At 59.3% G+C, this 57,671-nt stretch carries 49 protein-coding genes, 1 pseudogene and 1 riboswitch (1 of these 51 running past the window's edge); of the genes and pseudogenes, 29 read left to right on the top strand and 21 right to left on the bottom strand.

Translation table 11 applies throughout. The annotated features are described in order from the left end of the window. From rpsN to L6966_RS10225, 7 genes are all read left to right on the top strand, one after another. Positions 1–176, top strand: the 3' portion of a protein-coding gene (gene rpsN / locus L6966_RS10255) for a 30S ribosomal protein S14 (protein ID WP_083090532.1). Its footprint begins 130 nt before the window's first position; only the last 176 of its 306 coding nucleotides appear in the window; its start codon lies off the left edge, out of view; its stop codon occupies positions 174–176. A 74-nt stretch (positions 177–250) separates the two neighbouring features. Continuing rightward, the gene (locus L6966_RS10250; protein ID WP_083090531.1) at positions 251–538 is read left to right on the top strand and encodes an HU family DNA-binding protein; all 288 of its coding nucleotides are present in this window, start codon (positions 251–253) and stop codon (positions 536–538) included. A 155-nt stretch (positions 539–693) separates the two neighbouring features. Continuing rightward, entirely contained in the window at positions 694–1,296 is a 603-nt protein-coding gene (locus L6966_RS10245) for a hypothetical protein (protein ID WP_237233328.1), read from the top strand. A 36-nt stretch (positions 1,297–1,332) separates the two neighbouring features. Continuing rightward, complete coding sequence (locus tag L6966_RS10240) at positions 1,333–1,914, top strand: copper resistance CopC family protein (protein ID WP_083090529.1); 582 nt, start codon at positions 1,333–1,335, stop codon at positions 1,912–1,914. A gap of 2 nt (positions 1,915–1,916) precedes the next feature. Continuing rightward, positions 1,917–2,573, top strand: a complete 657-nt coding sequence (locus L6966_RS10235; RefSeq protein ID WP_083090528.1) for a copper chaperone PCu(A)C — start codon at positions 1,917–1,919, stop codon at positions 2,571–2,573. Between the two features lie 75 nt (positions 2,574–2,648). Then, positions 2,649–3,971 carry a Dyp-type peroxidase gene (locus L6966_RS10230; protein ID WP_083090527.1) on the top strand — a complete coding sequence of 441 codons (1,323 nt, stop codon included), beginning with the start codon at positions 2,649–2,651 and terminating at the stop codon, positions 3,969–3,971. Between the two features lie 99 nt (positions 3,972–4,070). Next, positions 4,071–6,227: a bifunctional copper resistance protein CopD/cytochrome c oxidase assembly protein gene (locus tag L6966_RS10225; protein ID WP_083090526.1), complete on the top strand. Its 2,157-nt coding sequence runs from the start codon at positions 4,071–4,073 to the stop codon at positions 6,225–6,227. Between the two features lie 4 nt (positions 6,228–6,231). Here L6966_RS10225 and L6966_RS10220 read toward each other — a convergent pair whose 3' ends face one another. Continuing rightward, the gene (locus L6966_RS10220; protein WP_237233327.1) at positions 6,232–6,435 is read right to left on the bottom strand and encodes a hypothetical protein; all 204 of its coding nucleotides are present in this window, start codon (positions 6,433–6,435) and stop codon (positions 6,232–6,234) included. Between the two features lie 254 nt (positions 6,436–6,689). Further along, positions 6,690–8,099 (bottom strand): amino acid permease, encoded by a 1,410-nt coding sequence (locus tag L6966_RS10215; protein WP_237225026.1) that lies wholly within the window; start codon positions 8,097–8,099, stop codon positions 6,690–6,692. A gap of 263 nt (positions 8,100–8,362) precedes the next feature. Here L6966_RS10215 and L6966_RS10210 point away from each other — a divergent pair, with 263 nt between their 5' ends. Next, entirely contained in the window at positions 8,363–10,282 is a 1,920-nt protein-coding gene (locus L6966_RS10210; RefSeq protein WP_237225027.1) for an NHL domain-containing thioredoxin family protein, read from the top strand. On the opposite strand, the gene L6966_RS10205 is transcribed toward L6966_RS10210, so the two are convergent. Next, on the bottom strand, positions 10,279–11,262 hold the full coding sequence (locus L6966_RS10205; RefSeq protein ID WP_237225028.1) for a zinc ribbon domain-containing protein: 984 nt from the start codon (positions 11,260–11,262) through the stop codon (positions 10,279–10,281). The two genes, L6966_RS10210 and L6966_RS10205, sit on opposite strands and share 4 nt — an antisense overlap. A 64-nt stretch (positions 11,263–11,326) precedes the next feature. On the opposite strand from L6966_RS10205, the gene L6966_RS10200 reads away from it, so the two are divergent. After that, positions 11,327–12,022 carry a hypothetical protein gene (locus L6966_RS10200; RefSeq protein WP_237225029.1) on the top strand — a complete coding sequence of 232 codons (696 nt, stop codon included), beginning with the start codon at positions 11,327–11,329 and terminating at the stop codon, positions 12,020–12,022. Between the two features lie 30 nt (positions 12,023–12,052). On the opposite strand, the gene L6966_RS10195 is transcribed toward L6966_RS10200, so the two are convergent. Further along, the gene (locus L6966_RS10195) at positions 12,053–13,084 is read right to left on the bottom strand and encodes a MauE/DoxX family redox-associated membrane protein (RefSeq protein WP_237225030.1); all 1,032 of its coding nucleotides are present in this window, start codon (positions 13,082–13,084) and stop codon (positions 12,053–12,055) included. Between the two features lie 171 nt (positions 13,085–13,255). On the opposite strand from L6966_RS10195, the gene dcd reads away from it, so the two are divergent. Both dcd and L6966_RS10185 read left to right on the top strand, forming a co-directional pair. Next, positions 13,256–13,849, top strand: a complete 594-nt coding sequence (gene dcd, locus L6966_RS10190) for a dCTP deaminase (RefSeq protein WP_083090520.1) — start codon at positions 13,256–13,258, stop codon at positions 13,847–13,849. A gap of 21 nt (positions 13,850–13,870) precedes the next feature. Then, positions 13,871–15,064, top strand: a complete 1,194-nt coding sequence (locus L6966_RS10185; protein WP_237233326.1) for a hypothetical protein — start codon at positions 13,871–13,873, stop codon at positions 15,062–15,064. A 1-nt stretch (position 15,065) separates the two neighbouring features. On the opposite strand, the gene L6966_RS10180 is transcribed toward L6966_RS10185, so the two are convergent. Both L6966_RS10180 and L6966_RS10175 read right to left on the bottom strand, forming a co-directional pair. Further along, positions 15,066–16,379: an MFS transporter gene (locus tag L6966_RS10180; RefSeq protein ID WP_237233325.1), complete on the bottom strand. Its 1,314-nt coding sequence runs from the start codon at positions 16,377–16,379 to the stop codon at positions 15,066–15,068. Between the two features lie 121 nt (positions 16,380–16,500). Beyond that, entirely contained in the window at positions 16,501–16,764 is a 264-nt protein-coding gene (locus L6966_RS10175) for a DUF4235 domain-containing protein (RefSeq protein ID WP_083090517.1), read from the bottom strand. A 312-nt stretch (positions 16,765–17,076) separates the two neighbouring features. Next, positions 17,077–17,183: riboswitch (TPP riboswitch) on the top strand. Positions 17,184–17,237: 54 nt separating this feature from the next. Between L6966_RS10175 and L6966_RS10170 the strand changes: the two genes are divergently transcribed. The 4 genes from L6966_RS10170 to L6966_RS10155 all read left to right on the top strand — a co-directional run bounded on the left by L6966_RS10170 (position 17,238) and on the right by L6966_RS10155 (position 21,445). Continuing rightward, the gene (locus tag L6966_RS10170) at positions 17,238–17,852 is read left to right on the top strand and encodes an ECF transporter S component (protein WP_237233324.1); all 615 of its coding nucleotides are present in this window, start codon (positions 17,238–17,240) and stop codon (positions 17,850–17,852) included. A gap of 6 nt (positions 17,853–17,858) precedes the next feature. Further along, the gene (locus tag L6966_RS10165; RefSeq protein ID WP_237225034.1) at positions 17,859–19,496 is read left to right on the top strand and encodes an ABC transporter ATP-binding protein; all 1,638 of its coding nucleotides are present in this window, start codon (positions 17,859–17,861) and stop codon (positions 19,494–19,496) included. Further along, positions 19,486–20,286: an energy-coupling factor transporter transmembrane component T family protein gene (locus L6966_RS10160; protein WP_237225035.1), complete on the top strand. Its 801-nt coding sequence runs from the start codon at positions 19,486–19,488 to the stop codon at positions 20,284–20,286. Before L6966_RS10165 ends, L6966_RS10160 begins: the two co-directional genes overlap by 11 nt. A 274-nt stretch (positions 20,287–20,560) precedes the next feature. Next, the gene (locus L6966_RS10155; RefSeq protein WP_237225036.1) at positions 20,561–21,445 is read left to right on the top strand and encodes an aminodeoxychorismate lyase; all 885 of its coding nucleotides are present in this window, start codon (positions 20,561–20,563) and stop codon (positions 21,443–21,445) included. Between the two features lie 18 nt (positions 21,446–21,463). On the opposite strand, the gene L6966_RS10150 is transcribed toward L6966_RS10155, so the two are convergent. From L6966_RS10150 to L6966_RS10115, 8 genes are all read right to left on the bottom strand, one after another. Next, positions 21,464–22,702 (bottom strand): multidrug effflux MFS transporter, encoded by a 1,239-nt coding sequence (locus L6966_RS10150; protein ID WP_237225037.1) that lies wholly within the window; start codon positions 22,700–22,702, stop codon positions 21,464–21,466. 124 nt (positions 22,703–22,826) lie between these two features. Then, entirely contained in the window at positions 22,827–23,417 is a 591-nt protein-coding gene (locus tag L6966_RS10145; protein ID WP_237225038.1) for a nucleoside/nucleotide kinase family protein, read from the bottom strand. 180 nt (positions 23,418–23,597) lie between these two features. Then, a complete protein-coding gene (locus tag L6966_RS10140) occupies positions 23,598–23,963 on the bottom strand; it encodes a PTS glucitol/sorbitol transporter subunit IIA (protein ID WP_237225039.1) in 366 nt (121 codons plus the stop codon). A 32-nt stretch (positions 23,964–23,995) separates the two neighbouring features. Further along, positions 23,996–25,048 carry a PTS glucitol/sorbitol transporter subunit IIB gene (gene srlE / locus L6966_RS10135; protein ID WP_237225040.1) on the bottom strand — a complete coding sequence of 351 codons (1,053 nt, stop codon included), beginning with the start codon at positions 25,046–25,048 and terminating at the stop codon, positions 23,996–23,998. 3 nt (positions 25,049–25,051) lie between these two features. Beyond that, entirely contained in the window at positions 25,052–25,603 is a 552-nt protein-coding gene (gene srlA / locus L6966_RS10130) for a PTS glucitol/sorbitol transporter subunit IIC (protein WP_237225041.1), read from the bottom strand. An 11-nt stretch (positions 25,604–25,614) separates the two neighbouring features. Then, positions 25,615–26,058, bottom strand: a complete 444-nt coding sequence (locus L6966_RS10125; RefSeq protein ID WP_237225042.1) for a transcriptional regulator GutM — start codon at positions 26,056–26,058, stop codon at positions 25,615–25,617. 23 nt (positions 26,059–26,081) lie between these two features. Beyond that, positions 26,082–27,962 (bottom strand): BglG family transcription antiterminator, encoded by a 1,881-nt coding sequence (locus L6966_RS10120; RefSeq protein ID WP_237225043.1) that lies wholly within the window; start codon positions 27,960–27,962, stop codon positions 26,082–26,084. 36 nt (positions 27,963–27,998) lie between these two features. Then, positions 27,999–28,802 (bottom strand): SDR family oxidoreductase, encoded by an 804-nt coding sequence (locus L6966_RS10115; RefSeq protein ID WP_237225044.1) that lies wholly within the window; start codon positions 28,800–28,802, stop codon positions 27,999–28,001. Positions 28,803–29,078: 276 nt separating this feature from the next. Here L6966_RS10115 and L6966_RS10110 point away from each other — a divergent pair, with 276 nt between their 5' ends. Next, positions 29,079–31,721 (top strand): SNF2-related protein, encoded by a 2,643-nt coding sequence (locus L6966_RS10110; protein ID WP_237225045.1) that lies wholly within the window; start codon positions 29,079–29,081, stop codon positions 31,719–31,721. On the opposite strand, the gene L6966_RS10105 is transcribed toward L6966_RS10110, so the two are convergent. Next, positions 31,718–32,206, bottom strand: a complete 489-nt coding sequence (locus tag L6966_RS10105) for a low molecular weight protein-tyrosine-phosphatase (protein WP_307877388.1) — start codon at positions 32,204–32,206, stop codon at positions 31,718–31,720. The genes L6966_RS10110 and L6966_RS10105 overlap by 4 nt on opposite strands. A gap of 373 nt (positions 32,207–32,579) precedes the next feature. Here L6966_RS10105 and L6966_RS10100 point away from each other — a divergent pair, with 373 nt between their 5' ends. From L6966_RS10100 to L6966_RS10060, 9 genes are all read left to right on the top strand, one after another. Next, complete coding sequence (locus L6966_RS10100) at positions 32,580–33,266, top strand: hypothetical protein (RefSeq protein WP_237233323.1); 687 nt, start codon at positions 32,580–32,582, stop codon at positions 33,264–33,266. A gap of 375 nt (positions 33,267–33,641) precedes the next feature. Then, positions 33,642–35,933: a SulP family inorganic anion transporter gene (locus L6966_RS10095; protein ID WP_237233322.1), complete on the top strand. Its 2,292-nt coding sequence runs from the start codon at positions 33,642–33,644 to the stop codon at positions 35,931–35,933. Positions 35,934–36,215: 282 nt separating this feature from the next. Beyond that, positions 36,216–38,063, top strand: a complete 1,848-nt coding sequence (gene dnaK / locus L6966_RS10090; protein WP_237233321.1) for a molecular chaperone DnaK — start codon at positions 36,216–36,218, stop codon at positions 38,061–38,063. A 2-nt stretch (positions 38,064–38,065) separates the two neighbouring features. Continuing rightward, complete coding sequence (locus tag L6966_RS10085) at positions 38,066–38,695, top strand: nucleotide exchange factor GrpE (protein WP_237233320.1); 630 nt, start codon at positions 38,066–38,068, stop codon at positions 38,693–38,695. 100 nt (positions 38,696–38,795) lie between these two features. Next, on the top strand, positions 38,796–39,803 hold the full coding sequence (locus tag L6966_RS10080; protein ID WP_237233319.1) for a DnaJ C-terminal domain-containing protein: 1,008 nt from the start codon (positions 38,796–38,798) through the stop codon (positions 39,801–39,803). Positions 39,804–39,865: 62 nt separating this feature from the next. After that, on the top strand, positions 39,866–40,231 hold the full coding sequence (locus tag L6966_RS10075) for a heat shock protein transcriptional repressor HspR (RefSeq protein ID WP_237233339.1): 366 nt from the start codon (positions 39,866–39,868) through the stop codon (positions 40,229–40,231). Positions 40,232–40,419: 188 nt separating this feature from the next. Beyond that, positions 40,420–41,190 (top strand): DUF2785 domain-containing protein, encoded by a 771-nt coding sequence (locus L6966_RS10070; protein WP_237233318.1) that lies wholly within the window; start codon positions 40,420–40,422, stop codon positions 41,188–41,190. Between the two features lie 126 nt (positions 41,191–41,316). Beyond that, complete coding sequence (locus tag L6966_RS10065; RefSeq protein WP_419721892.1) at positions 41,317–42,405, top strand: LLM class flavin-dependent oxidoreductase; 1,089 nt, start codon at positions 41,317–41,319, stop codon at positions 42,403–42,405. 343 nt (positions 42,406–42,748) lie between these two features. Next, on the top strand, positions 42,749–43,432 hold the full coding sequence (locus L6966_RS10060) for a YceI family protein (RefSeq protein WP_083090502.1): 684 nt from the start codon (positions 42,749–42,751) through the stop codon (positions 43,430–43,432). 128 nt (positions 43,433–43,560) lie between these two features. On the opposite strand, the gene trmB is transcribed toward L6966_RS10060, so the two are convergent. The 3 genes and pseudogenes from trmB to L6966_RS10045 all read right to left on the bottom strand — a co-directional run bounded on the left by trmB (position 43,561) and on the right by L6966_RS10045 (position 46,839). Then, positions 43,561–44,382, bottom strand: a complete 822-nt coding sequence (gene trmB / locus L6966_RS10055) for a tRNA (guanosine(46)-N7)-methyltransferase TrmB (RefSeq protein ID WP_083090501.1) — start codon at positions 44,380–44,382, stop codon at positions 43,561–43,563. A gap of 484 nt (positions 44,383–44,866) precedes the next feature. Continuing rightward, positions 44,867–46,291, bottom strand: a pseudogene (locus tag L6966_RS10050) (alanine/glycine:cation symporter family protein); the annotation flags it as partial. 140 nt (positions 46,292–46,431) lie between these two features. Next, entirely contained in the window at positions 46,432–46,839 is a 408-nt protein-coding gene (locus L6966_RS10045) for a hypothetical protein (RefSeq protein ID WP_083090499.1), read from the bottom strand. Between the two features lie 286 nt (positions 46,840–47,125). On the opposite strand from L6966_RS10045, the gene L6966_RS10040 reads away from it, so the two are divergent. Continuing rightward, complete coding sequence (locus L6966_RS10040) at positions 47,126–48,568, top strand: amino acid permease (protein WP_237233317.1); 1,443 nt, start codon at positions 47,126–47,128, stop codon at positions 48,566–48,568. Between the two features lies 1 nt (position 48,569). Here L6966_RS10040 and L6966_RS10035 read toward each other — a convergent pair whose 3' ends face one another. The 3 genes from L6966_RS10035 to L6966_RS10025 form a co-directional block, all read right to left on the bottom strand. Continuing rightward, entirely contained in the window at positions 48,570–49,805 is a 1,236-nt protein-coding gene (locus L6966_RS10035; protein WP_083090497.1) for an MFS transporter, read from the bottom strand. A 70-nt stretch (positions 49,806–49,875) separates the two neighbouring features. Then, on the bottom strand, positions 49,876–50,742 hold the full coding sequence (locus L6966_RS10030; RefSeq protein WP_237225049.1) for an HNH endonuclease family protein: 867 nt from the start codon (positions 50,740–50,742) through the stop codon (positions 49,876–49,878). Between the two features lie 31 nt (positions 50,743–50,773). After that, the gene (locus L6966_RS10025; RefSeq protein ID WP_143539024.1) at positions 50,774–52,138 is read right to left on the bottom strand and encodes a TY-Chap domain-containing protein; all 1,365 of its coding nucleotides are present in this window, start codon (positions 52,136–52,138) and stop codon (positions 50,774–50,776) included. Between the two features lie 301 nt (positions 52,139–52,439). Between L6966_RS10025 and L6966_RS10020 the strand changes: the two genes are divergently transcribed. The 3 genes from L6966_RS10020 to L6966_RS10010 form a co-directional block, all read left to right on the top strand. Beyond that, entirely contained in the window at positions 52,440–54,800 is a 2,361-nt protein-coding gene (locus L6966_RS10020; protein ID WP_237233316.1) for a Tex family protein, read from the top strand. Positions 54,801–54,975: 175 nt separating this feature from the next. Then, positions 54,976–55,809, top strand: coding sequence for an aldo/keto reductase (locus tag L6966_RS10015; protein ID WP_083090494.1), 834 nt, complete (start codon positions 54,976–54,978; stop codon positions 55,807–55,809). A gap of 436 nt (positions 55,810–56,245) precedes the next feature. Continuing rightward, a partial coding sequence (locus tag L6966_RS10010) for an Ig-like domain-containing protein (protein WP_237233315.1) occupies positions 56,246–57,671 on the top strand: 1,426 nt, incomplete at its 3' end.

The following is a 57,671-nucleotide window of genomic DNA, read 5'->3' as shown; positions in this document are numbered from 1 at the left end:
CCCGCGTGGGCCTGCAGAAGCTACCCCGCAACGCTTCACCCGTCCGCGTCCGCAACCGCGACCAGATTGACGGCCGCCCCCGCGGTACCTTCCAGAAGTTCGGCATTTCACGTGTGCGCTTCCGCGAGATGGCACACCGTGGCGAATTACCCGGTGTTACCAAGTCGAGCTGGTAATCTGTAGCTGATATGGTTAGCCTTGTCAGTAGGGCTAACTCAGTCACTAACTAAAAGTCTCAAAAGGAGCATTCATGGCTAAGAACCGTAGCGAACTCGTTGCAGAGGTAGCAGAGAAGGCTGGCACCAGCCAGGCAGCAGTGAACGGTGTGCTCGACGCACTGTTCCAGGTCTTCGAAGCATCCGTTGCTAAGGGCGAGAAAATCACCATCCCCGGCTGGATGGCAATTGAGCGCACTGACCGTGCAGCCCGCACCGGCCGCAACCCGCAGACCGGCGAAACCATTCAGATTCCCGCAGGCCACGGTGTCAAGCTGACTGCAGGTTCCAAGCTGAAGGCAGCAGTCTCCACCAAGAAGTAACTCTCGGGCAGACTTTAAAGGGCCACCCCACGGGGTGGCCCTTTTACTGTGCCCTCAAAGGAGCTGGAATCACGATGAGAGCGGCAGGACGCCTGCTACCAGCTATGCGATAATGGGCGGGTAGTACAAGGCAACACACGAAGAGGGGAGGCGCCATGAGCCGAGGCCACCAGTTGCTTCGCGCCTGGGCTGTTGCTATCACAGCCACGGGCACCGGTGCCCTCTTGCACCTTGCCGCCGGCGGGCACGCACCGCACCCGCTCGTCCTCGCCCTGGCAACCTCTCTGGCAGCCCTGCTGACGCTGGGGCTGAACCGGCTCAAACTCCCCACAACCTCGCTAGCTACCGGCGTGGCGGTCGGTCAGGGAGCCCTCCACACCCTCTACAGCCAAGGGCACCCGCTCACCAGCAGCGGCACGGGCACCCACACCCACCATCTGGCTCCCGGCGGGGCGCCGGGTACAGCCGTAGCGCTACAGCCCGCTCTCGAACCAGCCACCCAGGCCGGGCCCCTCATGTGGGTTGCCCACACCGTCGCAGCGGCCCTCACCTTTGCGTTCCTAGCCTACGGCGAGCAACTGGTGCGCCTCCTAGGGGCACTGCTCCGCCAGATCCGTCTAGCGCTCACGCCTCCCACACCCGCCCCCTGCTGGCAGGTGCCAACCCAGCCGGTAGACACCCGCGTGCAAGCCCTCACCACCACACTCCGTGGAACAGGCCGAATTACCCGCGGCCCACCCGTCCCTGTGCTGACCTAAACCGCATCACATTTCATCTCAACACAAGGACGAACAATGAAAACCTCAGGCACTCGTCTGCGCACCCTCGCCGCCACCGGCGCGGTCGCAGCAGCCACCCTGCTTGGTGCCAATCCCGCCCAGGCACACGACGAACTGCTAGCTACCAACCCCGCAGACGGCTCTACCTTGGCTCAAGCCCCCGCCGAACTTGAACTCACCTACAGCGGCGACATCATGGACGTAGACGGCGCAAACCAGGTGCGCGTGACCAATGCCGCAGGTGACAGTGTCACCAGCGGTGACCCCGAAATAGACGGCACCGCTATCAGGCAGCCCCTGTCAACCTCAGCGGCTGAAGGCACGTATACGGTTACCTGGCGTGTCGTCTCATCAGATGGTCACCCTATTCAGGGAACCTTCACTTACACCGTGGGAGACGCCTCGGCAGCAACAGCCTCAGCCGAGCCGTCTGCCGAAAACACCGATAGTGCGTCTACGAGTAGCGCGGACACCGACCCCGTCAGCCAGGCCACCGGCGGCCTACCGATGCCCCTGAAAATAGTGCTTGGCCTGGTCGCTGTAGCTGCCCTGGGTTCGGTGCTCACCGTCGTACTCAAGAACAGGGGGGCCAAGTAGCCATGTCATTAGCACAGTCACCCCTCCGTCTGACCACGCTGGCTGCAGTAACCCTGCTAGCCATGAGCGCCTGCGGAGCAACCAGCTCAGACACCTCGGCTGACAGTAGTAGCGGCGCAGGTGCGTCTGCTTCGGCCAGCTCCTCCAGCTCTACCGGTCTGACCGTGGCAGAAGCCTGGGTCAAAGCCAACTCCAGCGATATGACCGGAGCTTTCGCTACCCTGACCAACACCACAGATGCGCCCATTACCGTCAACGGGGCCAGTGCAGCCCATGCGGGCACGGTTGAACTTCACACCACAGAAATTGACCCGGGCACCGGAACCAGCACCATGAAAAAGATTGAGGGTGGGTTCACCCTCGAACCCGGCGCAAGCCTGGACCTGGCTCCCGGTGGAGACCACATTATGCTCATGGGCATGACCTGCTCCCTGGCAGCGGGCACCACCGAAACCATCACACTCACCACCAGCGCAGGGGACTTCAGCTTCGAAGCTGAGGTGCGTGATTACGCCGGGGCCCAGGAAGAATATGCTCCCGGTGAGGCCAGCAGCCCAGCCTCGGAGTCAGCTGACATGGCAGACCATTCCATGCATATGGGCCACAGCGGTGACGCCAGCTCCGCAGCCACCTTGCCCCAGTGCTCCTCAACTCGCTGACTCACTGCCAGTAGCATCGCCCTGCCCAGAACGCCTACTCAAGGCCTTTCGGGCAGGGCCTTCGAAGGAAACAGCATGACCAGCTCATTTGAAGAAGATCTTGACCGGGCCCTGAGCGGTGCCCAACACAGCCAACCTACCCAGCAGCCCAGGGGCACCAGCCGGCGTGTAGCTCTCGCCGGGGCACTCGGAGTCGGCACCGGAGCCGCTGCCACCCTGGCTAGCCAGTATGCTGCCGGGGCTATGAACACCGGGGGAGAAGGACCAGCCGCGCCTCCCTTGCAGGGCGCCCGCGTCCCCTTCTACGGCCCCCGCCAGGCAGGAATCGATACCCCACCTCCCACCTACGGCGTCTTCATCGCCGTTGACCTGAACAGCGCCATAGACCGTGACGGGGTGCGCCGCCTCTTGCGCGTGCTCACCGCAGACGCCGCCCGCCTCACCGACGGGCGTGCCCCCATCACCGACCAGGAACCAGAACTAGCCACCGTTCCGGCCAACCTCACCGTCACTTTCGGCTTTGGTGCCCGCATCTTCGAGATCGTCGCACCCGGAAAAAAACCCTCCTGGCTGAGGCCCCTACCCGCCTTCGAACAGATAGACCAGCTCCAAGCTCAGTGGAACGACGGCGACCTCCTGCTGCAACTGTGCTGTTCCGACCGCTTCACCCTGGCCCACGCTCAGCGCGTGCTTCTCAAAAATATTCGCACCTTCGGCTCGGTACGCTGGGTGCAAGAAGGCTTCCGCAGAGCCTACGGTAGTGAACCGGACGGCATGACCATGCGCAACCTCTTCGGGCAGGTTGACGGCACCGTCAACCCCTCCACCGCTGACACCACCATGGACGCCTACGTGTGGGGCCAGCACGATGCGCTTACCCCCTGGGAAGAAGGCGGCACCTCCCTGGTTATTCGCCGCATCCACATGAACCTAGACACCTGGGACCAGGCAGACCGGCCCGCCCGTGAGGATGCCGTGGGCCGCAACCTGACGAATGGTGCCCCGCTCACCGGTGTGAACGAACGGGATCCCGCCGACCTCTCAGCCACCAACGAGCTGGGGTTTGACGTCATTGCCCCCTATGCCCACATCCGCCGGGCTGCCGCCCAGAACCGGGTAGAGCAGATCCTGCGCCGCGGCTACAACTACGACCTGCCGGTGCATAATGCCTCAGGCTTCTCGGGGCACTTTGAGACCGACGGGGGAGTGAGCTCTACCGGGCTGATTTTCTGCTCCTACCAGGCTGACCCCGTAAAACAGTTCGTGCCCATTCAGCAGCGTCTGGCTGAGCTCGATATGCTCAACACTTGGACGGTGCCCATCGGCTCCGCAGTCTTCGCGATTCCCGCAGGCGCCAGTGAAGGCGGGTTCGTAGGTGAGGGGCTTTTCGCAGAGTGAGGGCTCGGTTACGCAAGGGGCGCGGGAGACGGTACGCGCCTCCCGCGCTAGAGGTATACAGCAGACACACAGGTCAGAATCGAAACATAAGGTAAACACATGGCAGCACATGAGACACAGCGAGGGCTCAACGGCACCTGGGTGTGGGCCTTCCCAGCGGCCTCTCTCTTGGCCCTGGTCGTCAGCCTGGCCGCTACCGGCACCAACGCAGGCACAGACCTGGCAGATGCCGGCGCGGCGGTGCGCTGGGGCCTACCGCTTGCAGAGGCCCTGCACAACGCCGCGATGGCTGCGACCATGGGCTCTATCATCTTTGCCCTGGGGCTGGTGCCGCGTTTTATAGACTCGGCTCGGGGCCGAACCAACGTCAACATGGCCCACCCTACCGATGCAGCCGCTCGCGAGAAAAACCTGCGCCGCACCGAGCACCCGGCCTTTACCCGTACCCTGACGCTGGCGTCCGCCTCCGCTATTACCTGGACTATCGCCGCTATCGGCGTGCTGATTTTTAGCTACTCCGATATCTCGGGGAGGTCCCCGACCGGGGGCTCTGACTACACCTCGGAGCTCATCACATATATCACCACTATTGATTCGGGTAAGCAGGAGGCAACGAGCATCATTGTGGCGGCCACCGTGGCGACCCTGGTCTTTGCGGTGCGCTCGCTGACCGGTCTGCTCCTGACCCTGGGGTGCAGCCTGGTGGGTATCGTTGCTATGGCGCTGGGCGGGCACTCCTCGGGCGGCGATGACCACATGGGTGCTGTCAACTCTCTGGGTCTACACATTCTGGGTGTAGCAATCTGGTGCGGCGGGCTGCTGACTCTCACCTTCATCTCCCGCGAGATTTCACGGCAGGACGCCGGTACCGGCACCCTGCCCGAGGGGCAGCGCGGTGAGCACACGGCCTCCTCCCGCCGAGCCCCCCTGGCGGTGGTGGTGCTGCGCCGCTACTCGACTCTGGCCCTCTTTGGTTTTGTGCTGGTGGTGCTTTCAGGGGCTATCAACGCGCTGGTGCGGCTCAATACACTGGAAGAGCTTCTCACTACCGCCTATGGCTCCCTGGTGCTCACCAAACTGACTCTCACCCTGGTTTTGGGGGCCTTTGGCGCGGTACACCGGCTGCGCCTGATACCGATGATGCAGTCGGGAGCGGTAACAGCTGTGCGGGGGCTCTGGTACGCCGTTGCCTGCGAAATGGTCATCATGGGTTTCACCAGCGGCCTGGCTGTCTCTCTCTCGCGCACCCCACCACCTGCCCCTGAGACCCTGGAGGCCGGGGCTGAGCCCGTCCGCATTATCACCCTCTACGATATGCCGCCCGAACCTCACGTTGCCGAGTGGTTTACCCAGTGGCGGTTTGACTGGTTCTGGGTCGCCTTTATCGCCTGTGCAGGCTTTGCCTACCTGTGGGCCCTGCTCAAGGTGCGCACTGCCGGGGGCACCTGGCAGCTGGCCCGCGCGGCGTCCTGGTTCTTTGGTCTGCTGGTGCTGCTCTACATCACCTGCGGCGCCCTGACCGTCTACTCGCGGGTGCTATTCTCGGTGCACATGGTGGAGCACATGCTGCTGACCATGGTGTGCCCTATCTTTCTGGTGCTGGGCGCCCCCGTCACCCTGCTACTGCGGGCCCTGGAACCCCGCCAGGACGGCACTCGTGGCCCCCGCGAGTGGATTCTGCGGCTGGTGCACTCGGGCTGGTCTAGGGTGATAACTCACCCCATCTTTGCGGCCGTGAACTTTGCGGGTTCTATTGTGCTGGTTTATTTCACCCCGCTCTTTGGGGTCATGCTCACCTACCACGTGGGCCACGAGTTCATGCTGATTCACTTCTTGATTACCGGTTACATCTTCAGCCTGGTACTCATCGGTATTGACCCGATTCCCCACCGCCCGGCCTACCCCATGCGACTCATTATGATTATCGCGACCCTGGGCTATCACGCCTTTGTGGGTATCGCAATCATGCAGATGGACACCCTGTTGCAGGCCTCCTGGTTCGGAAACCTGGGCCGCCCCTGGGGGTTGCCTGCCCTTGAGGACCAGAAGCTGGGAGGTTCGCTCATGTGGGCCATCGGTGAAATACCCACCATGATTATTGCGGTGGCCGTTGCGGTGCAGTGGTCGATGAATGATCGAAAGGTGCAAAAACGTATTGACCGGCAGGCCGAGCGGGACGGGGACGCTGAACTCAACGCCTACAACGACATGTTTGCCCGGCTCGCAGAACAGGACGCCGCCCAGAAGAAACGTTAGGGGGCTAGTGGCCCGACCCCGGTGTTTTGCTCCAGGGCCCGATGGGCCCCTCACCGGTGCTGGGCCCATCAGCTCTATCGGAGTGGGCCGGGGCTGACTCCCCGGGCTGAGCGTCGTTGAGCGGGCGAACCTGCTCTAGGCGGGCCGAAATCTGGGCGATTTTATCAAGCAGGGACGAGGGCGGTGGTGTCTCGGCGTGCTGAGCCATCAGAAAGCCTCCAGGTATCAGTGCTTCGGGGGTGTAGCTTCACCCGGCTCTTGTGAGGGGGGAACCGGCCTACGTCCTTTAATATAACCACCCGTTTTCTAGTAAAAACAAGCTCTTTTCTAGGAAAAACCCATATTTATTGATGGGGTGGGCCACCGCCCTGCCCGCTCTGCGTGCGGGCTCAGAGTCAAGCCGGAGTAAAGCCGGAGTAAAGAAGAACGAGTGCGGAAGAAAGGCCGGTAGGGGTGCAGCCCCTAGCGATTAGGAACGTGCGATGGAGCGGGGGAGCTCTTGCCCTGAGTGATGAGCCCCAAAGTTGTAAGAACCGCAGCGACACCCACAGAGACAAGTACCTCAACCCGGTGCGACTCGGTGAACCCCATGTAGACCAAGAGAGCCAGCAGGCCTGTGATGAGCAGATAGTTGACCCAGGGTGAAAAGGGGCGCACTGCAACCGCCGGGGGAACCTGCCCGCCACCCCTGGCGGTGAGACGGCGACTGCGCAGGTGAGAGACCGCCACAATCAGCCACACGAAAATCCCCACGCCTCCGGTCGAATTGACCAGTAGCGAGAAGACCTGCTCAGGCATGAAATAGTTGAGAACCACCGAGAGTACCCCAATGAGCGATGAGAACACAATGGCGTTGCGGGGCGCGCGGGTGGAGGAGATGCGGGAGAAGGAGGCCGGGGCGTCCCCCTGATCTGCCAGGGCAAAGACCATGCGGGATGCGGCATAGAGGCTGGCGTTCAAACAGGAGAGAAGGGCAGTCAGCACCACAATGTTCATGACCAGGCCCGCGTAAGGGATACCCAGAACGTCAAACATCGTGACGAAAGGAGAAATACCCGGGGTGACAGCCGTCCACGGAATAACCAGCAGAGTGACCGCCACTGACCCCGCGTAGAAGAAGAGCACACGGAAAATTACAGAACGCACCGCCTTGGTCACCGCCCGGGCAGGATCGTTGGATTCACCCGCCGCTACCGTGACAATCTCCGCGCCAAACATAGAAAAAATTACAGCCAGAAGGGCGGTAAAGATAGCGCTCACCCCGTGGGCAAAGAAGCCGCCACCTGCCGTGTAGTTTGAAAAGGACGCAGTGGAATTAGGGATAAGGCCGAGCACAGCGAGAACACCCACCAGAATGATAACGGCGATTGCCCCAATCTTGACGGAGGAGAACCAGAACTCAGCCTCGCCGTAGGAACGTACCGACAGCAGATTCAGCCCCATAAAGACCAGTACAAGCACCAGGGCCACCAGCCACTGCGGGGCAGCAGGAACCCAGCCGCTGATAATCGTGGCCGCAGCAGTGGCCTCAATGGCAACCGTGACCGACCAGAACCACCAGTAGAGCCAGCCCACCGAAAAACCCGCCCAACGGCCAATATAGCGGCGAGCATAGACCGCGAAAGAACCGGTCTCGGGGGTCGCGGCTGACATCTCGCCCAGCATCCGCATGACCAGAACCAACACCAGCCCCGCCAGCAGATAGGTTAGCACCACCGCCGGGCCAGCAGTGACGATAGCCGTGGACGAGGCCACCAGCAGGCCAGCACCAATGGCCCCACCCATGGCAATCATTGACAGGTGCCGGGGCTGGAGGGTGCGCGCTAGCTTGGGTGAAGCGGCTGTTTCGAGTGAGTCGCGGGTCAGGGTCACGTTACCTTCTTACCTGTGGGGCACACACCGACTGTGCACCCCCCAACTTAACCACCGGCGTCCTTGAAAACTTCCCAGGCCCCAGGGCCGTACCGGTGCAGTAGCTACAGACAATGCTAACTGTTACAAACTATGACGCCTAGTTGAGTCTCGTGAACGGCGGCGCTCAGTAGAGTAGCAACAGATGACGCCACTGCCCATAGCTCGCTAGGCTGGAGGCAGTACACTATCTTGCGCGCCCGTGCACCACCCCAAGGAGAACCATGGCAGAGAACGCAGCCCAGACCAAAGTCCGCGCCTCAGAACTTGTAGGCCGTGGTTGGCTCAACACCGGCGACAAGCAGCTTTCCCTCGAAAGCCTACGCGGAAAAATCGTGATCCTGGACTTCTGGACCTTCTGCTGCATGAACTGCCTGCACGTACTCGACGAACTGCGCCCCCTGGAAGAGGAATTCTCCGATGTGCTGGTCACCGTGGGCGTGCACTCACCCAAGTTTGAGCACGAAGCTGACCCGGTGGCGCTCGCCGCCGCCGTTGACCGCTACGACATCACTCACCCCGTGCTCGATGACCCCAAGCTGGACACCTGGAACGCCTACACCGCCCGCGCCTGGCCCACCCTGGTGGTCGTGGACCCCGAGGGCTACATTGTTGCCCACCTCTCGGGTGAGGGCCACGTGAAGGGGCTGACCACCCTGGTGCGCGAACTGGTGGAAGAACACGAAGCCAAGGGCACCCTGCACCGGGGGGATGGCCCCTACGTGCCCCGCCCCAAGCCCCAGGGGACTTTTGCCTTCCCAGGTAAGGCCCTGGCCCTGCCCACAGACTTGGTCGGCCGTACCGGCACCTACCTGGTCACCGACACCGCCCGTCACCGCCTGGTGCAGGTGGATTCTGACCTGGAAACCCCGCTGGCTACCTTCGGCGGTACCGAAAAAGGGTTCGTGGACGGTGACGCGACCAGCGCCCGTTTTAACGAGCCCCAGGGCCTGGCTCTGGTTCCTGCCGAACTGCGCGAGAGCTTGGGCGCGGACGTCTTGATCGCAGACTCCGTTAACCACCGCCTGCGCGGCCTGCGTCTGGCAGACGGAACTGTAACCACCCTGGCCGGCTCCGGGGCCCAGCGTCTGATTGATGGCGAGTCGGCCTTGGCCGACCCCAATTTCATCGAGCCCGGTGCCAACCCGCTGACCGTCGCCCTCTCCTCACCCTGGGATCTGGTCTACTCCCGTGAGGCGGGTGCCTTTATCATTGCCATGGCAGGCACCCACCAGCTCTTTAGCTTTGACCCGGCCACCGGCCAGCTGGCCGTTTTCGCGGGCACCGGTGCCGAGGGGCTCAAGGACGGGGCCGCAACTGACTCCTGGTTCGCCCAGTCCTCGGGCATCATCGAGGCCCGCGACGGCTCTCTCTGGGTCGCTGACTCAGAAACCTCCGCCCTGCGTCACATCACTTTCAATCAGGGGGCCGCAACTGTGAGCACAGCCGTGGGCATCGGCCTTTTCGACTTCGGCTTTGTCGACGGGCCCCGAGAGGCCGCCCGCCTGCAGCACTGCTTAGGGCTCACCGAGCTACCCGACGGCTCCATCGCCGTGGCAGATACCTACAACGGGGCCATCCGCCGCTTTGACCCGGCCACCGGCACCCTGGGTACCCTGGACCGCGGCTTTGCCGAGCCCTCCGACCTGCTGGTTGAAGAGACCGAGGAGGGTGGTGCCCGCCTGATTGCGGTTGAAGCCAACGCCCACCAGCTGGTGCGCGTGACCATTCCAGAGGCCATGCAGCACGTGGACGAGGGGGCCTCTCAGGTCACCCGCAAGTCAACCGAACTGGCAGGCGGCACCCTGAATTTTGCCGCCCGTTTCACCGCCCCCACCGGTCAAAAACTGGACACCCGCTGGGGCGACCCCACCCAGCTGAAAATCTCGTCTACTCCCGAGGACTTCATTCTCGAGGGGGCAGGCACTGCCCAGGGGCTAACACGTACGCTGGTGCTCAACCCCGATATCACCGAGGCCGTTCTGCATATCACTGCCCGGGCCGCCGCCTGCGACGGTGAGCCCGGCGGCGAGATACCCGACCACGCAGCCTGCCACCTCTACCAGCAGGACTGGGGCCTGCCCGTCCTGGTGACCGGCACCGGCGAAACCGACCTCGCCCTAGACTTACGCGGCGTTAACTAGGGCGCTGGGGTGAAAGTCAGCTGGTCGCCTGTGGGCGCGAGCGAACCTGCAAGGGTGAAGGTGACAGTTTCTGTTACCTGCTGTGTCTTGCCCGTGTAAAGGTCGAGCTCAGTAAAAGAAATCTCGGCTGTGCCCTGGCTCTTGCCCAGCTCCCACGTGCCGCCAGCCAGGGTCACGGCAGGCTGCGGATAAGAGGTAATCGACCAGGTTACGTCGCCGTCCACCCGCCCCGAAAAGTCATACTCAAAAGGGCACCCCGAGGGGTAAAGAGAGTTCTGGGTGGCACACGAATCAAGATAGGTGCGTACCTGCTGCTGTACTGATGCTTTCGCAGTCTCAGACGGCTCCAAGGCGATGGTGAGCTCAGTTGCCTGCCCCGTTGCCGCCGTGACGTTGACGCTCTGCGATCCTGCAGAATACAGGGCTGACTCGTAGGTTACGGTGTAGCGGCCCGGATAGAGCACCGCAAACGACCTCTCGCCATCAGCCACCGCAACCTTGGTTGAATTGAGGGTGGCTGCCTCTACCGCCCCAGACGTTAAATGGACGGTGGGAAGCGCCCCTGCATCGATAGCCCACCGGTCAAAAACACCCCAGTGAGAACCAACCTTGTGCAACTGAAAGTCGGTGCTCTGCGGCTCCCCTGCCAGCGTGTAAGAGACGGTCACAGTTGCCCGTTCACCGCCGTCTGTTATGGTGACCCCTTCGGTCTGCAAATCTTTGAGCTCAGCCATTGATGACTTCAGGGCCTCCCCGTTGAGCATGGCCGCGCTTGCGTCGGGAACCTGAGCACCCAAAATGCCGAGAGCCTGCGAGCCATTGCCCTCGCGGACTGCCGCAAAATAGGCGCGAACCTGCCCGCCTGGGCCGTATACCAGTCGGTTGATGAGGGCGAGAGACGCCAGGGCAAGAATGATGGCGGCCAGCATGCCTACCAGCCACCAGGCCAGAACACGGTCAACAGAAGATTTGAAATGCACCCTTTAAATGTAGCTCACACTTTCCAACACCCCGTTCGGCCGGTGGGGCCGATAGAGTAGAGCCATGGCAGAACACGCACACCAGGTACCTGAAAAGTATGGGGACGTCACCAAGATTTACCACCCCCGCATCAATTCCTACCACCGCCGCCTCATCGCGAGACTGCCCAGCGGGGTGCTTGCGGTTGCCTGTATCTGGTTCATGCTGGCCAAGCGGCCCACCCCACTCTTTATGATTCTTCTGGGCCTCATAGCCCTGGGCGCCCTCTGCGCCATCTATTCCACTTTGCGCCCGCACCTGGTTGTGAGAACCCACACCCATATACTGCGGGGCCGCCTTTTTGGCTGGGAGGCCGTAGAACTTTCCTCCATCGTCCACACCGTTTTCGCAGAACGACTCACTCCCCGGCAGGCCGCAGGTAAGCAGCTCACCGGAGTGGCAGCCCTACGGTACAAGGGAGTGCCCGCACTGTGGGCCCTTAACTCCCAGGGCAAGCGAGTTTTCCGCCTTGACGGCCGTATCTGGGATGCTAAAACCCTACGTACCATCGCCACTGCCATCGCCCCCCAAACCACCGTCTACCCGACCATCAACGTCACCCAGATGAATAAGCAGCACCCCGGCCTGGTGACCTTCAATGAACTCCACCCAGGCTGGAAGTCCACCACCGTTGGCCTGATTTCTCTGGCCTTTCTTCTCGCGCTAGCCGTGGCGGCATTCCTGCCCGACGAAACGCTACAACAGTTTAATATTCTCTAGTCAGAGGTCTCGTCGTGTGGTCGCCTGACGCTAGGTCAGCTCAGCGATAATATCTTCCATAAAACCTATCACCCGGTTGCCTCCGAAGACGGGGCCGCCGGCGAGCATCATGTCGGTGCCCAGGGCAACGGCCCCGGGGGTCCCGTTCCCAAAGAGGTGTTCGGCCCTGTAATCGGGGTCGATGAAAAACTCAATATTACGGGTGAAGGCGAAGCTCTGAGCTGCCTGAGTTGATGAGATTACGGGGTGGATACCAAGCATAGGCAGGGCCTCCTGCCAGGCTTCGAGGTGACTGATCACCTCGTGGCAGTGGCCGCAGCCGGGGGAGACCCAGATTAACACGCGGGCTTTCACCATAACCAGGTCACGCAGGGTGACCTCCTCGCCCAACTCGAGCGGGCTGTCACGGTTGAAACGGTGGAGAGAGGCGTAGGGGATGGGGGTGGGGAGGTAATCCTCAAGCTCGTCAATGTCACCGTCAGCAGGAGCGGGTAGGCCCCGGTCAAGAGCCCCTGCAGGCTCTTCGCTAGCGGGAGCAGGTACCAGCTCGGAGCGGTAAACAGCCCAGAGGGCAAGCGAGGCAAGGGCTGCGCCGATGACCCAGAGCCAGCCGTCGGCATTCAACTCCAGGAGCATGACCAGGGCAGAGCTACGCGTCTGAAAAGCCGCAATGAGGGCCCCGAATGCTGAGAGGAGCAGGGCGGTGTTGCGTATCAGGGTGAATATTGAAACCGGAGCGTGTGAGGCGGAGCCGAAACAGTTGCAGCTGGCGGTGTTGCCCCGTACCACGGCGCGGGCGATAACCCCCCAGTAGCAGGTGAAGAGTACAGCAGCCGCCACCGCTGCCAGAATCTGTAGCAGGCCGGGGGCCAACAGAAGTGCGGCGGCAAGAGCCAGTTCTACCCAGGGCAGGACGGCGGCGGTTGGTTTGAGGGGTAAAAGGCGGTCAAGTTTGAGGTTGACGATTGCGGTGACGGTGCTGGTGGGGTCTGCAACTTTGGCGTAGCCGCTGACCGCTAGGGTAACGATGATGGTGAATGTGCAGAGCACAAGGGGGGTCATGGTGTGACTTTCCTGCCAGTGAAAAGGATATTCCATCTATAAGAGTACGCTGAATGGGCATGCGGTAGCCTGTGGAGCACCCCGGGTGTGAGTGTTGGTCAGAAGCCAATCTGCGCGCCACACCCCTGGTGAGGCCGGGAAACTGACTCTACAGTGCGGTATTTTTGAAGTGTGCTATTTTCTGATCAGGACATTCGTAAAGAAATTGATGCCGGGCGCATTGCGCTTGAGCCCTACGACCCCGCGATGATTCAGCCTGCGTCGGTTGATGTGCGCATTGATCGCTTCTTTCGGCTTTTCGATAACCACAAGTACCCCTACATCGACCCCTCCCAACCCCAGGAAGACCTGACCAGGCTGGTGGAGGTCGCCCCCGACGAGCCCTTTGTTCTTCACCCCGGCGAATTTGTGCTGGGCGCAACCTACGAGAAGGTGACGCTACCTGCTGATATTGCGGCTCGTCTGGAGGGTAAATCCTCCTTAGGGCGCCTGGGCCTACTCACCCACTCCACGGCAGGTTTTATTGATCCCGGCTTCTCAGGGCACGTCACCCTTGAGCTGTCAAACATGGCGACCCTGCCCATCATGCTCTGGCCCGGCTCCAAGGTAGGGCAGCTCTGCTTCTTTAGGCTCACCAGCGCGACTGAGCACCCTTACGGCTCAGGAGCCTACGGTAATCGCTACCAGGGGCAGCGAGGCCCCACCGCGTCGCGTAGCTACCTGAATTTTCATCGCACGCCTCTTCCCATAGACGCGGGCAACTAACCGTTGGAAGAAAGCGAACGTATGCGCGGTCTTCTGATTTACCCGGCTCAGGTGCCTGTGCTTCTTGTGTTTGAAGAGGGCGTCCCTGAGCTTTTTGACAATGTGATGCGGGCATGGGAGGGACTGGCTCCGCAGGTGATTGATGACGTCAGAGGTCAGGTGCCCGACTATCACCACATGGTGGTGCTGTCCGAGCGGGCAGCCCACGAACTGTACAAGGAATACAGTGCGGTGCCAGAGCTATCGGTGGTGAACTCGAGTAACCCGGCGGCAGCAGCCGAGCAGTTGACGGTGCAGGTGACCCTTCAGGTGCTGAAACACTACTCTGGGAGCGTCCACCTTCTGCACGCAGCTGTTGTGGGTGACCAGCGCACACGCGGGGCTTTTGCTCTGGTTGCAGCGTCAGGTACGGGCAAGACCACCGCGTCTAGGGTGTTGGGCCGCGAATTTGCCTATCTCAGCGATGAAACGGCGGTCATCCGCCCTGACCGCTCGATTGTGCCCTATCTCAAACCTCTGTCTGTGATTGAGAACGAAGGTGAGCCCAAGGTCCAGTACGCCCCGCAAGAGCTGGGCCTTCGTGCTGTGGAACCTGACGATGAAAGCTACCGCCTAGAGCATATTATTGTGCTCAATCGTATCGGCAAGCCTCATGCACCCACTCTTGAAAGAATTCCTCTGGGCCAGGCCCTCTTTAACATTGTTGCTCAATCATCCGGTGTGCAGGCGTCGGATCGGGGGCTGGGAGCTCTGATTGACCTTATCAACGGGGTGGGCGGCGCCCTGCTGTTGACCTATTCTGAAATTGCACAGGCTACACCGCTGCTTCGTGATGTGCTGGCTGGGCGGTGGAACTCGACCGCTGAGCACGTTGAATACGAACATGTGCCGCGGTACGCTCGAGGAGGCCTTCCACTGCGCCGAGACCGCTCCGAGCTGGCGCGGTCAAGAGAGACTGAGGGAGTTGCCTTTGAGGGCCGCTACTACCTGACTACGCAGGGCATGCTCTCGGAGGTCTCGCTCATTGCCTGGGATCTGTGGAGTGCTGCTGAGCGGCCCATCACTTTCGAAGACCTCTATGATGAGATGGTTGAACTGTACGGCGCTATTAGCCGCTCCGACTTTGACGCAGCAGTCTACTCAATGGTTGAGGCGGGCATGCTTGACTGTTCCCGTGAACCTGAGCCAACCGACCGTCTGCCTAAAAGACCCTAGACTAGGGGGCGTTACGGCGGGCCTGTGGATCCTTGATAGGAATCATAAGAAGCAGGCCTGCCCCCAGCACCAGGACGATGCCGAGCGTGCCCCACAGTACGTCTCCCATGAGCGTCACGAAAAGACCGAAGAGGGCTGGAGCCAGAAAGCTGGCAGCGCGGCCGGTGGTGGAATAAAGGCCGTAAATCTCACCTTCCTGGCCCTCCTCAGTGAGACGGCCCAGGTAGGAGCGGGCTGCTGACTGGGCCGGGCCCACAAAGGCGCAGAGAGTGAGGCCGCAAACCCAGAACATGGCGGTAGACGGCCAGGCCAAAAGTGGAATTGCGGCAAGAATGAGGGCAGTGAGCGAGAAAACAATGACTCGCTTGGGGCCAACACGGTCATCAAACCAGCCACCGGCCATGGCTCCCGCTCCAGCGACGATGTTGCCGAAGATTGCGAAGACGATGACCTGGTTGGTCGTGAACCCAAAGGCCTGGGCGGCCAGCACTCCGCCGAAGGTAAAGACCCCGTTGAGGCCGTCGCGGAAGACGGCTGAGGAGACCAGGAAGTAGAGAGTGGCAGGTGCCTGCCGGTAGAGACGCGCGATGGTGGCAAACAGGGCGCGGTAGGAGGCCAGTAGCCCGCCGGGGGTCTTCTCTGCACGGGCGGGTTGAGGTAGCCTCCTCATGCGGAAAATCAGGGGTAGGGAGAAAATGAGGGCCCAGGCTGCCGAGAAGAGGGCGACCGCGCGGACGTTGAGGGAATCGTCCTCGGGAATGCCCAACACGCCTGGGCTGATGAAGCCCACTAGCACCAGGGCTAGAGCGATGATACCGCCGAAGTAGCCCGCTGCCCAGCCGGTGCCGCTAATCTTGCCGATGGTGTCTTTGGTTGAGATGGTCGGTAGCACCGCGTTGTAGTTGACCACCGCAAATTCGTTGACCAGGTTGCCGAGCGCCAGAAGAGCCACCCCCCAGATCAAAAATTCAGGTGAGGGCGCGATGAAGAAGCAGAGGGCCATGATGATTACCAGCAAAAGACTGTTGACGGTAAGCCACAGGCCGCGTCTACCGCTGGCATCTGCCCGCTGACCCGAGAGAGGGGCTAGAGCCGCGATGAAGAAACCCGCTATGGTGAGGCCAACAGAGAGAACTCCGGCTGCGTGAACACTGCCGCCGAAAGCGTCACTGGTCAGGTAGACCGCGAAGACAAAGGTGGTCATAATCGCGTTGAAGCTGGCATTCCCTACATCCCAGAGGGTCCAGGCAAAGATGGTAGAAGGGGACGCAGGTGCCTGGGCTTGGGTGGCGGGGGCGGGTGCTGATGTGGTCATGGGTCTATGGTAACGGCCTCACCCGCTAGCTGGCCTGCTCACACGGTCAAAGTGGGTAACAAAAACCGGCCCCTCACCGCTGTGAGAGACCGGTTGGCTCGGTCTGCGAGTCTAAAACCTCTTACACTTCTGCCTGCGACCCGCTACCTGACTTAGCTTCAATCTTGTACTGGGCGCGGGTGATGGACACCTTGATGATGGTGCCGACCAGGCCGCTAATCAGCGACCAAAGAATGATGTCGCGCCAGCGCTCATCGGTATCAGGGTTGTTAGCGGGAGGCTCGTTGCCGGTGATTTTGGTCCAGCTTGCAGCTAGGACCTTATTGGCAAGGGCAACACCGCCGAGTGAGGCAGCGGTACCGGCAATCTTGACGAGGGGGTTCATGGTGGCCTTTCTTCTAAGGTGGGTGGCCCCAGCCGGGGCCTTCGTCCTAACACTATCAGTACTTTTACTCTAGCCCACTGCTGAAGTTTGGGTACCAGGCCGGGTGTCGAGGCAGTCTCATCAGGGAGCGTAGCCACAGCCAGCGCCCTGAGCAGGGAGCGAGGCGTACAAGAGACAGGGCGAAGCCACCGGATTCCGTCGAGCCTGAGTCTGAACCTGAGCCTGGGGCGTTTGACTGCCTTTGAATAAACCTCAAGTTTTTTTGAATAAGTTTCAGCGACCTGCTTATACTGACGGTAGCCCCGCCGCGGGGTCAAACGACAGGGGAGCGCCTGCCTACCGGGTGCTGAGAGTGCACACGCAGACCCTCGAACCTGATCCGGTTAGTACCGGCGCTAGGGAGTCGAAATCTACCGGCACAACTGTGTGCCTGTGCATGCCCCCTTTGCTGTTTACCATCAAAGGAAGGCTATATGTCTAAGAAAGCTGCGCTGACATGGCGCGTTAATGATATCGTCGTTGCTTCTGTGTTGGCTGTTGCCTGCGCAATTCTCTTTTGGGGCTGGAACATCGCTGGTTACAAGGCCACCACAGCGGCTCTAGCCCTGGCACCCGAGTTCGCGTCGCTGATGGGCGGGCCCTGGCTCCTGGCAGGTGTGCTCGGCGGCTTCATTATCCGCAAGCCCGGCGCGGCCCTCTACACCGAGCTGCTGGCAGCGGTGGTTTCCATGTTGCTGGGGAGTGACTACGGCTGGACGATTGTTCTTTCAGGCCTCATCCAGGGGCTGGGGGCAGAGCTGGTTTTTGCGCTCTGTGCTTACCGTATCTGGAACCTGGGCACCTCCTTACTCGCCGGTGCCGTTTCGGGTGCCTTCATGAGTGTTTCTGAACTCGTCATCTACTATGCGGGTGTTTTTGAGGGTTCTAAGGCCGTCACCTACGCTATGGGCGGCATTATCTCGGGCACTGTTCTGGCGGGCCTGGTGGCCTGGCTCTTGACCCGTGCCCTGCTGGCAACCGGTGTGCTTGATTCCCTGGCGTCGGGCCGAGCCAATTCCCGCCGGTCAGCGGGTCGGCGGGCTCGCTAGGGCAGCATGGTTCAGATGGGCGGGCAGGTAGGGAACAAGGACGCGGTCGGGAGCCGGGGCGCCCGGTTGAGAGCGCACGATTTTGGTTGGCATCACCCGGGGCGGGAAGAGCCTGCGTTCGCCCACCTCAATTTTGAGATTGCTCCGGGTGAGAAGGTGCTCCTGGTGGGCCCTTCGGGCGCCGGGAAGTCGACGCTGCTACACGCCCTGGCCGGGCTCCTGATTGATGAGGACGGCCAGACCCAGCTCGGTGAAATCACCGTGAACGGACTGGCCCCCACCGAGGCTCTCGGGGACATGGGGCTGATGCAGCAGGACCCAGAAAGCTCGGTGGTGCTGGCTCGCGTTGGCGACGATGTGGCCTTCGGCCCGGAGAATCTGGCGGTGCCCCGGGGCGAAATCTGGGAGCGCGTGCTCACCGCTCTAGACTCTGTAGGGCTGGGGGGCCTTCCTCTGGACGGTTCTACCACTGCCCTATCTGGCGGTCAGAAGCAAAGGCTGGGGCTGGCCGGTATTCTGGCTATGCACCCCGGTGCCCTCCTGCTTGATGAGCCTACCGCTCATCTTGACCCGGCAGGCGTCCGGGAGGTAGCCGATGCCGTTCTTACCGTAACCGAGGCCACCGGGGCCACCCTGGTCGTCATTGAGCATCGGCTTGATGTGTGGGCGCGGCACATGGATCGCGTCCTGGTGCTGGGTACAGAGGGCGGCATCACCCACGACGGCCCGCCCGCCACGGTGCTGGCAGAGGCCCGTGAAGAGCTCATCGCCGCAGGGGTCTGGGTGCCCGGCTACAGGCCGCAGCCACCCGCCCCTCCTGCCGGTGGGCAGAAGGCTGCGCCCCTGCTGACAGCTGAAAGGCTAGCCGTTACCCGGGGCACCCCCACTCGGGCCCAGCGTAAGGAGCGTGCCCGCACACTCAAGAGTGGGGGAGAGCCCGTCCTTGACCTGCCCGCTGTAGCCGAAAACATCAACCTGACTCTGCACACCGGGGAACACCTGGCCCTGCTCGGGCCCAACGGCGCGGGCAAAACGACCCTGGGAATGACTCTAGCCGGGCTACTCCACCCGGCCCGGGGCCGCGTCATAGCCCACCCGGCCCTGATCGGAGAGCACACCGGTACCGCGCTGGCTGGTGACCTGACCGGCTGGCCTGCCGCTGAACTGGCCGACCGTATCGGGCTGGTGTTTCAGCACCCCGAGCACCAGTTCATCAGTGCAACCGTGCGCGATGAGCTAGAGTTTGGCCCCCGCCACCTAGCGCGAGTGCGCCGAGAGAAGCTTAATCTGGCGGAGCTGGCTGCCCATACCGACCGTCTGCTAGAGCGTCTGCGCCTGGCCCACCTGGCGGGAGCTAACCCGTTTACGCTCTCAGGGGGCGAGAAGCGGCGGCTCTCGGTGGCCACCGCCCTGGCTACCCGGCCAAAGCTCCTGATTTTGGACGAACCAACCTTCGGGCAGGATGCCACCACGTGGGCAGAACTGGTCACCCTCATCAAGGAACAGCTCGCTGACGGGGTAGCGGTAATCTCAATAACCCATGACGCCGACTATGCTACGGCCCTGGGTGGGCAGAGCTATGCCCTGACTCCGGCCACGGCTCCAGCTCCCGCTCAAGGCCAGGAGGGCCCCTATGGTAGCTGACCTGTTCACCCCCACCGCAGCCTCTACCAGCCGGGCTGGCCGCCTCAACGCAGGAACCAAACTGCTGGCCACCTTTCTGCTCTCCCTGGGGCTCATCCTCATCAAAGACTGGGTTGCGGCCCTCACCATCCTGCTCCTCGAAGCCCTAGTGTTTACCCTCTGGGGTGCCCGCCCCCTGAACCTGCTCCTACGCTTTTGGCCCCTTCTGCTGGGCACACTGCTGACAGGCTGGTCTACCGCGCTCATCGCCGAGAAAACCGGTGAGACCGTCTTTCATCTGGGCTTTCTATGGGTCACTACCGACTCTTTGACCACCGGTATTTCCCTCATGGTTCGTGGTTTGGCCCTGGCCCTGCCGGGCCTCCTACTGGTGACGACAACCGACCCCACCGATGCGGGTGACTCGCTAGCCCAAACTGCCCGCCTGCCTGCCCGATTCGTCCTTGCAGCGCTAGCCGCCCTGCGCCTACTTGGCATCTTAGCTACTGACTGGAACACCCTGGGCCAGGCCCGCCGCGCCCGAGGCCTAGGCGCTCACGACACCCTTCTGCGCCGCATCCGCACCTTCACCGGCCAGGCCTTCGCACTGCTGGTGCAGGCCATCCGACGCGGCACCCGTCTGGCTACGACCATGGAGGCCCGCGGCTTCGGGGCCGGGCCCCGCACCTGGGCGCGGGTGCCGGTCTACGGGCGCGCGGACGGCCTGTTCCTAGGTGCCTGTCTCGTCACAGTGTTAGCAGGCTACCTGGTCTCCTTCCTAGCCGGAACACTGACCTGGATGTGGCTATAGAACACCCCACCGCAATCTTGCGTTAAAGAAAGCAAGAATCTTTGGTGGGGCGTGAGCTACACGATACAGTGAAAGGGTACTCCTGCGGTGTATTATCCCCACGATAGGCACCCGGGGCCCATAACAATCGCTTCGGGCCGCGAAACCCACCTCGCACCCACGTGCCCGGGGCGGCTCGTGCCGAATATAGCGCTCGCATCAGGTGCTCCCACACCCAACCCCTAACGCCAGGTTGGTCGTGGGAGCATCAGAGTTAAGGGGCTACTGTTAAACCATGAACACTACAACCGTTGTCATGCTGACAGAGACCAACCCTGCCGGTGAACTCGTCGATGCCACCCTTCCCCTGATTAACATTGAAGACCAGGGTCTCACGCGCGGCGACGGCGTTTTTGAGACCATGCTGGCTGCCAACCGAACCGTGAGAAAGTTAGACTCTCACCTGGCTCGCCTGGCAGGCTCGGCCCGCCTGCTTGATTTGCCCCTGCCAGCTGAGGGCGACCTACGGGGGGCTGTGCACCTGGCGGTAGATTCTGCGCCCCAAGGCGCTCAGACCGTGCTCGGCGAAGAGCACACGGTCAAAATCGTTGTCTCTCGTGGCACCGCAGAAGCCGGCCCCCACGCCTGGGTGACCGTTGCACCGTCGTCGGCCACCGTGCTCCGCCAGCGCGAACAGGGCGTGCGGGTTATGCTCTTGCCCCGAGGCCATGACCCAGCCGAGGACTCTACCTACCCCTGGCTCCTGGCCGGTGCTAAGACCCTCTCGTACGCCGTTAATATGTCGGTGCTGCGATATGTGGGTAAGCACGGGGCGGACGACGCCATCTGGGTCACCGACGACCGCCGTATTCTTGAGGGGGCTACCTCATCTGTCATCGTGGCCAAGACCGAAGGGCAGAAGAAGGTGCTCTACACCCCAGAGCCTGCCCACGGTATTCTGCCCGGAACCACCCAGGGCGCCATTTTCGCGGGTGCTCGTGCCGCAGGCTGGGAGCTGGGGTACGCCCCCCTCTACCCCCAGGACCTGCTGGAGGCGGACGCCGTCTGGCTGGCGTCCTCGGTACGCCTGCTGGCGCCGGTCACCCATCTGAACGGCACCCCGGTTGCTACCGACCAGGCCCTCACTGAGGAGCTATTAGGCTACCTGGCCCGCGGCTAGCGCTAGGGAAGGTGGGCGCTAGGGCTTGGCCCGGTCGGTCGCGTAGTCGCTCTCTGCCTTCGGGGTCGTAATGAGGCTGATGCAGGCTAGGGCGGCAAAGCCCAGCATGGCGCAGGCCATGGGCATGTAGGCCTGCGGCCCCGCCAGTGACACGAGCGGGGCGGCAAGGCCACCCATCAGGGACTGGACGGTGCCCATGAGCGCAGATGCTGACCCCGCAATGTGGCGGGCTTCGCCCATGGCCAGGGCAGAGGCGTTGCCAAACATCAGACCCACCGAGGTGGTAAAGGCAAAGAGCAGGGCCAGGGTGGGGATAAGGCTGGGGCCCAGGGCAAAGTGCAGGGTCAGCAGAGCCGAGATGGTCACGACAGCAAAAGCCCCAAAGGTGAGTACCGTACGCTGGGCGACGCGGCCAATCAGGGAGGCGTTGAGGAAGGAGGCCAGAACAATACCCATGGAGTTCAACCCGAAAGCATAGGTAAAGTGCACCTCCGAGAGTCCCATGACGTTCTGGAGCAGGTAGGGGGAGCCGGAAATGTAGCTGAAGAGGGCACCGAAGCCCAGCACCAGGGTCAGGCTGAACCCCCGGTAGCGGCGGTTACGAGCGACCTCGATCATGCCCGTATAGACCGAGACGAGACTGCCGGTGCGGCGGCGCTCTACCGGCAGGGACTCCTTAATGAAGAGGACCACCAGCAGCATAGAGAGGGCAACCAGAGCCGCGAGCACCCTGAAAATATCGCGCCAGGTACCAAAGGAGAGCACCAGCCCGCCCAGAAGCGGGGCGATTACGGGGGCGAAACCGTTGATCATCATCATGACGCTCATGAGGCGGGCTGTCTGTAAGCCGGTGGTGGAGTCGGTGATTACCGCCCGGGAGAGCACCAGGCCGATAGCCCCGGTGAAGCCCATGACAAAACGGGCGGCAATCAGCAGTTCAATGGTGGGGGCAAAGGCACAGGCCAGGGTTGCCACAGCGCAGAGGGCTGCCCCGATCAGGAGCGGTAGGCGACGCCCCGTCTTATCAGAGAGCGGCCCCACAACAAACTGGCCTGCCCCCATGCCTGCCAGAAAGGCAGTGAGGGTTAGCTGGACGGTTGGGGTAGCGGTGCCTAAATCGGACGCAATTGCGGGCAGGGCCGCCAGGTACATGTCGATGGCCAGGGGCCCCACAGCGGTCAGAGAGGCAAGAGCGAAAATGGCAATCAGGGGCAGGCCGGGCCCGGTCTGGGGTGCGGGTGACTCGGTGGTGTGCATGTATCTCGTCTCTGCGGCTCAGTGGTTGTGATGAGGTGGCTGGCAAGCCCCTTGTATTCTACGCCCGCCTCTTTCTGAGGCGACAGGGAAACTCATGTGGCCTTGTAGAAGTGAAAAATACAATCTACTGCTGAACATAGCGGACGCCCGCACCCGCATAGGCGCTCGCGTAGGCTGCCAGCAGGTCAGCTTCTTGTTTCGCCCACATGTCCCAGTAGGGGCGGTAGGTCTCCCCGTCGCGGGCCAGGGCCCGTGCCTTGCGTAGGTCGGTGGGTACCTCCACGAAGACACCTAGATCGTGGGCGCCGGTCAGCGCCCCTACCCCCTCGGCAATCAGGACGCCCGAGCTCAGCTGATCGGGCAGGGTAAAGGTATGGGGGCCGGTAGGCTCAGACCTGGCCCAATCCCAGCCATTCCAGTGCGGGGCAGTGCCGGGGGAGCTGGCGCGTCCTGACATGACCGCCTCAGCCAGCTGCTGCCAGGTGCGGGCTGCCTGCGCCAGACCGCTCCAGCCCTGGTAGAGATCTTCGAGATGAAACACCTGCGCAGGGATCTCAGCTACTGCTAGCTTACTCACCAGACTAGCTGCCAGGCATGTCTTGCCCGACCCGCTACGCCCATCAAGGGCAAGCAGCAGGGGCCGGGGCTCCTGCAAGGCGGCTTTTGCCTCCCTAACCAGGGCAACTAACTGGGCCACAGAATTCACCAATGGCACGGGGTTCCTTATCCTCTTCTCTCATCAAGCTTTCACCTGGGGCTAGCGGCAGCGGAGTTACTTATAAGGTCTAAACATTGAACTAAAACCATAGGGAAACTGTAATCAAACTCAAGCCTTTATAGTAGGCCAGGCTGTATCTCACAGGAGATACAGCCTGGCCTATAATTTAGTACATAATTATGCTTCGATGGCTACAGTGTCGTTTGCCTTCAGCAAAGGAAAAGGCTGGCCTGCTAGGTCTACGTAAATGGTGCCGCCCATCTCTGCCTTGGTTGAACCATTGAAAACCAGGGAGATATGCCCGAGGGCTCCAAGGTTCTTCTGGGCTACTTCGCCCACGGCGGTGATGGGGTAGCGGTTGCCGCCGATGACAACCTGTTGCCCTGGGATGATGTCGCCAGCTACGTCGGTGCGTTCAATAATGTAGCAGAAATCCTTGAGATTATCGGGTGCTTCTGAACCGAAGAGAATAATCATGTCCTGTTCACGGAACATTTCTGCATCGGGCCCTACGGTGACAACGGTTGTTGAGTAGATGTTCATAGTTGTTTCCTTGGATGGGGTTGAGGGGATTGTTATTCTGTTGCGTAGAGGCCAAGGCTGGCGAGCCAGGCGATTGCTACGCGTGGCGCGCCGTTGAGGAATCGGGAGTAAAGGATAGCGGGGACTCCGACTTCCACGGTTTCGGCTTCTGCTTCGGCCAGACCCAAGCCAACAGGGATGAAATCGCAGGCATTCTGGGTGTTGATGGCAAAGAGGGCAGGTAGCGCTAGGTGGGGCGGGATATTTCCCTTACCGATTTCTACACCGATTAAGGAGCCGATGATAGAACCGATAACGCCGCCCGGACCTAGCAGAGGTGAGAGGAAGGGTAGAGAACAGATGAAGCCTAGGCCAATGAGTCCCCACCCGTTACCTGCGAGAGGTGCCAGAATATTGGAGAACATGGTGCCGAATCCAGAAGCGTTGATAACGCCGATGAGCATAGCAACGAAGCCCATAAAAGGGAGAACCGAGTTAATCATGGTCTGGATGGCATCTCGACCAGCCTGGTAGAAAATGCTGATAACGCGACCAGCACCAAGACCGATTTTTTCAAGAAGAGTTTTGTTCTTCTTCTCAGCGACTGTTTCTGAGATTTTCTTGTTGGTGCTGTACTTTTCGGTAGCGTGGGGTGCCTCAGCTAGAGCAGCCTGAGAACCGGAAGTAGCGGAGCTGGCACCCGCACCTGCCACCGCAGGGGTAAACTCTGCGTCTGCGGGAACAATATTTTCGGGAGTAACCGCTGAAACGTAGATGTCTTCGGTGATGAAGGCCGCGAGGGGACCTGACTTACCGGTGGGCATCACGTTAATGGTGGGGATGCCCTTCTTTGGGTAGAGACCACAGCGGAGGGTTCCACCGCAGTCGATAACGGCGGCGAAGATTTCTTCATCGGACACGGTGGTCTTGAAACCGTTAACGGGTTCAGCGCCGGTAAGTTCTACGATGCGGTCTACGACATCAGGCTTCATTCCCCCGCCTACGATGTAGACAACCTTGTTGCGTTCAGCCGTGGGTTTGATAGTGAGCGGTCCACCGAATCCTGAGCCGCCTCGGGTAATAGTGATTGCCTTGTATTCGCTCATGGTTTAGTGCTCCATCTTAACTTTATCGCTGAGTTCAATACCCTGTTGCTTGCTGACATACTTGACGCAGAGATCAGTAATCCAGCCGCCAATGAAGTTGAGAACTAGGCCTAACAGGAGGTAGCGGATTGCAAGTTCGCTACTGTTGAGACCGAGTTGGGTGATACCCATAGCGATACCTGCCCAGACAAACATTTCTGCGGGGTTGATATGAGGGAATACACCGTTAGAGGTATGGCAGAACTGGGCGGCAGAGGCAAAGTAGCCTGGCTTGTAGCGTTCTGGCATGAAGCGGCCTAGAGAATGAACCATGGGGTTTCCCAACATAAAGGCCCCAACGAAAGGAAGAATCATATACCGAAGGAATACGTTCTTACTAGCTTTTTGAGCAAACCCATTGATGCGATGTTCACCGATGATACCGATGAGGGAGTTCATCGCGATAAGTAGCATGAGGACAAGGGGGACGATGGAAGTCATCCAATCTATAAAGGTTTCTGCACCTGCCTGGAATAGTCCGATAAACCATTCGGCTGCATTGACGAGGATATCCATGGTAGGTCTCCTTATTTCTTCTTAGCTGAGGTGAGCTGTTTGCCCAACCTGATGAGGGGACTATCTGGTTCAATAATTTCTTGGCCTGCGATAAAGCGATGGTAATTTGCGGAGGCGTTTTCGATAGCTTTTCGGATATGTTTGGGATAAGCCGACCAATTTTCTAGCCCTACTAGATTCATATCCAGCCCAATGATTTCTGGATGATTTTTGAAACGGCTGAATACGGTATAGCCAGCCAGAATTTTGGCATCAATAATGGTGTTGTCGTCGTTGATAGCAAAGAGAACAATCGCCCCGGAATTAAGTAGTCTTTTATATTTGCCCATGACGACTCTGCCTTGTTTGCGGAGCGCCACATAGGAGTCTGCGAGGTCCTTGGATTGCCTAAAGGAGAGGACCATATTGACGGCATAGAAGGCGCCGAGGAAAAGGATGATGGCTAGAACATTCATTTTTCTCCTAGTGGTGGGTGGTATTAGCGGTTTGTAGTTCGGGTCGACATAAAGGCACGGAATTGATGGGCAGCTGTGAAGCTGGTGATGGTGTTTATCGAGTCGGTGTCGTGGCTCAGAGCTATGACTTCCTGGTAAAGCCCTACTAGGGCTGCAGAATTATCCTCCCTGTCAGCGTGGGGAAGTCCTGCAAGGATTATTAGATGGCGGGTTTCTGGTTGGACTCCCAGCGCAAGCACGATATAGGATCCGTCGATTCCTATATGAGGAAAGGACAGCTGGTCACTAAGCTTCATTGTTGCCTGCTGTTCGCGGGCAAGCATTTCCTTAGCAAAGTTCTCGCCAGTGACACCGGCCTTATGAAGTAGCCCTAGGAGCTCTTCAAGCTGCTCAGAGTAGGTGTTGCTTTCTAGTAGGAAGAACAGGTTAGAGGTAAGAAGACTTGCCAGCCAGGACCCCTCAGCGAAAGCTCCTTTCGATCCGCCGCTTCGCTGGATGCAGAGAGTATCGATTGCCTTACGAAGTTCCTGAGGGTCCACCTGGTCTGCGACCTCAATAAGAGGGAGCGCAGTTTTCTGGTTCATGCCGGGGTGAGCGATTGCCAGGTCATAGTCTTGTTGATTGATGGTTGCTAAGGCATCCTGATGGATGGCGGTGACAGAGCCAACTCCGGGAAGCGCCGCCTCCACCTGCCCTCGTAAGAGGTGGCCATCAATTTTTCCGTGCCGGTAGATAACAGCGATACGCAGTTGTTGACGAACCTGAGAATAGAAAGCATCCAAGGAAACCTGGAAATAAGCTGCAAGCAATGCGACCTCTGCTGGTACTACTATGTCTTCGGCAACCTCTTCGACAACGTCCGCAGCCAGGCGCGCTAGCTGAAAGGCAAGAGGATAACGAATAGGATGTAGCCCGGAGGAATCTTCAGTGAGCTGAACCGAGAACCGAACCCGGTTCAACAGGAACCCGAGATGTACTAGAAATTCCTCGTGAAGGTTCTCAAAAGATAGCGCAAGCCCAGTTTCTTTCCTGATTCGCTCCTGAATCCTTTGGCAGAGAGTCTCTGCCCGCTCCCTGTAGACAAAGCGGGCAAACCCTTGAACGTTGTCTGGTCCTCGCATCGCAACAAGAGGGAGCGTCAGGAAAAGCGATTCGGAGATAGGTAGAGATTCTTGAGTCATTTTCTGGGCGACGCCCACTAGCTCACGAGCGACACTATGCGCTGGGTTAGATGCTAAATCAGCGAACTGAGATGGTAACGCTTCTAAAGCAAAGCCGTGGGAAACACGGTCAATGAGCACCGTAAACCAGCGTTCCAGAGACTCAATGGCAGCAATCTCCAGTTGGTGTGATAATGCAACGTCCACCATCTGCTCATAAAAAGCGTTGGGGATTGGCGAAATATCAAAGAAGTCAGCATAAAAATGATCCAGCACCATAAGCCGCACTGATAGTTCAGAACCCAGCAACCGAATACCTCTATTAGGCTTACCTTCAATAGCTATTCCGTAGCCCTCAGATAGCTCGCGTAATTTGGCAATATCTGCGTTCACGGTGGATCGTGACACGTTCATTTCAGCAGCAAGTATGTCAGCTACTATAGGACGTTCGAGTTCTGCCAACCTTTGAAAGATATAACCTTGACGCGCACTGGCATCATTGAAGGAGCGTTCTGTAGCAAGCAGAGTATTTTTAACCAGGAGGTAACGCTCTCGGTCATAAATTGCTAGCCGGTAGACTCCCTTAGAAAGCGAAATAAAGGCAGCGTCTACAAATGCACCGTTAAGATCGGCGATTTCCTTAGCAATAGTCTTTGCAGAGACACCCAGCTCATCAGCCAGTGCTTGGGCATCAAAAACCAGACGTAGCTCTAAGGCACGCAGAATCCGAAGAGTACGATTCATAGAAGCCATCATCACGTAAACCGAACCTAAGAATTTCTAACCGCGGGACTTGCCACCGGTCACAGCATAAGTGGTACCAGTGATGTAGGAGGCGCGGTCTGATAGTAGGTAAACTACGGTATTCGCAAGCTCGTTAAGCTTGCCGGGACGACCCAACGGAATAACCTTTGAATAATCAGTATTCAAACCTTCAACAGTTGTATTGCGAGTATATGCCAGTGCCTCATTGTAGGCGGGAGTGGTCAGGCCGGTAGGCTCGTTAATACCCGGAGCAACACCTACTACACGGATGTTCTTCTTACCGAGCTCTTTGCCCCAGGACCGGGTGAAGGAATTGACTGCGCCCTTCGTCGCAGAATAAGCAGACTGGCCATCAGATCCTTCAATACCGGCCTCGGACGTAATGTTGATAATGACACCGCCACCTACTGATTCGAAATGGCGGGCAGCAGCCTGAGCACAGTTGAAAACACCCTTTACATTGATGTTGAACATTGCATCGAAGGATCGCTCATCAAGTTCATATTCTGGGTGCTTACCCTGGAAATCAACCAGCAAACGGGGCAGGTTGATACCAGCATTATTCACTAGCCCATCCAAAGTTCCAAAATGATCAATCACAGAAGCTACCGCTGCACGGACGCTCTGCGCATTTGTCACGTCGGTGGTGGCATTGAAGATGCCGGTCGCGGCGTCCTCTCCGGTCTCCACGTTGATATCTAGCACCGCAACACGGGCACCGGCTTCACGCAGACCTCCTACAATCACAGCACCGATACCGGAAGCACCACCGGTTACCGCAACTACACGGCCCTCCAAACCTAGCCAGTTCTCAGTCATAACTAAACTCCTTATCAAGAGTAACTAAAGCTGTTACCCCAAGACTAGGAGCCATCCTGTCGGCTAGGCCAGAGGCGTTAGGCCAGCCTTTTTCTAGGAGGGAGAAAATCATCAACCAATTCTGACGAGGCCCACCAGATGAAGTTAGTTCTCAAAAGGCTTGCATTTTGCTGGGCTGGTGTCAATATAAAGTGGTCCCTTATGACAGAAACAGAGTAAGGTTAGGGGCAACTAAGCGATAATGGCTCTAAGCATTGCACCAAACTGAAGGGACGCATGAACGATTTCACAGCCGCCCAAAACCTCATGGCTACAGCAGTCCAAGCCCGCGCCGCGCTGGCGGCACTCGCACAGCCTAATACCCTCACTTTTCAGCTCCCGGACGGGTATGCCGGTTCCCTCTACCGGTTCGCCCCGCTGGCTCCAGCCAGTGTCAGTAACCTGCCTGCCTGGCTGACCCAGGCTTTCTGGCGGGCCCAGCCCCCGGCAACTATCGATGACCTGAGGGCTCTCGCTGCTGCCGACGCCCCGGTTCCCCAGCTTCTCGACACCATCGCGGCGGGGAGCGGTGGCCTGCTGGGCAGATTCTTCGGCGGCAAACGTAAGGCTGCTGAGGCGGCTACCTTTGACCTGACCTCGCACGTGACCGAGACGGCCCCCCTCATAGAGCGCCTACGCCCCCTGCTCGAAGAGCAGGCTAGCTACCTGGGCATGAGCCCGGAGCAGGTTTTTGCCTCAGATATTCTGGGGGTCAAGGACGTTGCCGCCCGGCACCTGGCGCGCTTCGCGGGGGAGCGGTGGGAGGCACCCCGCTGGGTTGAGGTTGCGTCCTCCGATGTGCAGGCCTTCCAGGCAGTGTGGAGCTCCCTTAACACTCCTGAGCGTTCTCAGCTGATGAACGGTATGGGGGCTGACATGCAGGCCCTCAAGGCTGAGCGGGCTACCCTCACCTTAGCTGAGCTGCCGGTCGATAAATTGCGTGAGCTGACTAGCGGCACCGTGCGAACCGCGCCCCTGACTGCTGCCGGTATTAACACGGTTGCGGACGTGCTCGCGCAGGGCTCTGCCTCTGCTCTCACCCGGGTGCCGGGTGTGGGTGAGACTACCGCCAGCCAGATGTACGCGGCTGCCACCCGCCTGCTGGATGAGGCCGCTGCCGCAGAGAAGGAAACCCTGGGCGAAACCCGCACTCCGGCCGCCGAACGTATCCTGATTGGCCTGGATCGACTGCACGCTATCGACGCCGCCGTGGGCGATACCGACCTATTGGCCCGCCTGAGCTCCTACGCGCCCCTGCTGACTCAGCCGCTCCCGGCGTCCGGCCCCTTCTACGTGGCTTTGGGGGATGATGAAACCGACCTGGAGCAGCTACAGGCCGACCTCACCTGGTGCCGCTCCCGTACTGGGCTGACCGTTCCACCGGCCACCTGGCTCACCCCCGACGCCGCCTGGGCAGGCTACCTGGCCGACCCTGCCAGCCACCAGGCCCTGCTCGCCCACTACCTGGGCAATGAGGCGATTGGCGATGACTATCTACCGGCTGAAACCGTAGAGCGCATCCGCAAGTTCCCGCTCAACCTCACCGGTTTAGCCGCTACCCTGCGCGGCTACCAGAACTACGGTGCCAAATTCATGCTGGCCCAGAAAAAGGTGATTCTGGGTGATGAGATGGGCCTGGGTAAAACTATGCAGACCCTAGCGGCTCTCACCCATCTGGCTAACAAGGGGAAAACCCACTTCATCGTGGTATGCCCGGCGTCGTTGGTCATCAACTGGCAGCGCGAAACCGAGAAATTCACGCAGCTTAGAACCCACCTGGCCCACGGTGACAGGCGTGATTCTGCCCTTGCCGCCTGGAAGGCTGAGGGGGGCCTGCTCATCACCACCTATGATGGGGCCCGCCTGTACTCAGACAGTACCTGGAGGGCCGATGCAGTGGTCGCTGACGAGGCGCACCTGGTCAAAAACAGGTCAGCGCAGCGTTCCGCTAAGGTCGCTGACCTGGTGCGCTCTGCCGAGTATGCCGTGCTACTTTCGGGAACCCCCATGGAGAACCGGGTCTCAGAGTTTGTCACGTTGGTTGATTACTTGCAACCCGACCTGGTTGCTGGTGGCGGCGTCGATCACCTCCTAGCCAGCGAATTTCGTAGTCTCATTGCGCCCGTCTACCTGCGCCGCAACCAAAAGGATGTGCTCTCCGAACTGCCCGATATGACCGAGCACCGTGACTGGTTGGAACTCACGCCAGGCGACGACGAGGCCTACCGCGCCGCCGTAGCCGAAGGCAACTTTGCTCTCATGCGCCGCTCTGCCTGGGCTGCCGAGGAGTCCGCCAAACTGACCCGCCTGCTCGAAATCGTCTCTGATGCCGCTGACGCTGGCCGTAAGGTTCTCGTTTTCTCCTTCTTCCTCTCCGTCCTCGCCCGGCTTGAGGCGGCCCTGGGGGAGCGCTCTGTTGGTACTATTTCTGGCGCTATGCCTCCCACTGAGCGTCAGGCTGCCGTCGATAGGCTCAAGGACGCGGCTCCCGGCTCCGTTCTGCTGGCTCAGATTACGGCTGCTGGTGCAGGGCTCAACATTCAGTCTGCCTCGGTGGTTGTGCTGGCTGAGCCCCAGTTCAAGCCCACTATCGAGGCCCAGGCCATTGCCCGCGCTCACCGCATGGGCCAAACCCACGCTGTTGATGTCTTCCGTCTGCTGGGTGCAGACACCGTTGATGAGCGTATGGTTGAGCTACTGGGCGTCAAGTCCCAGCTCTTTGACGAGTACGCCCGGCTATCAGCTTCTAAGGAGTCAGCTGCTGAGGCCGTTGACATCTCCGATTCCGCAATGGCTACGCAGATTATCGCGGACGAGCGTGCCCGGCTCGGGCTCGATGCCGGTGCGCCCGTGGCAGACACGGACGGCACCGCAGATTAGTGGTGCTGCGCGTGCCGGATTACGCCCGGTACAGCGCGCTGAATCATGCCGAAAGTTTCGTAGAAATCATCTAGGGTTCCGTACCAGGGGTCGTAGATACCCAGTTGCTCAAGGGGCCAGCTGGCAGTAGCCGGGTCGAACTCACGCATGAGTCGAACCTTTGCTGCGGCCTGCTCTGAGGGGGCCAGCTGCTTGAGACGGCGGTAGTGGTTAGTGTCCATGGCCAGGAGCAGATCATAACGGTCAAAATCTGTTCGGGTGAACTGTTGGGCACGGTGAGAACCGGCGTCAATATTCAGCTCTGCCAGCACTTTTTGAGCGCGGTGGTCAATAGGGTTGCCCTGCTCTTCGTTGGAGATACCCGAGGAAGCGACGTCGAGTTCTAGCCCGGCTTCAGCTGCGGCCTTCTTGATGAGGTACTCACCCATGGGGGAGCGGCAGATATTTCCTGTGCACACAGTCATGATTCGATACATGTTAACCATGTTCTCACTCTTTCCTCAGGAGAATACGGGGGCGGTGAGGAGTCTGATGAAAACTTGGGTCATTGTTCGCTCTGAGGGAGAAAAAGAGCGTCAAGCTGTGTATAGTCTTACAGGTACACACACTTGATGGTTTCTCGCATAAGCTATCGTAGCCTGGTTCATACAGCAGTGAACCTTCACGGCGGCGTAGCGTGGAGAGAATGAACCAGACACTCAGTTTCTTGAGTTCTTTCGAGATGACAGAAGCCCCGCAGGCCACACACCTGCGGGGCTTTTGCGACTCGCCCGCCCAAAACAAGGTGCCCCCAGCCCACTGCATGTACTCTGATAAAGAACACACATCCAATACTCAGGTTCGATGGAGTTTTTTCTCATGTCTGAAATCCCCAATCCCCAGCAGCCCAACCAGTCAAACTTTAACCAGTCTGCTCAGGTTCCCCCTCTCTCCCAGCAGGATCCGGGCCAGCAGCCTATTCCCGGTGGCCTACCTGGCCAGCCCGTACCTCAGGGCGAGGGCTCAAAGAAAAATATGGGTCTGCTCATCGGCGGCCTACTTGCCCTGGCGATTGCCGTGATTATTGTGGCGGTTCTCTTCTTTTCCGGTATTTTTGGCGGTTCAAGCCGCATTGATAGCGCGGATGAGTTCAACCAGAAGGTGAGCGATATAACCGCTGATTCCAACGTCAACAAGTGTTTTAATGCAGATGAAACCATCCTCGCCGGTGAGATGGATTCCCTTAAGCAGGACGTTGCTGAGCAGCTTTCTGTAGACCCTGCGCAGGTCTCTATGTTGCTGTGTGCCACCTTCGACACCACTTCTCTTGAGGGGGCAGTAGACTCTGACCCTGAAATTGCCGATCAGGTGCTTTTGGCTGTGCACACAGGTGAGGGTTCTGTTGCTGATCACGTGGGTAACCTGCAAGATACTGACCTGTCGATTGATTCTACCGGCTGGGGCGTTTATGGCGAGAACTGGCTTGTGTACGCCGAGAAGGTTGATCAGAAAGTTAAAGATGCTGCGATGGATCAACTCAAGGGTGAAGAGGTCCCCACTTCTTAAAAACTGAATAAAGTAAACTTACTGAACTAGGGCCCCTTCTCGGCACACCGAGAAGGGGCCCTGTGTATTGTTTATCACCTATATGAATTGTGTTTGAATTTTTGAATGTTCCCTGCTTCTCTGGTGTAGATTATTTCGTTCATTTTGTTTGGGCAGAGGTCGCTTCAATACGCATCACTGTTAATGAAGTTCACAGTAAACAGTTCTTCAAAGGGCCTTGTCATCAGCCAGTAATCATGATTAACTAATCGCTGGAAGCCATTTTATTGACTATCGTACTGGCACAATAAACCACGCACAGTGGAGAATGTGCCGGCCCGACCCTTGACACATATTCCCCAATCAAGAGCCAGAGCTCAGAGTAGGCAGTTTATTATGACTTCTTCTATTTCGATCCCATCTAGCAAGCCCTCTTTGAGTACCAGGCTCCGGGCTGATGTTCCAGCATCTATTGTTGTTTTCCTGGTTGCCGTACCGCTGTCCCTAGGAATAGCGGCCGCATCGGGTGCTCCCGTTGCGGCAGGTCTCTTTGCGGCAGTAGTGGGCGGTATTTTAGCCGGATATTTCGGTGGTTCCCCACTACAGGTTAGTGGCCCCGCAGCGGGGCTAACCGTTATCGTTGCTTCCCTCGTTGACCAATTTCCCTGGCCCGTGGTGTGCGCCATTACCGTTGGGGCGGGGCTCCTGCAGATACTACTCTCGCTCAGTAGGGTTGCTAGGATCGCGCTGTCCATCTCACCGGTAGTTGTGAACGCCATGCTGGCTGGCATTGGCATCACCATCATCTTGCAACAGGTGCAGGTTCTTCTAGGGTCTACTGCCGAGTCTTCAGCCGAGGAGAACATCAGCGCCCTCCCCGATAACATCCTCAACCTTCGCCCCCTTGACCTCCTGTGCGGTGTTGCGGTCATCGGCATCATTCTGCTCTGGACCAAGCTGCCAGCGAGCGTCCGCAAAGTACCCAGCCAGCTGGTTGCTATCGTCGCCGTTACACTTGTTGCCTCTCTGGCTCAAGCCGATGTCGTGCGGGTCAGCATCGGTGAATCTGTTCTAGAAGGAGTAGCCCTACCCCAGCTTCCTGAGGGGCAGTGGGCAGCCTTCTTCCTCGGCATCCTCACCATCGGAATCGTAGCAAGCGTAGAATCCCTTCTCAGCGCCGTAGCCGTGGATCGGCTCCACCAGGGAGAGCGAACCAACTTTGACAAAGAACTGCTCGGCCAGGGTATTGCTAACACCGCCTCGGGTGCCATCGGTGGGCTACCTGTCACAGGTGTGATTGTGCGAAGCTCTACGAACGTGATTGCCGGGGCTGTCTCTAAACTCTCCGCGATTCTGCACGGAGTCTGGGTGCTGCTCTTCTCACTGGTGGGAGTAGCCCTCATTGAACAAATCCCCATGGCCGCCCTGGCAGGCCTGCTAATCTACACGGGCGGTAAGCTCATTCGCTGGGCCGACATCAGAATTGCCCGCCGTACCGGAGACCTGCTGGTCTACGTGGTGACCGTCCTCGCCGTTGTCGGCCTCAACCTGCTTGAAGGCGTAGGCATCGGAATTGTCCTCTCCATCCTGATTCTGCTCTGGCGTGTAGTCAAAGCCAGTGTGCACGCAGAACAAATCTCCAGCAAACGCTGGCGACTCATCATCGAAGGTAGCTGCTCCTTCCTCTCCACCCCCAGGCTGGTCAAGGTTCTGCAGTCTATACCCGATAACGCTGACGTGGTGGTGGAGTTTGAGGTGGACTATCTAGACCGCCATGCCTACCAGGCCTTCTCTGACTGGCGGGCCCGCCACGAAGCCCTAGGTAACAGCGTCGCTATCGAACAGCGCGAAAACAACCTATTCGATAACCTGGATCAGACCCCGCCCCGCAGAAGTGACCTACAGACCTTCTTCAAAGGCAACCATGCCCCCTGGAACCGCCAGTCGCAGGAGCTACCGGAGATTACCCAGGAGAACAGTCATCTGAAGCACCTACTGCCCATCTTCGCCGGCATTGAACAGTTCCACCGCAAGCATTCTGGTAGTGTTCGGGAACATTTAGCCCCGCTCACTCTAAGCCAGAAACCCGCTGCCATGTTCATCACCTGTGTGGATTCCCGTGTCGTTCCCAATATGATTACCAGTTCGGGCCCGGGAGACCTGCTGACCATACGTAATGTGGGTAATATGTTGCCCCCGTCGCAGACTGTGGCCGCACCTGTGAGCGGCGAAGGCGGAGCAGTATCAGATACGTCGGTCAACGCGGCCATCACTTTTGGGGTGGAGTCACTGGAAATTCCTGCTCTTGTTCTCTGCGGGCATTCCTCCTGCGGAGCCATCAGCGCCCTGCTGACGGGCGTTCCGCAGCCTGATGAAGTGGACCGGTGGCTGACCTGCGGTGAGGAAACCTTGCAGGCGTATAGGCAGGGCCACCCCCTCGTGGCACTGGCTAAAAAAGCTGGCTACACCGAAGCTGACCAGCTGTCCATTCTTAACGTGGCTATCCAGGTGCAGCGCCTACGTAAGCACCCCAGTGTGGCAGAGAGATTGGCTGACGGCCGCGTTAACGTCACCGGGCTCTTCTTTGATATCGCCGCCGGCCGCACCTACGAAATTACTCAAGATGCCATTCTTGATATCAACCATGAGCGGCTACTGGGGGCAAAGACCCAACCGGCTCAGGTGTAAGGAATACGCCGAGTCATAGGCCAAACGGGGTTGGGGGCAGTGCTGAGGCGCTGCCCCCAACCCCGTTTAGTTTGAAGCGCAACAGGTAGTGCGCACTGGTGCAATGACCGGTAGCTTTAGAGGTGAAGCAAAAAAGTTGAGCTTTATTGACTCAAGTCTGTTGACAATTCTTCAAAAGCAGAGCAAACTAGATATCGAGACAAGCGAGTTGAGTCTGAGGGACTCAAGTTCTCGGAGGCGGCTCGCTTGAAGATTTCACATAACCCAACCCAAGGAGAAAACATGTCACGTGCAGTAGGTATTGACCTCGGTACTACCAACTCAGTTGTAGCGGTGCTGGAAGGCGGAGAGCCCGTCGTCATCGCCAACGCAGAAGGTGCCCGCACCACCCCCTCCGTCGTCGCATTTTCAAAAGACGGCGAAGTTCTGGTTGGTGACGTCGCCAAGCGTCAGGCAGTCACCAACGTTGACCGCACCATCGCTTCCGTCAAACGCCACATGGGCACCGGTTGGACCGCTGATATTGACGGCAAGAAGTACACTGCCCAGGAAATCTCAGCCCGTACCCTCATGAAGCTCAAGGGCGACGCTGAGGCCTACCTGAACGATAAGGTCACCGACGCCGTCATCACCGTACCCGCCTACTTCAACGACGCCGAGCGTCAGGCCACCAAGGAGGCCGGCGAAATCGCGGGCCTCAACGTCCTGCGCATTGTCAACGAGCCCACCGCAGCAGCCCTGGCCTACGGCCTCGACAAGGGCAACGAAGACGAACTGATCCTGGTCTTCGACCTCGGCGGCGGCACCTTCGACGTCTCCCTGCTCGAAGTCGGCAAGGACGAAGACGGCTTCTCCACCATCCAGGTACGCGCAACCTCCGGTGACAACCGTCTGGGCGGCGACGACTGGGACCAGCGCATCGTCGACTGGCTGCTGGAGCAGGTCAAATCCAAGACCGGTGCTGACCTCTCCAAAGACAAGATTGCCCTGCAGCGTCTGCGCGAAGCAGCAGAGCAGGCCAAGAAAGAACTGTCCTCAGCAACCTCCACCAACATCTCCCTGCAGTACCTGTCCGTCACCCCCGAGGGCCCCATCCACCTGGATGAAAAGCTGACCCGCGCCAAGTTCCAGGACATGACCTCAGATTTGATTGAGTGCACCAAGAAGCCCTTCAACGACGTCATTGCTGAAGCGGACGTCAAGGTCTCTGACATCGCCCACATCGTTCTGGTCGGTGGCTCCACCCGTATGCCCGCCGTCACCGAGGTCGTCAAGGAACTCTCCGGTGGCCGCGAGCCCAACAAGGGCGTCAACCCCGACGAGGTCGTTGCCATGGGCGCAGCCCTGCAGGCAGGCGTGCTGAAGGGTGAGCGCAAGGACGTCCTGCTCATCGACGTCACCCCCCTCTCCCTCGGTATCGAGACCAAGGGCGGCGTGATGACCAAGCTGATCGAGCGCAACACAGCGATCCCCACCAAGCGTTCCGAGACCTTCACCACCGCTGAAGACAACCAGCCCTCAGTGTCGATTCAGGTCTTCCAGGGCGAGCGCGAGTTCACCCGCGACAACAAGAACCTGGGCACCTTCGAGCTGACCGGCATCGCACCCGCCCCCCGCGGCGTCCCCCAGATCGAAGTTACCTTCGACATCGACGCCAATGGCATCGTTCACGTCTCAGCTAAGGACAAGGGCACCGGCACCGAGCAGTCCATGACCATCACCGGCGGTACCTCCCTCTCCAAGGAAGACATCGACCGCATGGTCAAGGACGCTGAGGCTCACGCCGAGCAGGATAAGGCCCGCCGCGAGGCCGCCGAGACCCGCAACGCCGCTGAGAACACCGCCTACTCCATCGAGAAACTACTCAAGGAAAACGACGAGAAGCTACCCGAGGATGTCAAGACCGAGGTCCAGGCAGACGTTGACGCTCTGAAGTCTGCCCTGGAGGGCGAAGACGATGACGCCGTCAAGACCACCTTCGAGAAGCTACAGGCTTCACAGACCAAGCTGGGTGAGGCCCTCTACGCTCAGGCTCAGGCTGATGCCGCCTCCGGCGAGGAAGCTCCCAAGGCTGACGAGGACGTCGTTGACGCAGAAGTAATCGACGAAGAAGATGAGAAGAAGAACTAGCCATGGCTGAGAACACCAACGAGCCTGCGGGCACCGAGCCCACCGGCCAAAAGCCCGAGGGCACTGACCCGCTTGAAGAGGTCTTCAAGGCACCAGCCGCTGAAGGCCACCCCGAGCCCGAAGGTGTGGCCGAACCGGAGACGGCAGGTGCTGAATCTGCCGCAACCGGCCAGGCCGGTTCAGAACCCTCCGAGGCTCAGGGGGAGGGCGCTGATGCGGCCCTGGCCGCTGAGCGTCTTGAGGATTTGCTCCGTCTTCAGGCCGAGTTCACCAACTACAAGAACCGCACCGCCAAAGAGAAAGAGCAGTTGCGCGACTTCGTTATCGCCGATCTGGTAGCAGCTCTGTTGCCCGTCATCGACGATATCGATGCCGCCCGCACACACGGCGACCTTGAAGATGGCCCCTTCGCCGCGATTGCCAATAAGCTCGAAGAGACCCTGAACAAGCAGGGGCTGGAGCGGTTCGGTGAGGTGGGGGAGCCCTTCAACCCCCAGGTTCACGAGGCTGTGCTGCAGCAGCCCACCAGCGAGGTTGAGCCCGACTCAGTCTCCATGGTGCTCCGCAACGGCTACCGGGTTAAGGGCCGCGTGGTCCGTACCGCCCAGGTTGCTGTAGCGGTCGCAGAATAAGGACGCGGGCGGGTGCCTGACCTGATGCCTCAGGTTGGGTGCCCGCCCCTTCTATCCCACCCCCTAAAAGACACACGATCTACCTCGGAAGGAGAGGCACATGGCGAGCGAAAACTGGCTCCATCAAGATTTTTATAAGGTACTGGGCGTAGCCGAGGATGCCTCCGAGGCAGACATCAAGAAGGCTTACCGTAAGCTGGCCCGCAAGTACCACCCCGACCAGAACCCCGGTGATACGGCCGCCGAGAAGAAGTTCAAAGAAGTCTCTGAGGCCTACGACGTACTCTCAGATCCCAAGCAGAAGGAAGAGTACGACCAGATTCGCAAGTACGGGGTCGCAGGCTTTGCCGGGAACGGAGGTTTTCCTGGCAGTGCAGGTGGCTTCCCCGGCGGCGGTAGTTTCACCTACACCACCAGTGGCGGCGACGGTGCTGGCATCAACCTCGAAGACCTGCTCGGCGGCATGTTCAGTGGCGGCACCAGCTTTGGCGGAGCCGGACGCTCAGCTGGCGGCTTCCCTGGTGGGAGCGGCTTCCCCGGCGGCGGCTTCTCTGCCCCTGCGCCCAAGGGCGAGGACGCGACCACCAGCGTCCGCATCAGCCTCAAACAGGCCTACGACGGTGCGGAGGTTTCGGTCTTCCGCCCCGGTGGCTCCCAGACCCAGGTTCGCCTGCCACGCGGCGTGAAGGACGGCCAGAAAATCCGGGCACGAGGTAAGGGGCACCCCGGTGCCGGTGGCGCAGGGGATTTGATTGTGACCGTCCGTGTGGACTCCAACCCTGTCTTTGACCGCGAAGGTGATAACCTGCTCGTCCGCGTGCCCGTCACCCTGGAAGAAGCCCTCAAGGGCGGAGTTATTGAGGCCCCCACCCTTGACGGCGGCAGCGTCAAGCTCCGCCTGGCTGCCGGTTCACCCTCCGGTCGTAAACTTCGCGCTAAGGGCCGTGGCTTTGTGACCAAGAAGGGTACCGGCGATATGCTGGTTATCCCCGAGGTGCAACTGCCCACCCACCTTACCCCTGAGGCAGAGGCGGCACTTGATGCCTTTTTAGCGGCGGCACCCCAGGGCAACCCACGCGAGAATCTACTGAAGAAAGCTGGTGACTAGGTGTGGTACTTGAATCTGACCGCCCGGTCTTTGTGATTTCGGTAGCTGCGGAGCTGGCGGGTATGCATCCGCAGACGTTACGCCAGTACGACAGGTTGGGGCTGGTGCAACCCCAACGTGCTCCGGGCCGCGCCCGCCGCTACTCTGAACGCGACGTGCAGAAACTTCAGGAGGTTCAGGAGCTATCGCAGGCCGGTGTCTCCCTTGAGGGTATCAGACGCATCATGGAGCTCGAACACCAGGTTGACGCTCAGCGCGCCCGCCTCAAGGAGCTACAGGCAGAGAACGAGGCGCTTCGAGCCCGTGTAGAGGAGGGGGCTCGCATCTTTGCTGCTGGAACCTCCGGTGGGGCTGTGCACCTGGCACGGGGCAAGCGCCCCGCACCCCGCACCTCCTCCCAGGCCGTGGTGCTCTACCGGCCCCGCTAAACCCGCCCCTAGGTCTTGACTGTAGCGATGGTTGCCATCAGCGCGAAAGAGATTCGCGCAGATGGCAACCATCGCTACATTAAAAATATGGCTAGAGAAGACTAGTGGGGCAGGCGTTTCTTTATGTCCTTCGCTCTCGAGATGAAACTACATAGAATGTGAAAGTAGTTAGATAGCCGAAAGGGCGTATGAGCAGAGTGGAGGAGAACCCCTCGGTGGCGCATACTCTGAACGAACTACTTACTGCAATGACTAGTCCTGACCCGACTGTAAGAGATGGTTGGGCTTACGAAGAACTGGCTCAGGGCATCCTCTCGGGACAGTGGGATTCATCTCTACCAGACATACAAGCCACTGCGATAGGGTACTTCGAACACTCTCAAATTCAAGCAAGAGCGTTTGCCCCTCTGATTCTCCGTTGGACGATTCAAGCGGGGGCTCACAACCGTTCCGTCTTTGAAGCCTGCCGCCGCTGGCACCTCGGCGAGAAAGATACTCGCGGGTATGATTCCCAACTGGGCTGGCTACACGCGATTGCTCACGGTGCCGATTGTCTAGCCGAATGTGCTTCTGCTGGTATCGCAACAGCCGATGAAGTCCTTGGGGTTCTGGCGCAAAGACTGGTTAGCTCCGATATGGCCTGGGTACAGCAGGAGGACGCCCGAGTCGTGCGGGCGGTAATAGTTGTTCTGCTGGGTTCTCCTGATACCCTTCCTGATGCTTGGTTTGAATGTCTGAACGATGCTGTAACAGCCTATGAGCAGCGAGCTGTGCAAGGGAGTGCGCCTCCGGTGTGGGTCTCAAATTTGCAGTCAGTTTTAAGTCTTAGCTGTGTGTGGGCTTCTGATCCTTTTATTGACGAGTTGATTCTGTCGCAAAACCAAAGAAAAGTAATCCAGCATGAGTCTCGGAAGCTTCTGGGTATTCTGCTTCCTTGGTTTCTCCCGGAGTCTTCTTGAAAAGTATTGCTGGCGGATAGTTATTGAAAGGCACTGTATAGCCCCACAAAACTTTCGGAATAAAGTAATTTGGGGTGGTGTTGAACCTCCTGTACACGAAAAACACGGCACCGAAAGGTAACTATCATGACCAGTATCAGCACCGCCCCCGACCTGCGACCCAGCCTGCCCAGCGTCGATAAGACCGCCTTCCAGATGGGGCTTGACACCTTCGGCGACACCACTGCCGACCTGGCAGGTAACCGCCTGCACCAGGCCCAGGTGATCCGCAACGTCCTTGCGCAGGGGCAACTGGCCGACCGCGTGGGCGTCGACTTCTTCGGCATCGGTGAGCACCACCGCCCCGACTTCGCTGTCTCAGCCCCCGACACCATCCTGGCGGGCCTAGCCACCAGCACCGAACGCATCCACCTGGGCTCAGCCGTCACCGTCCTCTCATCGGACGATCCCATCCGCGTCTACCAGCGCTTTGCCACCATCAACGCCCTCAGTAGCGGCCGCGCCGAAGCCGTACTGGGCCGTGGCTCCTTCACCGAATCCTTCCCCCTCTTCGGATACAAACTCGAAGACTACAACTCCCTCTTCTCTGAGAAGTTCGACCTCTTCACCAAAATCATCACCCAAGAACCCCTCAACTGGAAGCCCGGCAACCGCCAGCCCCTGGTCAACCAGGAGATCTACCCCAAGACCGAGGGCATTCTCAAGCACTGGCTGGCTGTGGGTGGTAGCCCCGAATCCGTTGCCCGAGCCGCCCAGTATAAGACCCCGCTCATGCTCGCCATTATTGGCGGCCCCGCCGAGCGCTTCAAGCCCTACACCGACCTCTACCGCCGTGCCAACGAGCAGCTGGGCAATGGCACGTTGCCTATCGCTGTACACTCACCCGGCCATATCGCTGACACCGACGAAGAGGCTCGCAATCAGCTGCGCGAGCACTGGATTGCCGGGCGCAATAAGATTGGCGCCGAGCGCGGCTGGGGCCCGGCGGGGGAGCGCGAGTTTGAGCATGAAGTTGAGCAGGGTGCCCTCTATGTGGGTTCACCCGAAACCGTCGCCCAGAAGATTGCAGATACCGCCAAGGCGCTCGGCATCAATCGTTTTGACCTCAAGTACTCTAACGGCCCCCTGCCCCACGAGTACTCCATGAACTCCATTGAACTGTACGGCACTAAGGTGCTACCGCGTGTGCGTGAGCTACTGGCTGAGGGGCGGTAGAGTTCGCGCACCTAAGGGGACGCCTGCCACTGAACCGGGCGCGACCGTGCTGCCGCTGGCCGATAGGTAGGGCGACCTGACCACCACGAACTGCCCGGTTCAGGGCCGCTCACACTGTGTTGGAGAGTCGGGCAGGCATTGGTGAATTGTCCTATCTTATGCTTCATGTGTCTCGATAGATTTACATCAAGGGGAAAAACAGCTTAGACTTCTCATAAGGCAACTTCCACGACGTGCGTGGCTCCCTACAAGGGGCGGCGCGCGGGGTTGCGCGGTGCATCAGGCGCCCTAGCCCATAGAGTTGCAGTCAAGCATGAGCCCTGAAACGAAAGAATTGTAAGTCATGAATTTAGATTTCATCGGTACGTGGGAGGTAGACGCACAGCACTCCCGTTTTGGGTTCTCTGCTCGTCATGCCATGGTCACCAAGGTGCGCGGTGAATTCGGCCAGTTTGAAGGTAAGGCTGTCATCAAAGACGCAGGGCTAGGCGAGAGCACCGTAGACATTGTGCTTCAAGTTGACAGCATTGAAACCCGTAGTAGCGACCGTGACGCCCACCTGAAGAATTCTGATTTCTTCGATGTTGAGAAGTACCCCACCATCACCTTTACATCGACGACCATTGACGAAATCGATGAGGGTGCGTTTATTGTCACCGGCAACCTCACCATTCGCGGAATTACTCGGGCTATCTCTATTCCGCTCGAACTGACCGGTATTAACGAAGATTCCTTTGGCAATGTGCGTGCCGGGCTAGAAGGCAACCGCCGCATCAACCGTAAAGACTGGGGTCTGAAATGGAACCAGGTGCTCGATAGCGGTGGTGTCATGGTGGCCGATAAGATTACCCTTGAGTTCGATCTTTCACTGGTTAAGCAGAGCGACGAGACCGGTAGCGAGAACCAGGCCCGGGAGGAAGAAGGCGGCCAGACCGCAGCGGGTGTAACCGAGCCAGAAGATGCAGCTCAGCAGAACGCGCAGACGCCTCCCACCCAGGTCTTTAGCGCTCCCGTTAATACCCAATAGGGAACACCAAGAGAGGGCGCCGGGCAGGGCCCTTGCAAACAACCAGAAGCGGCCGGTTTTCTCACTACCTGCGGTGAGAAAACCGGCCACTTTTTGAGCGCACAAGGGAGCTGAGAAGACTCTCCGCCCTAAACGCGGATGAAGGTTAGGTCATGGGCCCGGCGGCCTGCCTCACCGGCTTTACGCTCAAAACTGGTGATGACGCGACCGTCCCATCGTGGCGCCCAGCCGCCGGTGGGGTCTTCTTCCGTTGCCCCCTCACCGGCGTGAGCGTTGGTGAAGTCGGGGTGGGCCTCCAGTACCTCGCGCATGACCAGGGCGTACTCCTCCCAGTCGGTGGCTAGGCGCCAGACAGCGCCGGGCTTGAGCACGCGGGCCACCTTGTCAGCGAAGGCCGGGGAGATGAGGCGGCGCTTGTGGTGGCGGGCCTTGTGCCAGGGGTCAGGGAAGAAGACCCAGAGTTCATCGACGGAGTTTTCTTCAAGCAGATGATCCAGCAGTTCAGGCGCGTTGGCCTGGGCCACGCGGACGTTCTCCACCCCGGCCTGTGCCATCTTGAGTAGTAGATCGGCGATGCCGGGCGTATATACCTCAACGGCCAAGAAATTGGCTTCGGGAACCTGGGCGGCGCGGTGGACGATAGCCTCACCCAAGCCGGAGCCAATCTCAACAACAAGAGGGGCGCCTGTGCGCCCGTAGAGGGCCTGCTGGTCAAAGATGGCGCCTTCTGCAACCGAGGTGTCACCGATGCTTCGAGGTAAATCGAGCACGTGGGTGGGAGCGTAGGCGTCCCAGGCCTTCTGGCGGCGGGCGGTGAGACGGTCTCCGCGGCGCACGAAGGAATAGGGTTGCCGGTGGAACTTCTCTGGGACGGGAGCGGTCAGATCTTCGCCCGTAGCCGCCCGCTCGGCCTTAGCTGCCAGATCCTGTTTCTGCTTGTGGGTTTCCATAACGCTCCTTAGTAGGGGTTGCAAGATAGCCAGCGCGCGCGGAAACTCTAAGCGCCGCCGGTGCCCACGCTCTTGAGACAGTGGGCATGCGAGTGCAAAACATTCATTATAGAGGCTTATTCAGAAGTCCCTTAACCACAGCTTGCCGGGCTGGAGCTCAATGGGGCCAGCGGCTCCGCTCTGAGCCCGGGGTGCCTGACCACCTTTGAAATATATCTCAGTGGCCAGCTTCGCTCTGGGGCTCAGTGCTCCGGTGGTCCGTTGGAGTGCCAAAGGTTGGTCTTGATTTGTGAATAATGGGTAGCGTGCCGGTGGCTAGTGGGAGGCCTACCGCATGAGTGTGCTCCGCCCCTGCACGGTGGTGTGGGGGAGCGCCCTGAGAGTCTGCGTGGTCTTCAAGTATCCTCTGGGTGAGGACCTTGAGCCGGGTGGTATCAGGGTGTTCAAGGGCGGGGTTGGGCTGGCTGAGATCAACCGTGTGGTCAATCTGGGCATCAAGACCCCCGGGTAGCCCGTACATGAAGCTATCGATAGTGTCGACGGTGGCTTCAAAATGGGGGTCGTGCGTGAGGTACTTCTTGGTTTCTCGCGCTACCAGCCTAGAGAGGAGTAGCAGGCCAATGAGGTTAGGTATAGCCATGAGCCCGTTCATGATGTCTGAGAAAGTAAAGACGGCGGTGAGCGGGGCGAGGGCGCCCACACCGCACATCAGGGCAAAAAGTAGCCGGTAGACGGTGATTGACACACGCCCACCCCCAAGAGATTCAAGGGCCCGCTCCCCGTAGTAGGACCAGCCGAGTACAGTGGAATATCCAAGCAGGACCAGGCAGAAGGTGACCACGTAGCCACCCCAGGAACCCGGTAAGCCGGTGCTGAAAGCGAGGGAGGCGGCGGTGGCCGGGTCTTGGCTGTTCCAGGTGCCGGTGGTCAGCAGAATAAAGCCGGTCATGGAAATCACGACGATGGTGTCAACGAAAGTCTGCGTCATAGAGGCCAGCCCCTGTCTGACGGGGTGTGAGGTGGCGGCGATAGAAGCAGGAATAGCGGCTGTTCCCATACCGGATTCGTTGGAGAAGAGAGAGCGCTGAGCGCCGACCTGCATGGCAAAAATCATGCCAGAGCCTATTGCTCCACCGGCCGCTCCCTCGCCGGTGAAAGCCCCGCGCAAAATCATCCCCAGAGCTTCGGGGAGCATCTGGGCGTTGACCGCCACAATGTAGGTGCCGAAGCCCAGATAAAGCAAGATCATCAGGGGGACGCAGTAGGAGGCGACCCTAGAGACGGCTTGAATACCGCCGAGGAGGGCAACTGCCGTTCCGAGCGCAAGGACGACGGCGGTCGCTAGGGGAGGGACCGCGAAAGAGTGCGCTAGGTTGGCGGAGATGGCGTTGGCCTGGGTCATGTTGCCGATACCGAAACAGGCGAACACACAGCAGAGCGCGAAGGCGGTAGCTAGGAACTTGCCGAAGCGGTTGGGAATGCCCCGCTGGAGGTAGGCCTGGGGGCCTCCGGTGAGCTCTCCCATCTTGTCTCGATGGCGGAACCGGACGCCGAGAAAGCATTCGGCGTATTTAGAGGCCATTCCGACAATGGCGGTGACCCACATCCAGAAGAGAGCACCGGGCCCGCCGATGCTGAGGGAAAGCGCAACACCCACGATGTTGCCGGTGCCCACGGTGGCACCGAGCGCGGTGCTCATGGCCTGGAAGGAAGAGATATCGCCGGTGGCTCCTTGCTGCCGGGACCGCCGCCCAAATTGCAGGCTCATCGCTTTAGTGAAGAGGCGTAACTGGACGAACCCCAACCGGACGGTGAGGAAAATGCCCGTACCCACCAGGAGGGGGAGCAGGAGCCAGGGGCCCCAGATGAAGGCGTTGAGGGAGTCGAGTATCTGCTGCAGAGAGCCCATGCTCTGAATCTTTCGTAGGGTGCGTCAGCTCCCACTAAACTATCATGATGCAGTAGCGTGCAGTGTGACCTTACAGACTAGCGCCCGGCTCCTGAAGGGGTGCCGGGCGCTAGTCTGCAAGCTGTTGGTCAGGTGGAACTTTACTTCTTCTTGGACGAGAAAAGCAGCGCCAGGCCGGCGCCGAGCAGTACGATGTCCTTGGCCATGGCGGTGCCTTCCTGGGTGGGGCGCACACCGTCATCCTTAGTTAGGGAATCAATGTTGAAGTACATGCTTAGCAGGCCAGCGGAGAAGGCGGTGAGGCCCAGGCCTGCCAGCTTGGCGGGGACGAAAGGGGTCAGCAGGGCTGCACCCAGCAGGGTCTCGCTGGTGGCTAGGGTCTTGCCAAACTGCTTGTCGGAGAGCTTGTTGACCTGGGGGACGCCGTTGGCGGCCATGCCCTTGAGGTGGCCGTAGGTGCCCTCGTCCATGGAGAGCTTGTTGATGCCTGAATCAAGAATCAGGGCACCTGCTGTGAGACGGAGGGCTGCGTTTGAAAGCTTGGGCATGGGGGTGTCCTTTCTGATTGGGGCGGCTGTGGCCGACCCCTTAAATATTTTCTGCGTAAACAGTCTACCCTGAACAGTGCCCGGTACGAAGATGCCACCACGCAGGCTACGCCACCTTGGAAGGTGGCACAGGGGCGCACCGCGCGAAAAATCTGCCCGCTAGACGGGCTAGACTTGACCTGGCTGTAACAAAAGACAGGCTCGAAACCTTCGGCTCATCGGCTCCTGTAGCGGATTGAGTACCGGCACCCACTTCAGATAAGGCCCTGACCCCAAGGAGATTGACTTGGCAGTAGCTGAGCACAACCACTCCACACCGCAGGCTACCGAAAGCCTGCAACGTGGACTCTCGAATCGACATATTCAGCTCATCGCAATTGGTGGTGCTATCGGCACCGGCCTGTTTATGGGCTCGGGTAAGACGATTTCTCTTGCTGGCCCCTCGCTACTGCTGGTCTACGCCATCATCGGCTCCGTCATCTTCCTGGTGCTACGTGCCATGGGCGAACTCCTGCTCTCTAACCTGAACTACAAGACCTTCAACGACTTCATCACCGATATCTTGGGCCCCACCGTGGGCTTTGTGATGGGCTGGTCGTACTGGTTTACCTGGGTCGTTATCGGTGTAGCTGACATTATCGCGATTACCAGTTATGTTCACTTCTGGTGGCCGAACCTGCCCGCCTGGATTCCGGCGCTCTGCCTCATTGGCCTGCTCCTGGCGCTCAATCTGCCCAGCGTAAAAAACTTTGGTGAAATCGAATTCTGGTTCGCCCTGATTAAAATCGTTGCGATCGTCCTGCTCATCATCGTCGGCCTGGTCATGGTGGTGGCTGGCTTTACTTCCCCCAACGGTGATCGCGCCTCCATAGCCAACCTTTGGAACGACGGGGGCTTCTTCCCCATGGGAGCAGCAGGTTTCTTTGCCGCCTTCCAAATCGGTATCTTCGCCTTCTTAGGAGCTGAGCTCATTGGAACCACGGCAGCTGAGACCAAAGACCCCACCAAGACCCTGCCCCGGGCTATCAACGCGGTGCCCGTCCGCATCATCATCTTCTACGTGCTCACTCTCGCCGTGATTCTTATGGTCACCCCCTGGCGTAACATCAACCCTGAGCAGAGCCCCTTCGTTGAAATGTTCAGCCTGGCTGGTCTGGGCTTTGCCGCGCACCTGGTCAATTTTGTGGTGCTCACCTCCGCTACTTCGTCCGCCAACTCAGGGATTTTCTCAACCTCCCGTATGATTTACGGCCTGGCCCAGAACGGTAGCGCCCCCAGCGTCTTTGGGAGACTATCTAAGAACGGTGTGCCCCGTAACGGCCTGTTCTTGACCACCGTCCTGCTGTTCTCGGGCCTGATTCTGCTCTACGCGGGTGACTCCCTGATTGCGGCTTTCACCCTGGTGACCACGGTCGCGTCGGTGCTGACGGTGGTTACCTGGTCGCTGATTATGATCGCCTACATCCTCTACCGTAAAACCCGCCCTGAGCTGCACGAAGCTTCTGTATATAAGCTACCCGGCGGCGTTGCCACCTGCTACGTGGTTTTGGCTTTCTTCGTGGGCGTCGTTGTTCTGCTCTTCATGTACGAAGATACCCGCCAGGCTCTAATTGTTATGCCCGTCTGGTACGCCCTGCTGGGGGCTGGTTGGTCGCTGATCTACCAAAGGAATCGCGGCCAAACCCTGATGGCCCGTGCAGAGGGAAAAGCCAAAAATAGGCCTCACTAAGCTAGTCTTTGTTCGGCAAAACAAGGGCCGAGAAGAGCGCAGACACGAGGAGGAGACCCGCGCAGGTGAGAGCTGTTGCGGGCCAGCCTGTGTGCGTGAGGATGAGGCCGGTCACCCACCCTACGAGGGCAGAGCCGGCATAGTAGAAAGAATTGTAGAGGGCCGTTGCCTGCGTCTTTGCGCTAATCGCCAGCGACCCAGACCAGCCCGATGCAATAGCATGGGCCGCAAAGAAACCCGTGGTGAGTACAGCTAACCCTGCAATGACCACCGGCAGCGCAGTAGCCAGGGTCAAAAGGATGCCCACCACCATGATCAAACATGAGGCAAGAAGCACCTTCTTTAAGCCCAGCCTCTGCGCCAGCCTGGCCCCAAAGCTCGATGAAAACGTTCCAAAGAGGTACATCAAAAAAATGAGGGAGAGCAGAAGCTGAGACAGGTTGTAGGGCTCGGCCTGTAACTTAAAGCCGATGTAGTTGTAAATACTCACCAAAGAACCCATGAGCGCAAATCCTGCGGTAAACAGCGCAAGCATGGGCAGGCTGGTGAAGAGCTGCTGAGTCTTATGTGCTGTGCTTCCGCGCTGGTTGCCTGTACCGCCAGGTGCTGGCGGCAGGCCCTGCCCGGTAGGTGTCGGTGCTACCCTGTCGTGGGAGGGTGGCATAAGCACGATGAAAAGAATAGCAGCGATAAGACCGATCAAAGAGACCGCGAACATAGCCAACCGCCAGGGCACGACCTCAGAGAGCGGGCCAGCAATGACGCGGCCCGCGAGCCCACCAATACTGGTCCCCGAGATATAAAGGCCTGCGGCCTGAGTGCGCACTGAGAGGTGGGCCTCAGATACAATGACCGCTACCGCCAACCCAGCAACTCCACCCAAGAAGGCCCCTTCGAGCGTGCGTAGGGTGAGCATCAGCGGGTAGAGACTAACCCAGGGGCTGAGGAGACCCAGAACGGTAGCTCCGCTGATAGCCACAGTCATGGTGCGTATTCGACCAAACCGGTCAGCGGCCCAGGCCCAGAACAGGGTGCACAGGGCCAGGCCTGCGGTGGCACACGACATGGTAAGGGCTGCCTGATCTGCGCTGACCCTCAGGTCACGGACTATTTCAGGGATAAGCGGTTGCGGTGAATAGAGCTGGGCAAAGGTAGCCACACCGGCCGCGAACATGGCAATGAGAAGTCGGCGGTATTCGCGGCTACCGCTACGGTAGCCCTCAAAGGTGCCGGTCATCTACCCTCCCCGTACAGGTTTGCGTGCTGTTCTTCACCTTAGCTCTGATGGGCCGCCGCGTTTAGATATTTCAACCAGGTGACCGGGACTCTGAGGGTGAGGTGCCAGCAAAGGACGAGCGGTAGGCGGGCTGGTCAGGGCAGGCTGAGAGGGCCTGAGCCATGGCTTTTTTCTCGGCCCCGGTGACGGTCAGCTGGTAGGCGGCCTTGACCGAAATCTGCCGGGCTACGTATTCGCAGCGGTAGGCGGGCCGGGGGAGCCAGGTATCTGCACCCCGATTTGATTTTTCGGTGTTTGAGGCCTGGCTTGCCGCTTGCAGATTGAGTGGGTCGTTGGCAAAAAGCACACGCTGCTCGGCCGACCACTCCGAAGCACCGGAGTTCCATGCGTTAGAGAGGGCCACCACATGATCAATCGGAATTGCCTCACTGGTTTTGGGCCCGCGCATGAAGTCAATGAACTGGCCGGTATAGGGGTCGGTGAAGGCTCCGGTGAGCACGAAGCACCGCTCACTGGTTGTCACATCGCTGAGATCGCGAGACAGGATGTCGTTGCGCTGATCGCACCCGTTGTGATCAATATCCTCCCAGGGCTGGCCGAAGGCCGCGCGCTTGTACTTGCTCGTGGCGCTGGGTTCAGCGACGGTCAGGGTTGTGAGAACCTCAGCGGCCGTGGAGTAGGTCTCAACACCCGACCCAGCGAACCCGGTGCTCACAGCGGGCCCTGAACCACCCCGGAGAGCGTCGAGAGCTGAGCGCACACTCCAGTTATGGGCTGCTAGCCAGAAGATACCGGTGAGGAGGGTAGCCAGTGCGAGAGCCAGCACGAGAGCCCGACGTAGCTGCGGCGGTATACCCGCAAACCAACGGACGCCTGCGCGAATCTGCCGGTCTGTCGGGACTGGTAGGCTACTGCCACGGTTTCTGGTGCTCATCATAGAGCACCCATTCTAGTGCCCCTAAGGGGCGCTAGCTAAAGTCTTCGACGACCACATACTCCTTGCCGGTGACCGGAACCATCGGGATGGAACCGGTGCCAGGGTGGGCCACGTTAACAGCCGGGCTCACCGTCGGGTCATCGGACTGGTAAAAGTCGGGGTGGGTGCACCCCATGCCGTCGTGCATGGCGGCGATAATCCCCTGGGCGGCGTCGGCTACCGAGAGGAAGTTGCGTGTCCAGCGGCCACCTGTTGCGGGAGCCGTCCACCCCTGGGCCTCAAGTACCTCGGTACGCAAAGACAGGTCGATACTCTCGAACTCCTCAGGTGAGGTCAGCTCACAAAAATACCCGGCAGGGGAGCGAAGAATACTCACATAGTTGGTGTAATCACCGGTCTCTACCACCTCAGGTGAAATGTAGTAGAGACGTAGCGAAAGGCTCCACGGCAGTTCTTCGAGGCGCTGTTCTAGGATGCCCGTGAGCTGCTCCCATGCGCGGGCGGTGCGTTCGCTATCGTTCAGCGGTTTAGGGCGAACCACGCCGATACCCTGGGCCTGAATATCTTCAATGTTGAGAGGCTCGGTGGTATCGGAGCTTTGATCCACCACTGAACGGGCGGGTAGGGCGGCTGAACTCGATATATTCAAGGCGTCGTTAATCATCCGCCGCCCCACATTCAGAGCCTGGTGCCAGGAACCGTACTTAGCTCGCACCGCTCCCAGGTGTGGGACTCGGCCGGTACGCGCTGCGTCCTCAGCCCACGAACCGTAGAGCAGAACCGAGGGTTTACGGTCGTGGCGGATACAGAAAGAAAGAAAGTCACCGAGTGCATTGCGGAAAGCACGATCGGTGAGGCTCGATGCGGAGAGCGCCGCACCCAGCTGCTGGGCGTTCGGCGGGCAGGCCCCCACTTTGAGGAGGGCTCGAGCCCAGGAGCGGTCACCCAGGCGATCCTCTATGAGGGCACGCGAAGGGGGCCAGGTGAAATCATCGCGCGAAATATGCGAAATTTCAGCAGGTAGCTGCGCTAAAAAGTCGTCGTAGGTCTGCTCGTCAAGCTCCGTGTAGGGGTGCTCCGCCATGTACCTGAGGGCGGCACCGATGCGCCCCAGAATCGTTGCAATCGTATCGGCAGGTACAGCGAAGGTCTCCAGCATGCGCGGTAAATCCTGAATAATCGTCGGATCTAGCCCGGTCGCCGCGTACTCGCTATCAGGATCAAAATCATAGGTTACTGCTATCGCGTACCAAATCGCTGATGCCATCAGCACATTCGACAGGGTCTGCTCCCTGCGGCCCTCAAACACCCACCGCCCCGAATTCAGGGCACGTGAGAGTATCTCCCGATCGATATTCGGGTAAAGCACAATGACACGTTGCGTTGCTTCAGACACAGTCCACCTCATACGCGCTAGTCCGGTGAATAAAGAATCGTAGCGCTCACAGAAGTCTTCATAAACAGCATCGGGTGCATCTGGCACGGTGGTTCTCCAAAGGCAAGACGGGTAGGTCAATATCGATTATCGATGATTACCACTTTAGGGTGTGCAACCGTCTCGTGACCACAGTCAACGTAACTATTACACGTACATGACTAGGCGGGCCAGACCCGGGCCTTCACACCCCGGGGTCACTGGGCCCGGCAACGATACCCCGGTGGTTAGGGGAGGAGCGCTTAATGAGAAACTAGAAACTATGACACATGAGCCCTCGGCCCCCGCTACCGCCGCCCCGCTCCCACCGGTTGAAGACCGCATCGCCGGTGAACTCGGTGTGAGCCCCCACCGGGTGAATGCCGCCATCCGCCTGCTGGATGAGGGCGCCACTGTACCCTTTATCGCCCGCTACCGCAAAGAAGCCACCGGGAGCCTCGACGACGTGCAGCTACGTACCCTGGCCGAACGGCTGCGCTACCTGCGTGAACTAGAGGAGCGGCGCGCGGCCGTCCTTGCCACCCTGCACGAACGTGCCCTGCTCACCGACGAGCTGGCTGCGGCGCTTGGGGCCGCCCCCACCAAGAACGAACTGGAGGCTCTATACGCCCCACACAAGACCAGACGCAAGACCCTGGCCTTTCTGGCGTGGGAGGCCGGGCTGGACTCCCTGGTTGAGGACCTGCTCGAAGTACCCTTTGCCCCTACCGCCGATATTGCCAGCGCCTATGTGGAACCTGAGCTGGCCGATGCCGAACCCGGCACCGTCGAGGGCACGGTCTCTTCTGTCGAGAGCGCCTTAGAAGGTGCTCGTGCCCTGCTGATCGATCAGGCCCTGACCGACACTGCCCTGTCAGAGACCCTGCGTGAGCGCCTGCACCGCCGCGGCGTGATTACCTCACGCCTGGTACCCGGGCAACAGGAGGCCGGGGCAAAGTTCAGTGACTACTTCGAGTTCAGCGAGGAGATACGCCGTATTCCTTCCCACCGGGTGCTAGCCCTGCTGCGGGCCGAGAAGGCGGGTGCGGTTAAGGTCAGTTTTGATGTGGACGTGGTGCCCCCGCCCAGGTCTGCCCTCAGGGGGGCGGCGCGGGAGGCCGCAGAGATTCTGGCCGAAGAGTACGAGCGTGAGCGAAGCTGGTATGAACGAACCGTTGCTGAGGCCCTGGGCATTGGCGCGCAGGTGCTGAACACGGTCTCGGACGAAACCATGGTGGTCGGTTGGCTGGCTAAGACCGTGCGCGTGGCCTGGCGTCAGCGCCTGCTGCCCCGTCTGGCGGCGGAGGTGCGTACCGAACTTTTTGAGCAGGCAGAGCAGGACGCTATTGCCGTATTCTCCTCCAATCTGCGCGACCTACTGCTGGCGGCTCCCGCTGGTTCCCGCCCTACGCTGGGGCTTGATCCGGGCCTGCGCACGGGGGTGAAGGTGGCTGTGGTTGGGGCAACCGGCCAGGTGCTGGCCGCCACCGCCATCTACCCGCACGCGCCGCGTCACCTCTGGGGCGGTGCTCTAAACACTCTCGAAGAACTGGTGGTCGCCCACGGGGTTGAGTTGATTGCCATTGGCAACGGAACTGCCAGCCGCGAAACCGACAGGCTGGCATCTGAGCTTCTTAAACGTCTTGCTGCTCGCGGTGTGCGCGGGGTGCAAAAGGTCGTGGTTTCTGAGGCAGGTGCCTCGGTCTACTCCGCCTCAGAGCTGGCGTCAGCTGAGCTTCCCGACCTGGATGTCTCCCTGCGCGGGGCTGTTTCTATTGCCCGCCGCCTGCAGGATCCTTTGGCAGAGCTGGTCAAAATTGACCCCCAGTCAATCGGCGTGGGCCAATACCAGCACGACGTGTCGCCCGCAGCCCTCTCCCGCGCCTTAGACGGCGTGGTCGAAGACTGCGTTAACGCCGTCGGTGTGCTCGTCAACTCGGCTTCACCGGCGCTGCTCGCTCGCGTCGCAGGTCTTACTCGCACAGTGGCCGAGAACATTGTGGCCTACCGCGATACCCACGGCCCCTTTAGCCGCCGCGCAGACCTGCTCAGGGTGCCCCGGCTGGGCCCCAAGGCCTACGAGCAGGCAGCCGGTTTCGTCCGTATCGTGGGCGGAGACGAGCCCCTGGATGCCTCCGGCGTACACCCCGAATCCTACGACGTTGCCCGCCAGATGGTGGCCGCAGCGGGTGGTTTTGAGGGCAACCGCGTGCCCGCCGGTGCTCTGGTAGCCCTCACGCCAGCTGACTTTGTGACCGACTCTGTGGGTCTGCCCACCGTGACCGATATTCTGACCGAACTCGGGGCACCCGGCCGCGACCCCCGCCCCACCTTCCGCACAGCCGTCTTTGCCGAAGGTATCGAGAGCATCAATGACCTAGCCCCCGGTATGATTCTTGAAGGTACCGTCTCTAACGTGGCGGCCTTCGGCGCCTTCGTTGATATTGGGGTTCACCAGGACGGCCTCGTCCACGTTTCTCAGATGAGCGAAAGCTTCGTCTCAGACCCTCACACCATCGTCAAATCCGGTGAGGTGGTGAGGGTACGTGTGGTTGAAGCTGATTCCGCCCGCCAACGCATCTCCCTCTCCCTGCTCTTAAAAGAACCGGCGCCCAAGGCCCGCAAAAACAACCGCCGCCGTTAAGAAGAGCCAGCGCACCCTCAGCTCAGAGCGGCCCGCAGGTCACCGGGCCCGGCCTACTTGGCCTGACCTTGCACGGGCACCCACCCTACCGTTCACCCCTACCGAACAGTCTGGGGGTGCTCAGCCTGTGGGGATAGAGTGGTACCGTGACCGTGTAAACGCGAAAGGAAACGTCATGACTGAATCCCCTCTGCTCCCCTTCAACGACGGCAACAGCATCCCGCAGCTGGGGTACGGCGTCTGGCAGGTTGAAAACGACACCGCCGAGAAGGTTGTTGGTCTGGCCCTTGACGCTGGCTACCGCCACATCGACACCGCCAAGATCTACGGCAACGAAGAGGGCACAGGAAAGGCTATTACAGCCTCCGACGTGGCCCGCGAAGACATCTTCTTGACCACCAAGGTCTGGAACGATGACCAGGGCTTCGATGAGGCCATCGCCGCTACTGAGGCCTCCCTGGAGCGCCTGGGAACTGACTACATTGATTTGCTCCTGATTCACTGGGCCAAGCCTGCAGCTGGTCGCTATGTTGAGACCTGGAAGGCTCTCATTGAGTTACAGAAGCAGGGCAAGGTCAAGTCCATCGGTGTTTCTAACTTCCCCGAAGAGCAGTTGCGCGAAATTGTGGCCGAGACCGGAGTCGTCCCCGCTATCCACCAGGTTGAGCTACACCCCTACTTTGCTCAGGAGAACCTGCGTGAGGTTCATGCAGAGCTGGGCATTGTGACCGAGGCATGGAGCCCTCTGGGCAATCGCTCCGACCTGCTCGAAAACCCTGTCATTACCGACATCGCTGAGGCTCACGGAGCGACCCCGGCTCAGATTGTGCTGGCCTGGCATCGTTCCCACGGGATTGTGGCTATTCCCAAGTCGGTGACTCCTGAGCGTATTATCTCTAACTTTGAGTCGCTGAACGTAGCCTTGACCGGTGACGAGGTCTCCAAGATTGACGCGCTCTCCACCGCTGAGGGCCGCATTGGCCCCGATCCGGCAGACATTGACTTTTAGAGGCAGTTGAATAAGCCTGAATACCCCAGTTTTTGAAAGTGCAGATTTAGCCGGTAGGTTCGGGCACAAGAGGGACTTTCGGTAAAAGGTGCTCTTGGCTTTGCTCTTCTTAAGATTCAGTGTTTCTTTGCGTTTTGGGCTGTATAAAGCGATGTATGCTAGATAGCGCCCCACACATTTTATGGCACCCAAGACTTATTCAAAAGGGTTCGGTTCTCTAGGGCACGTGCAGTGAAAGCCAGCAGGGTTTTCTATTGCGCGTGCTTCTCGCTGGAATCGTGAATAAGTTCCCCCAAACGGGAGGCCATATATTTTAATCACATCGCACACTGGTAGAAGCTGTCATCTTCTACCTGAAAGAGAGAACTGAATGTCGCAAAGATTCAGACGGTTGATGCTTGTGAGAAGCATCCTCGCAATACTCATCACACTAGGGGTGGCAGTACCAAGTATTAACATTGCTACTGCCCAAGAGCAAGATAGCTCTGTAACGATTTCAAATATCACTGCTAAAGCTGACTCTGTTACCGGTGCTGGAAACGTAAATATCTACAGCCTGGGCACGCTCTCCTTTGACTGGAGCGCCCCCAACGGGGTGACAGCCGGCCAAACATTTAGCCTTGAGCTACCCGCTGAATTCAACGGAACCGCTCAAAAATTTGAGCTTAAGGACGAGCAGGGAACCGTAGGTGCCGACTGTACAGTTGCGTCTATTAGTGGAGCAACTAAATCGCGCGTAACCTGTGTATTTAACGGGAATTTTGCTGGAAAAGACAACGTCAAAGGTTCTGTGAACGTCAGAGTTTCTTTCAGCAACACCTCGCAAACTAATCAGTTTCCCATCACCGTTACGGTTGATGGTACCCCTACGGTTGAAACCGTCACACTGACGGGCCCCAAGGGGGAGGGAGTCGGCAAGATTGCTGTTCCCTACCAGCCCATGTATAAGCAAAGCGCCAAGAACGGCTGGCTTTCTCTCGATAACACTAATCGCACCTTTGGCTGGCAGATCTACATCGGGTCAGACTACCTGCGCAACAACAACCTGATTGGCTCAACTGCCCCCATAACCATCGTGGACACTCTCGAAGGGCCTCATGAATTCAACGCTTCCCGGGTAAATGTGCGCGGTCTTTTGACTGAACTTGATGACTACAGGGTTGAAACTTCTGTCAAAACTGACTATCAAATCTCAGCTGATAAGAAGAGCATGACTATCACGCTCTATGCCCCAGACGGTGGATGGACTGTTGACCGGAATATCTCGGTTACCTACAGAACCCAGTATTCAGGTGAAGGTCCGATTCCTTTTGACGTCCCCGTCAGCAACAAGGCAACCGGTCTTGAAAAGAACGTGTCTACCACCGTGGTTCGCCGTGATGGTGCATCGGGAACTATCCAGGGTGTTGACCGCGGTTCATTCGCGCTGACCAAACGCGTTGCTGGCGACGCTGTTGGCAAGGTACCCGCTGGGCAGGAGTTTGAAGTTGCTGTCACTATCGATGTCAGCAAATCTGTAAACCCAAATTTTGCTTTTCCCAATACCATGAAGGTGCCAGGAGCTGTTAAGAACGGCACTAGCGTCACCTACACTCAAACGGTGAAGAAGGATCAGCAGATTCGAGGATTCGATTCGTTGCCTCAGGGTAGCATTGTGACCCTGTCGGAACCGACGCTGCCGCCGGTCCCCGATGTTAGGTTTGGTGACCCTGTCTTTAGCGGTACGGGAGCTACCATTTCTGAGGACGGCAAGACTGCCACAATTCAGATTTCGAGTGAGACGACCGCTAACTCTCAGATTACTTTGACCAATACAGCCCAGGAGATTCCGCCCACCCCAAGTGAGTCACCCACCCCAAGTG

This window comes from Rothia nasisuis, assembly GCF_928381405.1.
Classification (GTDB): Bacteria; Actinomycetota; Actinomycetes; order Actinomycetales; family Micrococcaceae; genus Rothia; species Rothia nasisuis.
The sequence above is the reverse complement of the archived record's forward strand: the minus strand, read 5'-3'. Positions and strand labels throughout refer to the sequence as shown.

What these genes read in the sequence shown, in the direction of transcription:
- L6966_RS10085 (WP_237233320.1), top strand. Translation starts at nt 38,066, where the DNA reads ATGGCTGAGAACACCAACGAGCCTGCGGGCACCGAGCCCACCGGCCAA.
- L6966_RS10245 (WP_237233328.1), top strand. Translation starts at nt 694, where the DNA reads ATGAGCCGAGGCCACCAGTTGCTTCGCGCCTGGGCTGTTGCTATCACA.
- L6966_RS10125 (WP_237225042.1), bottom strand. Translation starts at nt 26,058, where the DNA reads ATGAATGTTCTAGCCATCATCCTTTTCCTCGGCGCCTTCTATGCCGTC.
- L6966_RS10110 (WP_237225045.1), top strand. Translation starts at nt 29,079, where the DNA reads ATGAACGATTTCACAGCCGCCCAAAACCTCATGGCTACAGCAGTCCAA.
- L6966_RS10230 (WP_083090527.1), top strand. Translation starts at nt 2,649, where the DNA reads ATGACCAGCTCATTTGAAGAAGATCTTGACCGGGCCCTGAGCGGTGCC.
- L6966_RS10075 (WP_237233339.1), top strand. Translation starts at nt 39,866, where the DNA reads ATGCATCCGCAGACGTTACGCCAGTACGACAGGTTGGGGCTGGTGCAA.
- L6966_RS10185 (WP_237233326.1), top strand. Translation starts at nt 13,871, where the DNA reads ATGCGCGGTCTTCTGATTTACCCGGCTCAGGTGCCTGTGCTTCTTGTG.
- L6966_RS10210 (WP_237225027.1), top strand. Translation starts at nt 8,363, where the DNA reads ATGGCAGAGAACGCAGCCCAGACCAAAGTCCGCGCCTCAGAACTTGTA.
- L6966_RS10120 (WP_237225043.1), bottom strand. Translation starts at nt 27,962, where the DNA reads ATGAATCGTACTCTTCGGATTCTGCGTGCCTTAGAGCTACGTCTGGTT.
- trmB (WP_083090501.1), bottom strand. Translation starts at nt 44,382, where the DNA reads ATGGAAACCCACAAGCAGAAACAGGATCTGGCAGCTAAGGCCGAGCGG.
- L6966_RS10180 (WP_237233325.1), bottom strand. Translation starts at nt 16,379, where the DNA reads ATGACCACATCAGCACCCGCCCCCGCCACCCAAGCCCAGGCACCTGCG.
- srlE (WP_237225040.1), bottom strand. Translation starts at nt 25,048, where the DNA reads ATGAGCGAATACAAGGCAATCACTATTACCCGAGGCGGCTCAGGATTC.
- L6966_RS10195 (WP_237225030.1), bottom strand. Translation starts at nt 13,084, where the DNA reads ATGACCCCCCTTGTGCTCTGCACATTCACCATCATCGTTACCCTAGCG.
- srlA (WP_237225041.1), bottom strand. Translation starts at nt 25,603, where the DNA reads ATGGATATCCTCGTCAATGCAGCCGAATGGTTTATCGGACTATTCCAG.
- L6966_RS10155 (WP_237225036.1), top strand. Translation starts at nt 20,561, where the DNA reads ATGAACACTACAACCGTTGTCATGCTGACAGAGACCAACCCTGCCGGT.
- L6966_RS10160 (WP_237225035.1), top strand. Translation starts at nt 19,486, where the DNA reads ATGGTAGCTGACCTGTTCACCCCCACCGCAGCCTCTACCAGCCGGGCT.
- L6966_RS10060 (WP_083090502.1), top strand. Translation starts at nt 42,749, where the DNA reads ATGAATTTAGATTTCATCGGTACGTGGGAGGTAGACGCACAGCACTCC.
- L6966_RS10240 (WP_083090529.1), top strand. Translation starts at nt 1,333, where the DNA reads ATGAAAACCTCAGGCACTCGTCTGCGCACCCTCGCCGCCACCGGCGCG.
- L6966_RS10080 (WP_237233319.1), top strand. Translation starts at nt 38,796, where the DNA reads ATGGCGAGCGAAAACTGGCTCCATCAAGATTTTTATAAGGTACTGGGC.
- dnaK (WP_237233321.1), top strand. Translation starts at nt 36,216, where the DNA reads ATGTCACGTGCAGTAGGTATTGACCTCGGTACTACCAACTCAGTTGTA.
- L6966_RS10115 (WP_237225044.1), bottom strand. Translation starts at nt 28,802, where the DNA reads ATGACTGAGAACTGGCTAGGTTTGGAGGGCCGTGTAGTTGCGGTAACC.
- L6966_RS10225 (WP_083090526.1), top strand. Translation starts at nt 4,071, where the DNA reads ATGGCAGCACATGAGACACAGCGAGGGCTCAACGGCACCTGGGTGTGG.
- L6966_RS10235 (WP_083090528.1), top strand. Translation starts at nt 1,917, where the DNA reads ATGTCATTAGCACAGTCACCCCTCCGTCTGACCACGCTGGCTGCAGTA.
- L6966_RS10030 (WP_237225049.1), bottom strand. Translation starts at nt 50,742, where the DNA reads ATGATGAGCACCAGAAACCGTGGCAGTAGCCTACCAGTCCCGACAGAC.
- L6966_RS10020 (WP_237233316.1), top strand. Translation starts at nt 52,440, where the DNA reads ATGACACATGAGCCCTCGGCCCCCGCTACCGCCGCCCCGCTCCCACCG.
- L6966_RS10150 (WP_237225037.1), bottom strand. Translation starts at nt 22,702, where the DNA reads ATGCACACCACCGAGTCACCCGCACCCCAGACCGGGCCCGGCCTGCCC.
- L6966_RS10015 (WP_083090494.1), top strand. Translation starts at nt 54,976, where the DNA reads ATGACTGAATCCCCTCTGCTCCCCTTCAACGACGGCAACAGCATCCCG.
- L6966_RS10170 (WP_237233324.1), top strand. Translation starts at nt 17,238, where the DNA reads ATGTCTAAGAAAGCTGCGCTGACATGGCGCGTTAATGATATCGTCGTT.
- L6966_RS10220 (WP_237233327.1), bottom strand. Translation starts at nt 6,435, where the DNA reads ATGGCTCAGCACGCCGAGACACCACCGCCCTCGTCCCTGCTTGATAAA.
- L6966_RS10035 (WP_083090497.1), bottom strand. Translation starts at nt 49,805, where the DNA reads ATGACCGGCACCTTTGAGGGCTACCGTAGCGGTAGCCGCGAATACCGC.
- L6966_RS10200 (WP_237225029.1), top strand. Translation starts at nt 11,327, where the DNA reads ATGGCAGAACACGCACACCAGGTACCTGAAAAGTATGGGGACGTCACC.
- L6966_RS10095 (WP_237233322.1), top strand. Translation starts at nt 33,642, where the DNA reads ATGACTTCTTCTATTTCGATCCCATCTAGCAAGCCCTCTTTGAGTACC.
- L6966_RS10100 (WP_237233323.1), top strand. Translation starts at nt 32,580, where the DNA reads ATGTCTGAAATCCCCAATCCCCAGCAGCCCAACCAGTCAAACTTTAAC.
- L6966_RS10105 (WP_307877388.1), bottom strand. Translation starts at nt 32,206, where the DNA reads ATGGTTAACATGTATCGAATCATGACTGTGTGCACAGGAAATATCTGC.
- L6966_RS10070 (WP_237233318.1), top strand. Translation starts at nt 40,420, where the DNA reads ATGAGCAGAGTGGAGGAGAACCCCTCGGTGGCGCATACTCTGAACGAA.
- L6966_RS10250 (WP_083090531.1), top strand. Translation starts at nt 251, where the DNA reads ATGGCTAAGAACCGTAGCGAACTCGTTGCAGAGGTAGCAGAGAAGGCT.
- L6966_RS10140 (WP_237225039.1), bottom strand. Translation starts at nt 23,963, where the DNA reads ATGAACATCTACTCAACAACCGTTGTCACCGTAGGGCCCGATGCAGAA.
- L6966_RS10165 (WP_237225034.1), top strand. Translation starts at nt 17,859, where the DNA reads ATGGTTCAGATGGGCGGGCAGGTAGGGAACAAGGACGCGGTCGGGAGC.
- L6966_RS10175 (WP_083090517.1), bottom strand. Translation starts at nt 16,764, where the DNA reads ATGAACCCCCTCGTCAAGATTGCCGGTACCGCTGCCTCACTCGGCGGT.
- L6966_RS10045 (WP_083090499.1), bottom strand. Translation starts at nt 46,839, where the DNA reads ATGCCCAAGCTTTCAAACGCAGCCCTCCGTCTCACAGCAGGTGCCCTG.
- L6966_RS10065 (WP_419721892.1), top strand. Translation starts at nt 41,317, where the DNA reads ATGACCAGTATCAGCACCGCCCCCGACCTGCGACCCAGCCTGCCCAGC.